A 43,094-nucleotide genomic window follows, 5' to 3' on the forward strand; every position below is an offset into this window, starting at 1 on the left:
CCGCGAAGAACGATGACGCGTAGTACCTGAAAAACCGCGGTGCATTCTTCGCGGGCAAGCCACGCTCCCACAGGATTGTCGCCGCTCAAATTTCTTAACTTGCCGGCATTACGCCGAAGGGCAGCCTTTTTGCGAGCTGATCGCCTGACTGATAGCGGCAGCTAACCGTTTCACATTGTTCTGATGAGCGACCACCAGCTCATCAATGCTCGCGCCGGAAGGGGTCTGCAACGTGCTGCGACAGGTGATCAGTGCGGTATCGCCGGTGCCGAGGCTGCGCAGGCGCCATTTAACGTCGATCAACGCGTATTGACCGGGAATCGAATCAAAGCGCTGCACGTCCAGGCGCAACGACACTCTGCGTTGCAGGTTGCTGTTGACCAGTTGATCGACCAGGGCGCTGCGCAATTCGTCCACCAGGCTTGCCGCCCACCATTCGGTTTCGAGGATCGCCAGGCCACTGTTGCCTTGGCGAATGACAATCTGCGGGCGGTCGACCTGGGGCGGCACCGTGATGCTTTCGATCTGGATTTCCGCGCTGCTGCTTGCGCCACTCAATTGGGCGGGGGTCAGGGTGTGGAACTGAATCGGGTCGCTGCGGCAAGCGGTAAGCAACAACAGCGCGGTGACCAGCGTGATCTTCAGCGAAAAAGCCATGGGTGTTGCTCCTGTGGTCAGTTGCGCGGTGGCGCCTGCAAATCCATCGGCGCGGCGTTGTTGGGGCGACCGCGAATCAGTGATTCCGGATGCCGGCCCAGGTAATCCGAGAGTTCACGCAGTGAGCGTGACATGCGCCCGAGTTCGTCCAGGGTTTGAGTCAACTGTTCTCGTTGCGGCGAATCGTCGGCGAGGGTCGAACTGGCCGATTGCAAGGTCTTGCTGACGTCCGCCAGGGTGGTCTGTACGCCGGGCAGGGTCCTGGCGTTGAACTGTACGAGGCCCTTGCGCAGTTCGACGAGGTTGCTGTCGAGGTTGCCGGCGATGCGTTCGATGGGCAGCTGGTTGATTTTGTTGACCATGCCTTCCAGTTTTTCCTGCAACTGTTCGAGGCTGCCAGGAATGGTTGGAATAACGACGGGACGGGCGGTCGGATCGAACGCGACTTTCTCTGCTTTGGGATAGAAATCGAGCGCGATGTACAGCTGACCGGTCAACAGATTGCCGCTACGGGCCTGGGCGCGCAGGCCGTTTTCGATGAAGCTGCCCATCAGCCGCACGCCAGCGGCTTCGTCATTAGGGTCATGCTTCAAGGCCTCGAGCATTTTGATATGTGCCTGACCGAGGCGTTGCGGGTAGATCACAATGCCGACATTGACCGGGAAGCTGCGTTTTTTTGCGTCGAAATCCAGGGTGACCGACACAACTTTGCCCAACTCCATGCCGAGGAATTCCACTGGTGCACCGACCTTGAGCCCACGCAGGGCCTGGTCGAAACGCAAGCCCAGGTATTGACCCTTACCGTAGGGAGGAGCGAGGGCGGTTAGCTGATCCTCGAACAGGTCGAAGGTTTTATCCTCGACGGCAGGCTGATCGTTGGGGCTGTATTCCGGTGCGCGAAACGCGATGCCGCCCACCAACAAGGACGACAGGGATTCGGTCTTCACCGCAAAACCATTGGCACCGACGCTCACATCGATACCACTGGCGTTCCAGAACCGGGTGTTCTCAGTAACGTAGGCGTCATTGGGCGTATGCACGAAGATTTCGATGTTCACCCCTTTACCGTCTGCATCCAGCGCATACGCCACCACTTGCCCGACCGGGATCTTGCGGTAGTAGACGGGGGAACCGATATCCAGCGAGCCGAGGTCCTCAGTGTGCAGCATGAAGCGTTTGCCCGGTTCGCCATAGGTAATGGGCGGCGGGTTTTCCAGCCCCGTGAAGTGCTTGGAACGGGCATTGGCCTGGCCGATGTCGGCGCCAATGTAGTCACCCGACAGCAGCGTATCGATGCCCGAGACGCCGCCGGCACCAATGCGCGGCCGCACGACCCAGAATTGCGAATCTTCGCGGGTGAAGCTTTCAGCCTGTTTGTCGAGTTTGATCGTGGCGTTGACGTTTTTCTGATCGTTGCTCAGCTTCACTTCCGAGACATGGCCAATGACTACGTTGCGATACTTGACCTCGGTTTTGTTGGCCGTGAGGCCGCCACCGGTCTTGAACGTGACGGTGATGGTCGGACCTTCCTGCATCACGCTGTGTATCACCAGGGAGATCCCCACCAGCACCGCAACAATCGGCACGATCCACACCAGCGAAACGTTGAAGCGACGGGTCTTGATAGTGGCCTGGCCGGGGGCTTGCGGCCCGTCAGTGGCTTGCGACTTCATCCGTGAGCTCCTCGTTTGGTGGGTTATCCCGCTCTTCATCCCGCTCTTTATCCCAAATCAGCCGCGGGTCGAAACTCATGGCAGACAGCATGGTGAACACCACCACCAGACCAAAAAACAGAATGCCCAGACGCGGTTCGATATCGCCCAAGGCCTGGAATTTCACTAGCGCGGCGACCAGCGCGACAACAATCACGTCGAGCATCGACCAGTAGCCGATCAGCTCGACGAAACGGTAAAGCTTCGAACGTTCCTTGCGCGCCCAAAGGCTGCCGCGTTGCACGGTAATCAGCAGCAGGGAGAGGGCGACGAACTTGATGCCCGGTACCGCGATGCTGGCAATGAAAATGATCAGGGCAATGTCCCACGCACCGTGTGCCCAGAACTCCAGCACACCGCTCATGATGGTGCTGTCAGACCCGTTGCCGAACAGACTGGTGTTCATGACCGGCAGCAGATTGGCCGGGATATAAAACACCAGTGAGGCCAGCAGATAGGCCCATGTCCGGCTCAGTGAGTTGGTTTTGCGGGCATGCAGTGGCGCGCCACAGCGTGGGCATTCGTGAGGGTTGTCGGTTATGTCGCAGGCCAGACCGCAGCTGTGGCACAGGCACAGGTTGAGTTCACTGGCGAGCGGTGGGCTGTTCATAAAATGTCCCACAGTTCACGGACATCGCGCCCGGCGATGCGAATCAACAGCAGGCTGAGAACGGCCAGGGCAAACAGGCCGATGCCGGGTATGACATCCAGCAACCCTGCGAGTTTGAACACCGCGACCATTGCGCCCAGCAGACAGACCTCGAGCATGCTCCAGGGCCTGAGGGTTTCCAGCCAGCGCATGCACACTTTGAAACCGGGTGAGCGCCGATGTCCGAGGGCGAAGCTCAGGACCCAGATCAGCAACACAAGCTGAAACAGCGGCGCGATGATGATGGATATCGCTGCCACCAGCGCAATAAAGGTGATCGGCCCCTGGCTCAACGCCAATACCGAGTCCCACAGCGTGGCACTGTTTTTCAGGCCCTTCATGCTGATGCTCATGACTGGATAGAAATTGGCGAAAATCCACAGCACCGTTGCCGTGAAGGCCAAGGCCAGACGCTGCTCCACCGACAGTCCGTTATAACGCTGGAGCACGCCGCCGCAGCAGGTGCACAGGGCTTTTTGATGTTTGGCGAGCGTGACTTTTTCATACACGCAGTCGCAGTGCTCGCAAATGATCAGTTGGTCAGTCGTAGCCATAGGCCGCACTCGCCAGGAACAGGAAAGTCAGAGCACTCCCTCAATATAGAAGTGACTTGCGATTGAGCAAATTAAAAGACTGATCAAGGATGCACTGGCCCCATCATGATCAGATGGGCATTTGTGGCGAGGGGGCTTCTGCATAGCAGTCGTCAATATTCTATAGGCGGTATGCCTGACGGAATGCGCTGGCAAAATTTTGGGACCGCTTCGCGACCCAACGGGGGCAAGCCCCCTCGCCACAGGTTTATGTAAGGTTCTTGTCCCGAACTTCAGCCGAGTAATTCGCGCAGGCGATACCAGAACATGCCGAGGGCCAGCAGCGGCGAGCGCAGGACTCGGCCACCGGGGAAGGTCATGTGCGGCACAGCGCTGAAAACGTCCAGCCCCTTGCTGTGCCCGGCATGAATCGCTTCAGCCAGCAACCGCGCGCACCAATGGGTCACGTTCAGCCCATGACCGGAATAACCCTGGGCGTAGAACACGTTCGGGTACTGGCTCAAGCGCCCGGCCTGGGGGAAACGGTTGGCGGTGATGCCAATCTTGCCGCCCCATTGATAGTCGATGCGCACGTCCGCCAACTGCGGGAAGACCTTGAGCATTTTTGGTCGCATATAAGCGCCAATGTCCGCCGGATCGCGCCCGGAATAATGGCAGGCACCGCCGAACAACAAGCGTCGATCCGCCGAGAGCCGGTAGTAATCGAGGCCGACTTTCTGGTCGCACAACGCCAGGTTCTGCGGGATCAATTGGGCGGCAACCTCAGGTGCCAAAGGCTCGGTGGCGATGATGTAACTGCCAGCCGGTAAAACCTTGCCACTCAGGCGTGGTTCGAGTTCTTCCAGATGCGCGTTGCAGGCCAGCACCAGACTGCCGGCGCGCACCGTGCCGCCGGCGCAGCGAATCTGCACGGTGCTGCCGTGAATCAACCCCAGCACCGGGCTTTGTTCGAATATTCGTACCCCGAGGGATTCGGCAACGCGCGCTTCGCCAAGCACCAGATTCAGCGGATGCAAATGCCCCGACCCCATGTCGATCAGGCCGCCGGCATAAACATCGGAGCCCACCACTTGCCGGCGGATCTGCTCGGGGCCGACGAGTCGGGTTTCATGGGTGTAATCCAGTTCGGCGAGGCTTTGCAGTTCAGTCTTGAACGCTGCGAACTGCGCCGGGGTGTTGGCCAGCTCGCAGAAGCCCCAACGCAGGTCGCAATCGATCCCATACTCGCGGATGCGGTTGCCCACCAGTTCCACCGACTCGATGCCTGCACGCTCCAAATAGCGCACGCCGTCCTGACCGACATATCGGGCGAAACCGCTGACATCGTGACCGATGCCGCGGATCAGCTGCCCGCCGTTACGCCCGCTGGCGCCCCAGCCGATCCGCCGTCCTTCCAGCAGAATCACCGAGAGCCCACGCTGCGCCAGTTCGATCGCGGTGTTGACCCCGGTAAAACCGCCGCCCACCACGCAGACATCGGCCTCAAGATCCGAGCCCAGCGTGGGGTAGGGGGTCATGCCCTTCGCCGATGCAGCGTAATAGGAATGAGCGTGTTCGTTGTCGTACTGATTCATTGGTTGGACTTCACTTTGCTCCAGGAGCGGGTCATCAGACGCATGATCGGCTGGGGTGGGGTGGTGGAGATGTAGAGTTTGTCGAGGACTTCCTGAGGAGGATAGACCTCTGGATTATTGACCAGCTCCGGGTCCATGTATTGTTTGGCCGCCGGGTTCGGATTGGCGTAGCCGACCGAGGCGCTGACTTTGGCGATTACCTGCGGATCCAGCAGGTTGTTGACGAACGAATGGGCTTCTTTCGGGTTGCTGGCGTCGGCAGGAATTGCCAACAGGTCGAACCACAGATTGCTGCCTTCCTTCGGGATCGAGTAGGCGATGTTCACGCCATTCTTCGCTTCCTTGGCGCGGTTCGCCGCCTGGAACACATCGCCCGAATAGCCGAACGCAACGCAGATGTCGCCATTGGCCAGGTCCGACACGTATTTGGATGAGTGGAAATAGGTGATGTAAGGCCGGAGGGTCATCAGTTTGGCTTCGGCCTTTTTAAAGTCCTCGGGATTTTCACTGCGTGGGTCCATGCCCATGTAGTTCAGGACCGCCGGGAACACTTCATCCGCCGAATCCATCATCGACACGCCGCACTGGCTGAGCTTCTTCAGGTTCTCCGGTTCGAAAAAAACTGCCCAGGAATCGATGCGATCGATGCCCAGCACTTGCTTGACCTTGTCGACGTTGTAGCCAATGCCGTTGGTGCCCCACAGGTACGGCACCGAATGTTCATTACCCGGATCGTTTTTTTCCAGCAAGGCCAGCAGTTTCGGGTCGAGATTTTTCCAGTTGGGCAGCTGCGAGCGATCCAGTTTGAGGAACGCGCCGGCCTTCACCTGACGTGCGAGGAAATGGTTGGAGGGCACTACCACGTCATAACCCGTACGGCCGGCGAGCAGTTTGCCCTCCAGGGTTTCGTTGGAATCGAATACGTCGTAGATCACCTTGGTCCCGGTTTTTGCCTGGAAGTCGGCGAGGGTGGTCTCGCCGATGTAATCGGTCCAGTTGTAGACGCTCACGCTTGGCTGAGCCTGCGCAGTGGCGCTGAACAGCAACGTCAGCGCGACCGGAACCACGGATTTCATTAGACGCATATCGACACCTCTTTTAGTTATTGGTTTTTTGTGGGAGCGGGCTTGCCCGCGATAGCGGTCTGTCAGTCAACGATGATGTCGAATGTGCAGGCCTCTTCGCGGGCAAGCCCGCTCCCACAGGGAATCAGACGCTGAGCAGCAGGAACTCCCGCTCCCAGGAGCTGATCACGCGCTTGAAGTTTTCGTGTTCGGCACGCTTGACGGCGACATAACCCCGGACGAATTTGCTGCCCAGATAGCGCTCGATGGTTTCGCACTCTTCCATGCGCGTCAGTGCGTCCTCGATGGTGATCGGCAGGCGCAGATTGCGCCGCTCGTAGGCGCGGCCTTGTACCGCTGCGCTCGGTTCGACCTTTTCGACCATCCCCAGATAACCGCACAGCAGGCTCGCGGCAATCGCCAGATAAGGGTTGGCATCAGCGCCCGGCAAGCGGTTTTCCACGCGCATGGCGTCCGGGGTGGAGGTCGGTACGCGCAGGCCGACGGTGCGGTTTTCTTCGCCCCATTCGACGTTGACCGGTGCCGAGGTGTCAGGCAGGAAGCGGCGGAACGAATTGACGTTGGGCGCAAACATCGGCAGCACTTTGGGAATGTACTTTTGCAAGCCGCCGATGTGATGCAGGAACAGCTCGCTCATCTGCCCGTCGGCATCGGCGAAAATCGGCTGGCCAGTGGCGATATCCACCACACTTTGATGGATATGCATGGCGCTGCCGGGTTCGTCACCGATGGGTTTGGCCATGAAGGTCGCGGTGACGTTGTGCTTGAGTGCAGCTTCGCGCAGGGTGCGTTTGAACACAGTGATCTGGTCCGCCAGATCGAGGGCGTCGCCGTGACGGAAGTTGATTTCCATCTGTGCCGGGCCGTCTTCGTGGATCAGCGTGTCGAGGTCCAGGCCCTGGAGTTCGCACCAGTCATAGACGTCTTCGAACAGTGGGTCGAATTCGTTGGCGGCGTCGATGGAAAACGATTGGCGACCGCTTTCCGCACGGCCCGAGCGTCCCAGTGGCGCCTTGAGCGGCAAGTCCGGGTCTTCGCAGCGCTGGGTCAGGTAGAACTCCATTTCCGGCGCGACAATCGGCCTCCAGCCTTTATCGGTGTAAAGCTGCAGCACTTTCTTCAGGACGTTGCGTGGCGACAGCTCGATGGGATTGCCGAACTTGTCGAACGTGTCGTGGATCACGATGGCGGTCGGCTCGATGGCCCATGGAATGACGTAAACCGCGTCGGCGACGGGCTTGCAGACCATGTCGATGTCGGCCGGATCGAGCAGGTCGTAGTAGATGTCGTCGTCGACAAAGTCCCCGGTTACCGTTTGCAACAGCACACTTTCCGGCAGGCGCATGCCTCGCTCATGCAGGAACTTGTTGGTGGGTGCAATCTTGCCGCGAGCAATGCCGGTCAAGTCGCTGACCACACACTCGACCTCGGTAATCTTGTGATCTTTCAGCCACGTGAGCAGCTGATCGAAAGGGACATTCATAAAGACCTCGTTGTTGGTTTTATTGACGCCGGGGAAAGCGGCCTCATCCACCGAACACTTCCCCTGTGGCGCGTTGACGACTATCTTGGGTGAGCCTTGCCGTTCCATCTATCCACTTTAAACAAGCACAAAGCGCACCAAAAGAGTGCGTAAGGCGCCCCATGACAGCGTGCAATCCGTTACAGGTTCAAGCGTTCAACACCGCCGACGTGGCCGAGCAAATCCGCGCCACACCGGGTTGGGTGCAGCACTATCAGCAGATGTCCCCGGGGCATTTCGCCGGGCGGGTGCGCTATCTGGATTTGCAAGGCGTAGAGATTTACGAGGAACAGATGAACACCCGGGTCGAGCAGAATTTCAGCGCCCCGGAAGGCGCGCTGGCGTTCTGTTTCGATCGCAATGACAACTCGCTGTATGTGTTGAATGGTGAAAGCCGCAATATCTGGATCACACCGGAGAACTACCAGGAAATCGCTGTGGTGTTCGGTCCGGAGTTCGTTCAGCGGCATGGTCTGGACGTGGCGCGGCTCGAAGGCTTGTTCATGTCGCCGCTCAATTCAGGCCAGAACGCGCTGTTCAGCCGCTGGTTGAGCGGAACGTTGACGCGGCTGACGCAGACGCTGGATCCGCCGAGCAAAGAGGCGTTGACCCAGCAATTATTGGAGGACTGTTTGTACATCCTCGATAACGCCTGTGTGTGCCTTGATCGCGCAGGTTTGCAGCGTCGGGCGCAAGAGCGAGCGATCATGAAGCGCGTCGCCGAATGGGCCGCCGATACGCCGGAAGAAACCCTCAATTTGCTGGAGCTGTCCCAGGTGGCCGGGGTTTCGCTGCGTCAGTTGCAGCATGCGTTCAAGGCGTATACCGCAATGACACCCACGCATTGGTTGCGCTTGCGTCGGCTCAATAGCGCGCGCCGCGAATTGCTCTGGCGAACGGCTGGGGAAACGACGGTCGCGCAAGTGGCGATGGATTGGTCTTTCTGGCATTTGGGGCGGTTTTCCAGCAGTTATCGAGCGTTGTTCCAGGAACTTCCCAGTCAAACGCTGGCCCGCAAACACAGTGGACCGTGTCGGAGGTCATCATGAGTCGGTTATCGTCTTTCAGCCTGTGTGCCGTCATGTTGATGGTCTACACGCAGGTTCAGGCCGAAACGGTCGTGCCCTTGAACGGGCAGAACCCGCAACAAATCCAGCTGGACATCAACGATTGCAGCAACGTCACGGCGAGCCAGAGCACCTCAAGCCCGCCACCCTCGGAGGGTGCTGCGGTGGATGCTACGCAGGTACCAGGACGTCAACATGACGAGTTTTATGAGCCGGTCAAGGACGATGTGAAACAGCACGATCACGGCTGCCTGCAAGGGCGGGGTTATCAGGTCACTCCGTGAGCTGAGTGGCGCCTGGGTTGCGTTGCCGCCGATCGAGTAGATGAACCATCAGCAAGGCATAGAGCGTGAGGGCGATAAACAATCCCATGCGCACGACGAAGGCGGTATAGACATCCTTTCCGGCGAGGCTGTCCTGAACCGACTGGCCCAGCAGGATGATCAACGTGACCAGGCTGTTGAGCCAGAACCCGGGGGTTTGTCGGGTCGGGCTCAGGGCATAGAGCTTGCGCGCCAACAGCAAGCCGAACAGGAGCATCCACAGAAAGAACATCCACAGGTGCACAAACAGGCTGAGCGCGCACCAGAACACAACAGCCAACAGGCCTCCCATAAAGGTCGAGCCGAGCAGTTCGTGACCAGCGCTACGCGCCGTTGTCGTCGAACTCTGCTGGCCAAGGCTGACCGCTTTCAAAATGATCGGCAGATAGCTCGCCGGGTCGATCAGCGCCAACAGGAACGCCGGTATGACAATCAGGGTCGCACGCAGTGCAACCCGGCCCACTTCCTGCGCCGGCAGAGCGCTGGCGGCGGGTGGGGAGGGTGCATTGGCCGGTTCGGGGAACAACCAGTGACTGAACGCCACGACGATGACGGCGAGGATCAAGCCCAAGACCAAGGCACCAATGACCATCATCGCCAGATCGAACTCGGCGACGCCGGCCGAGGAAATCATGGTCAGGCCAATGATCAGGAAGGTCATGATCAAGGTGTTGCCGCCGCGCAGGCCAAAACCAAAGGCCAGGAACAGACCGGCTCCGATCAGCAATACGCCGCAGAAGGGGTAATAGCGCAGGACGGGGATCAGCAACAGGCCGATGCCGGTGGTCAGCATCGCGACCAGCGCAAGCACCAATGCGGCCTTGAACGGCAAAGGCCGATTGAGCGAGGCCAATAGCAACACGGCGAGCACTGGCGAAATAAAGGGGATCGGCAGCGCCAGGCCGAAGCTGATGGCCAGGCATAGCGCCGTGCCGGTGGCTAGACGCAACGCCCGTTGAACACGAGGCGTGCGCTGAGCAGGCACGCCCTTAATAGGCATAGCTCAGCCAGCTCATTAGCCCTACAAACAGACGCCCAAGCGGGTTCAGCGGATTGCCTTGGGTAGGAAAAGCCATGACTTCAGCCTGCCCACCGGCACGGATAGCGCGACTGTCGAACAGCGTTTTCCTTGAGTCCTCGGAAAACTCGATGATCACCGGAAAACGCTGGGCCGGACGCAGCCAGTCACGACTGTTCTGCACACTGGGAAGGCTGCCGGGCGCAGTGCTCTGGCCGACGCTGACGCCATAGCCGACGCTGCGCACACGGCCCTCGAAAACCTTTCCCGGCAAGGCATCCAGAACGATCGAAACAGGGGTGTCGACCTCGACCAGACTGAGGTTGTTTTCGGTCATGTCCGCGCTGATCCACACATCGTGGATGGCAATCAGGGTCATGACCGGGCTGCCGGCAGTGGCGAACTGTCCGACATCGGTGCGCAGATCGGTGATCAGTCCCGCTGACCGTGCGCGAATCTGCGTGTTGGACAAGTCCAGCTCCGCTTTTGACAACGCCGTGGCGGCGCTACGTAACAGCGCGTTGTCTTCCTCGCTGCCGCCTTCCTGTTCCCGTGCTCGCTGGACTTCGGCACGGGCTGCGGCGACCTGACTGATGGCCTGTTCACGACTGGCCCGAGAGACTTCGAGCAGGCGCACGGAAATGGTGCCGGGGTCTTCGCGGTACAACCCTTCAAGACGCTGATTGTCCTGCCGCGCCTTGAGTTCATTGGCCTGTGCGGCGCGCAAATTGGCTTGAGCCGAAGCAATACCGGCGGTGCTGGCACCGATCTGTCGGCGTGTCGATTCGAGGTCTGCGCGTGCACGGTCGACGGCAATCTGGTACGGCTGCGGGTCCACCTCGAAAAGGAGTTCGCCGGCCTTGACGTCCTGATTGTTGCGCACATTCACGCGGGTGACCCGGCCGGCTACTTCGGCCGCCACCGGAATGACAAAGGCGCCCACCCGAGCCTGTTGCGTATACGGCGTGAAGCGGTCAGCCAACAAATACCAGGCCAGGCTCAATACGATCAGCAGCATCACCCATTTGATGCCCTTTTTTGCGGGATCGGCAGCAGGCTCGGGCGCCTTGGGGGAGGGCGCCTCAGTGACGGGCGGCGAGGGTTCAGTCATCGGCTTTGACCTTCTGGCACGGGATAGGTGGCTTGCGAAGGGGCCGGCTCATTCAGCAGGTTGCCCCAGTCGGTGCGTTGTTCCATTTGCTGACGAGTGTTTTGATCGACTGTCGGCTGCGCGCTGTACCACCCACCGCCAAGGGCTTTGTACAGGGCGATCAGGTTGCTCACGGCATTGCTGCGGCTGAGCAGGTAATTGTCCTGCTGCTCGAGCAATGCGCGTTGAGCATCCAGCACGCGCTGGAAGTCCGAGTAACCTTCCCGGTATTGAGTGCTGGCCAGGCTCAACGAACGCTTGGCGGCGACTTGTGCTTCACCCAGGATGCGCTCGCGTTCCAGTGATTTGATCAGGCTGCTGGCGGCATCATCGGCCTCCCGTGCGGCCTGGCGGACTTTGTCGCGGTAAACCTCAATCAGCTGCTGCAACCGCGCATCCTGTACACGCACGTTGTTGCTGATCTGGCCGTGGTCAAACAGGTTCCAGCGCAAACTGGGGCCGCCGATCAGGTCCAGGCTGTTGGAGGTGCCGCTCAACGTGTCGGTGGTCCAGACGATACTGCCCAGCAAGGTCAGCGACGGGTAGAAGTCGGTTTCCGCCACACCGATCAGTGCCGATTGGGCGGCGACATTGAGTTCGGCGGCGCGCACGTCCGGACGACGCAACAACAGGCTGGCCGGCACATCTTGCAGTACGGCTCGGTCCACCAGCGGGATCAGCCCCTCGTTTTCGAGCAATTGGGGCAGTGCGCTGGGTGGCCGGCCGATCAGCACGGCCAACGCGTTGCGGGTGCGCAGTACTTGGGCCTCAAAATCCGGAATGCTGCTCAAGGTGCCCAGGTATTGGGTCTTGGCTTGTTGCAAGTCGAGTTCGGCGCTCTGGCCACTGTTGAACAATTTTTCGGTGATCTCAAAGTTGCGCTTTTGCTGCTCGGCGTTTTCTCGGGCGACGCGTAAACGCGCTTCGGTGGTGCGCAACGAAAAGTATGTGTCGGCCACCTGAGCACGCAGCAGTACGAGTACGTCTTCATAGTTGGCTTGAGCCGCGAAATAACTGGCATCGGACGATTCGATAGCTCGACTGAAGCGCCCCCAGAAGTCCAGTTCCCAACCGACGTCAAAACCCGCGCTGTGTTGCCAGAAGTGGCTGTCTTGCGGGTTGTTGCCGCCGGATTGCTTGCGGTTGAAGTACAGACTGTCGGCGCTGGCCTGTTGCAGTTGCGGGTAGCGTCCGCTTTGCGCAATGCCCAACCGGGCACGGGCCTCCATGACGCGAAGGCCAGCAATTTTCAGGTCTGAATTGTGCGCATCCGATTCGGCGATCAGGGCGTTGAGGACCGGGTCGGCGAACACTTGCCACCACTGGCGAAGGTCGGGATGCAGGCTTCGTTGGCTGGCCTGCTCAAGCGCGGGGCTGCTCCAGAGTTTTGTCCAGGCCTCGCCGGGGGCCTGAAAATCCGGCCCCAAACGGACACAGCCGCCAAGGCCAAGGGCGACCAGCAGAAGCAGCCGACCCGAGCGCGTCAGCATCGGTGCACTGAGAGTAGATCTTGGGAAAGCGTCATCCGAACATCCCTGATACTGAAACGGTGTTGGTTACCGGTTCGCTTAGGTTAGTACAGCTCGGACAAATACAAGGTCACGTTGAATGATCATGGGGTCGACCAACTGCTACGCTTCTGAAGTGCTGTTAATTCCGGCCAGAAAAGAAGGTTAAGAAGACCATGAGCAACCCTCAGGATGACAATGCACCTAGTTCCGCTGGTTGGCGCTTCAAACTGGGCATCGCGATTATTTGTTTGATGCTGGGATCGTGGCTGATGGTGCCTCTCGCTGCCGCAGCGGATGTGCCTGGCTCAAAGATCGCGGCACTGACAGGCGTTTTGTTTATCAGTAACAAGGTTCTGTTAATTCTCGTCATTGCCATTATGGGCAAATCCGGCTTTCAGCAACTCAAGCGCAGCATGTTTGGTTACGTCTCCGCGCTTGCACCGACGGCAGACGTGGAAGTAGGCCCGGCTCGTCATAGAATTGGCCTGGTGATGTTTTGCCTGCCGCTGATCTCGGGATTTCTCGAACCTTACATAGACACTCTTTGGCCGGGGCTGAGACCGAATCTGTGGCAGGCCCAGGCGCTGGGCGATGCCATGTTGATCGGCAGCTTTTTCGTACTGGGCGGGAATTTCTGGGACAAGGTTCGCGCCTTGTTTATTCGCACGGCAAGAGTCGTTAATACGAGTACGGTGTAAATCGCCTCTAGCGCGAAATAATCCCGTGATCGATGGCGTACTTTACGAGCGCCGCGGGTTTGTCGATGTTGAGCTTGCGACGGATACTCAGGCGATGGGTTTCTACTGTCCGGACACTGATGTCCAGTTCGCGAGCCATTTCCTTGTTGTTCAACCCCTGAGCCATCTTGTACAGCACTTGGCTTTCGCGCGGAGTCAGCTCGTTGTCGGTAGTTTTATCGGCGATGAGCCGCTGCGCGATTTCGGCACTGTAGAACGTCCCGCCACTGACAATGGCTTCGATCGCCGCAATGATTTCCCGTGAAGGCGCGTTCTTCAGCACATAGCCGCTGGCACCCGAGCGAACGGACTCACTCACGTATTCATAGTTGTCGTACATGCTCAGCACCAGCACCTTGAGCGACGGGTACTGGCTGCGTAACAACCGCGTCAGCTCAAGGCCGTTGATGTCCTTCAGGCTGATGTCGACCAGCAACAGATCCGGCTGGCAGCGCCCGACCATCTCGATGGCATCGGCGCCATTCTCGGCTTCTCCCACCACTTCCAGCGGCGCCATGACCGCCAGCAGTGATTTGATTCCGTCGCGGACCAGGGAGTGATCGTCGACCAGGGCGACGCGGATCGGGTAGGGCAGGTTCATCGCAGGCATTCACTCTAATTGTTATGGGCTGAGTCAGCGTTCTGTACCGGGCAGTTTCATAGGCAGCAGCACGTCGAGCTCACTTCTTCCCGGCATCGATGTCAGGTCGAATCGACCACCAAAATGCTCGACACGCTCACGGATGTTGCGCAGGCCAATGCCGGCGTGACGACGTTCGACCTGGGCGACGTTGAAACCGATACCGTCATCGACCACCGTCAAGCGTACGGACTTTTCAGAGCCGTGCAGGGTAATGATGACGTTTTTTGCCTGTGCGTGGCGTTCGATGTTGGTCAGGCCTTCTTGCACGATGCGAAACAACGAGACGGCGGCACCATCGACCAGATGACAATCGAATTCGTTATCGTTGAAAGTCACGACAAGACCGCTGCGTTGCTCGAATTCTGCGGCGAGTTGACCGATTGCCGCTGGCAGGCCGAGGGTGTCGAGCAGCGACGAACGCAAGTCATGAGAGAGGCTGCGAACTTCGCCAATCGCCTCCCCGAGGCGCTGCGTGGCGTCTCTTAAAATGCCCAAACCCTTGTCTTGCCCATTCTCCAGCACATGGCTGGCCAGTTCGAACTGAAACTTGATAGACACCAGTAGCTGGCTGATGCCGTCGTGCAGCTCTCGGGAAACCCGTGACCGTTCTTCCTCCTGCAGGCTGACGATGCGTTGAGTCAGGCGCTGGAGTTTTTTGTCGGCCAGGCGATGTTCGCTGACGTTCAGCGTCATGCCGCTGGCGAACACAAACAGCACCGCCACAAGGGCCACCGCAGCAATCGCCCCCATGGTTTTACGGATGCCCTGAGCCACCTCGGCACGCGCTTGTTGGGTGGCGCGTTCGACGTCTTCAAGGTAGATGCCGGTGCCGAGCATCCAGCCCCAACGGTCCAGCATCACCACGTAGGCAAGCTTGTCGGTCACTTGGCCTGAAGAGGGTTTGTTCCAGGCGTAACGTTGAAAGCCTTCGCCTGATTGCGCACTTTTAAGCAACGCCTGGATCACTGGTAAACCGTGAGGGTCGGTCATGTCCCACAGGTATTTGCCCACCAGCTCTGACTGGCGCGCGTGCATCAGGCTGCGGCCCTCGCGGTCGTAGACGAAGAAGTAGCCGTTGATGCCAAAGCTGAGCTTGCGCAGTTCTTCCAGCACTTGTTGCTGTGCGCGCTCATCGCCCCGACCGTCGTCGTACAGCGGCGCGATCAGGCTCTGCGCCATTTCGACATAGTTTTTCAGCTCTGCGCGCTTGCTGGCCAGAATGCTGTCTTCGATCAGTTGCGCCTGTTGATCACCCAGTTGGCGGTTCAGGGAAATCACCAGCGCGCAGATGACCGCGATCGCCAACACCAGCGGCAGAATCCCGAGTGCGACGATTTTGTGTTTGAGCTGCATCTCTACTCCTGGCCAGACCGAGGGAAGGCGAAGGCCCGGCATCATATGCCAAAGATACGCGCCTCCAGTAGCAGTGCTGGACAGAATGACCTGCGGCCGTGATGAAATGCAGAACCTTGTGGGAGCGGGCTGTGGCGAGGGGGCTTGCCCCCGTTTGAGTGCGTAGCACTCACAAAATCTTTGATACATCAGAGATTTTTTGGGGCGGCTTCGCAGCCCAACGGGGGCAAGCCCCCTCGCCACAGCCGCTCCCACAGGTGTTGTATTTCAACTGAGCGATCAGCGGTATCTACGTAGAACTACGTAGACGCCACGTACGTAGTAACGCGGATTTATTTGTCGACAACATGCGCGGATATTGGGCTCGCTCCGCACAGCGGACACAATTATAAAAATTACCGCCGCAGCCACTGGCTGTCGGCAGGAGACACGCTATGCCCCGTCTGGCTAAACACCTCGCCTGGTTTGCCGTGGCTGTCCTGGGAGCGTTTGCGCTAAGTGTCGTGGCCCTGCGCCGCGGCGAAGCCATCAATGCCCTCTGGATCGTAGTCGCAGCAGTCGCCATTTATCTCGTCGCATACCGCTATTACAGCCTGTTCATCGCCACCAAGGTGATGCAACTCGATCCCAATCGAGCCACTCCCGCCGTACTCAACAACGATGGTCTGGACTACGTACCGACCAACAAACACGTACTTTTTGGTCACCACTTCGCAGCCATCGCTGGCGCGGGGCCGCTTGTAGGCCCGGTTTTGGCGGCGCAGATGGGCTACCTGCCCGGTACGCTGTGGCTGATTGCCGGGGTGGTGCTGGCCGGTGCGGTTCAGGACTTCATGGTCCTGTTCATGTCCACCCGCCGCAACGGTCGTTCCCTGGGCGATATGGTCCGTGAAGAAATGGGCCGCATCCCCGGGACCATTGCGCTGTTTGGCTGCTTCCTGATCATGATCATCATCCTCGCGGTGCTGGCGTTGATCGTGGTCAAGGCCCTGGCCGAAAGCCCATGGGGGATTTTCACGGTGATGGCGACCATCCCGATCGCGATGTTCATGGGCATTTACATGCGCTACATCCGCCCGGGTCGCATCGGTGAAATCTCGGTGATCGGCGTGGCGTTGCTGCTGGGGTCGATCTGGCTGGGCGGGCAGATTGCCGCTGACCCGGTCTGGGCCAAAGCCTTTACCTTCACCGGACTCCAGATTACCTGGATGCTGATCGGTTACGGTTTTGTGGCGGCAGTGTTGCCGGTGTGGCTGATTCTCGCCCCTCGCGATTACCTGTCGACCTTCCTCAAAATCGGCACCATCGTTGCGCTGGCGATCGGCATCCTGATCACCATGCCCGACCTGAAAATGCCGGCATTGACTCAATTCATCGACGGCACCGGACCGGTATGGAAGGGTGGATTGTTCCCGTTCCTGTTCATCACCATTGCCTGTGGCGCGGTGTCCGGCTTCCACGCATTGATTGCTTCCGGCACCACGCCGAAGCTGCTCGCCAGTGAAGGCCATGCCCGTTACATCGGTTATGGCGGCATGCTGATGGAATCCTTCGTGGCGATCATGGCAATGGTTGCCGCTTCGGTGATCGAGCCAGGCGTGTACTTTGCCATGAACAGCCCCGCAGCCCTTGTAGGCTCCGATGCTGTTTCGGTGGCTCAGACCGTCAGCAGCTGGGGTTTTGCAATTACCCCGGAAGCTTTGCAAGCGGTGGCCAAGGACATCGGCGAAACCACCATCCTGGCCCGCGCCGGTGGTGCGCCGACTTTGGCGGTCGGTATCGCGCAGATCCTGCACCACGTTCTGCCGGGTGAAAACACCATGGCGTTCTGGTACCACTTCGCAATCCTGTTCGAAGCGCTGTTCATTCTGACGGCGGTGGATGCCGGTACCCGTGCCGGACGTTTCATGCTGCAGGACTTGCTCGGCTCGTTCGTGCCGGCGCTCAAACGCACCGAATCCTGGACCGCCAACCTGATCGCAACCGCCGGTTGCGTGGCGATGTGGGGTTATCTGCTGTATCAAGGCGTGATCGATCCGCTGGGTGGCATCAACACCTTGTGGCCGCTGTTCGGTATCTCCAACCAGATGCTGGCCGGAATCGCGCTGATGCTGGCGACCGTTGTGCTGATCAAAATGAAACGCCAACGCTACGTCTGGGTGACCATGCTGCCAGCGGTGTGGTTGCTGATCTGCACCACCACCGCAGGTTTCATCAAGCTGTTCGACGCCAACCCGGCGATCGGCTTCCTGGCGCTGGCAAAGAAATACAGCGATGCGTTGGCCAACGGGCAGGTTTTGGCGCCGGCCAAGAGCATCGAACAGATGCAGCATGTGATCTACAACGCCTACACGAATGCGACGCTGACTGTGCTGTTTTTGCTCGTGGTGTTCAGCATCCTGTTCTTTGCACTTAAGGTTGGCATTGCCGCCTGGGGCACCAAGGAACGTACGGATAAAGAAGCGCCATTCCAGGTTCTGCCGGATGCTTGATGGAGGAGAGTGCCCATGTTCAATGACCTGAGTCGCCTTGGTAAATACCTCGGTCAGGCTGCGCGCCTGATGGTTGGCATGCCTGACTACGACACTTACGTTGAGCACATGCAAACCAAACATCCGGACAAACCGCTGATGAGTTACGAGGTGTTCTTTCGCGAACGTCAGGAGGCTCGTTACGGCAGCAAGGCGGGACCGAAGTGCTGTTGATGCGAAACATTTAAGCGGCATTTTGCTTTAGGAGCCCGGCCTGCCGGCGATAGCGATCTTCGAGACGCTACCGTCGGCAAGCCGGGCTTTTTTGTCGTTGTACTTTTTAGACTTGCCTCTAAGGTATCGCATAGACCTTGAACAGCTTTTTGTCCGTGTCGGTAATGCCTTCCAGGTAGGTGCCGTATGCCTGCTCGATCTCGCCCGATCGATACATTTCACTCAGTGCGGTATCGACCAGCAAACGGAAATCTTCATCGTCCCGATCCACCGCCATTGCAGTCGGCGAGTACTCAAAAATACGATCCAGCAGGACCAGATTTCCTGCGGAATAGTTATTGGCGAGGAGATTCTTCAGCATCATGCGTTCGGCGAAGAAAGCATCGGCTTTGCCTTCGGCAACCAGTCTGAGGCCAGCGTCAGTGTTCTCGACCGTGACCAGGGTAGCTACCACGCCGAGTAATCGCATCTGCTGACGGATCCATGCCTCGGTGACTCCGCCAGCGGTGGCGGCATAGGTTTGGTTGGACAGCCCATGGTTGACGGTCGCACGCCAGGTCGGCCCGGTATGGGCTACTTTGCCGTTTAGTACATTGAGCAACGCCTCAGGTGCTTCCTGGCGCACCACTGCCGAAAGGCCGGCCGTGTAGATCGGAACCGAGAAACTCACATACTTGCGTCGCGCCAATGTGGGTGGCGTCGGCGTACAGAGGATGTCGATCTCGCCCGAGCTCACGGCACTCATCTCGTCGTTGATGGAGACGGGGCGGTAACGTACCTGCAACGCGGACAAACCCAGCTCGGTCTTGATTTTGTCGGCGACCTTCAGACAAAGCTCGATCGCATAACCGCTGGCTTTGTCGCCTGCCTGGACGCTAAAAGGTGCGAAGTCCGGCAGGTAACCGAGGGTGAAGGTGTTGCTCGCCCGCACGCGTTCAAGGGTATTGGCACCGGCCAGTACCGGCACCATTGTGAGCAGGCAGACGAACAGCAAGTTAGTGGCTTTGGTCAGTTGTACGTTCATATCCTGGCGCCCCGCATTCGGATGTCTGTGCTGTCCTGAAGATTACAGCTAAGGATTGCCGGCCCTGGTCTGAGCGGTTGGAGACGCATCGACAAAACGCTTGGAGAGGAAGCCATAGAGCAGGTAGCCGAATGTAAGGACAATGAGGCCACCGAATACGGCATCCTTGCCGCAGGCATAAAGGGCGTACAACGAATAGGCCACTGCGATCAGTAATAGCATCGTGTTGCGGGTGTAGACTCCTGTGCTGACTTTGGCCTTGTACATCATCACCAGCAGGCCGGTGGCGGCCGTCACATATGGGATCAGGTTGGTCACTGCCGCCAGGCTGACGAGCTTGCCGAACTGGGCGCTGGCATTGGGCGAGATGGTCGACAGCGCCATCAAGGTCTGCAAGACACCGCAGACGAGCATGCCGACAATGGGCGCATCCTGTGCGCTGACCTTGCTGAACAATTTCGGGAACATCCCTTGGTCAGCGGTCATTTTGGCCGTTTGCGCCAGGGTGAACTGCCAACCCAGCAGCGAACCAACACAGGCCATCACTGCCAGCGCCATGACGATGTTGCCGACCGTAGGGTTAAACATATGTGCATAGACGAGCGCGAAGGGGGCCGAAGAGTTGGCCAGTTCGGCATTGGGTATGATGCCCTGGATGACCGTAGTCGACAGCACATAGACCACTGCCGCACCCAGCGTGCCGAACAGGCAGGCCAACGGTACGGTGCGCTTGGGATCTTCCACGGCATCGGAGGCTTGCGCCGCCGACTCCATGCCGAGGAACGCCCACAAGGTCAGGGGAATCGCCTTACTGATGGCGTCGGAGATCGGCAGGTTGTTCGGATTCCAGGCGGCAATCAGCACATCGGGCTTGAACCAGAACCAACCGATGATGCTCAAGCCGGCCACCGGGATGATCACACCCCACACGGTAATCGCACCGATTTTGCCGGTGATACCGGGGCCACCGAAGTTGGCCGCGGTGGTCAACCAGAGCAGGCCAACCGTACCGATAAACAGAGGAATGGCGCCACTGCCCAGCCAGGGCACGAACGATGTCATGTAGCCCACCGCGGAGATGGCGACGGCCACGTTGGCGATGCCCAGCGAGAGAAAGTACAGATACGAACAGAGGAAGAAGCCTGATTTGGCGTGCGCCTCTTCGGTGTAGGCAGACAACCCGCCTGAGCGCAGACAGTAGATGCCGCACTGGGAAAAGCAGTACGCGATGGCCATGGAACCGACGGCAGTGACGACCCATGACAGCAACGAAACGGCCCCGAGTTGGGCCATGCTCGTCGGCAACATGATGATGCCCGACCCCATCATGTTAACCGTCACCAGTGTGGTGAGCCCCATGAGGCTCATTTTCTTGCTTGAGTCGGCCATCGCATACCCCTTGATCTGCTCAACACATTGACCATAGCCCTGATTGTCATACTCAAGGTCCGGAAAGTGCTTTTCGAACAGTTTTATCGCCAGTTAGTCTGAAGTCGTCGAGACCAAGGGCGGCAACCAGAAGACACTGAGGGAATGGAAAGCTAAATTCGGCTCTGCCACTGTCGAGTCCTGGCTGACCAAGTGAGTTTGGTTTGAGTACAAAAAAGGCCCGAGGAGGGCAATGCCAGTCAGTTAAGCGAGTAAACCGCTTTTCGTAGTGTCCGATCATTGCCCGAGAAGGGCCTTTTTGTAGCTGATACGGGGCTAGTGCCTGTGAGGCTTCACCGTATTTTCACGGGCAAGCTCAATACACTTCAATGCCAAAATAGTTGTCGGGTCGATCAACGCCACCGTATGTTTTTTTATCTTGTAAGCTTCGCTATGTTCGAGCACCAGAGGCAGCTCTGTACAACCCAAGATGAGCACATCAGCGCCCAGTTCACATAAGTGCTCTGCGGCGGTAAGGAGCTGGTCTTTGCATATGCCGTCAGTGAAACCCGCTTTAACGCCATGTTCTCCATAAATCGATGCCATGACCAACACTTGGTAATCCACGCCAGGGGTGATGACGTGAAGTCCTGCTCGCCGGGCGGCCTCGTGATAGACCTGACTTTTGATGGTGCCGGACGTCGCTAGCAGCCCTACGGTTTTGCCAGCACCGTATCGCTGAGCGATAGCCTCAACCGTCTCGGTCAACATATTCACTATGGGTACACGCAGGTGCGCCTGGATGCGTTCGACAAAGGCGTGAGCTGTGTTGCACGGAATCACAATGGCATTGGCTCCAGCGCTTTCAAGACGTTTGCATGTTGCATACATCGCCATTGTCGGGTCGGTTTCGTCATACAGCAGGTTGGCTGTGCGATCAGGAATCTGGGGGTTTTGTTCGACCACCATTTTAATGTGTTCTTGATCTCGGCCTGCCGGTGTATGCGCAACAACCTTACCCATGAAGTCGACTGTTGCCGCCGGCCCAACTCCACCCACTATCCCTAATTTGAACGGCGGACGAGTCAACTGGCCGCTTTGCGACGTCGCGAAACCGGCGTAAATCTCGTTGATGTCCAGAGCCGTGATGCCTCGCCGTTGCAAATCACCACAGATCAATGAGAGCTCAGTCATACCCGGCAATATGATTGTGGCTCCCTGGTCCTGAAGCGAAAGGCACGCCTGATAAACACACTCTAGCGGCACCCCGTCAAGGTACCCGTCTTTGATGCCGTTAACGCCATACATCGCGTCCATCAACCCGGACTGCTCGTTATCATCTGGATACACGAGCTTGAAGTCATTGCCGAAATAGCGCTCAAACAGCCCGGAGTGCCGAACATAGTCGGACGCGATGATTCCCAACGTACTGCCGCGTTCAGCGACGTGATCAATGTGCTTGCGTAACGCGGCCATCATATCCAGGACGGGTATGCCTATTTCCTCCTGAATTTCCTCCCGAAAGGTGTGACTGGCAAAGCAAGGTAGTAAAACGGCATTTACTTCGTTTGCCTCGAATGTCTGACAAACCTGAAAAACGTAGAACTTCCTGGAGGTCATGTTAGCGCCCCGGTCCAGGGCCATCAGGACGTCTTTGAAGGGGTGTTGCTCAAACAAAAAGTGATAGCGACCTTGATCTTCCAAAACAGCTCTGGACTTCACCAATTTGTAGAAAAGATCGCCGCCGGCCAGTGAGCCAAGTCCGCCGACGATACCTAGTTTGCGAGCAAACGATGACCCGCTGGACGGCTTCGATTTACCTTTCATGTTCAGGTTCTCAGGCGGTGGCCGCAGTATGAATCGGGAGCGGAGATTTCGTGCCGGGCGCTTCTTCAACTTCTTCATGTGGTTCTGATTTGGCAACCACAGCCGTCGCGATGCTATTGCCAACCACGTTGGTGGCAGTCCTGGCCATATCAAGGAATTGGTCAATGCCAAGGATTAGCAAAATACCGGCTTCGGGAAGATTGAACATGGGTAATGTAGCCGCCACCACAACCACCGATGCTCGGGCTACACCGGCCATTCCCTTGCTGGTAATCATCAGCGTCAGCAAGATGAGCAGTTGCTGAGTGAAGCTCAAATCAACGTTGTAGGCCTGAGCAATGAACATGATGGCGAACGCTTGATACATCATTGAACCATCAAGGTTGAATGAGTAACCCAGCGGTAGAACGAAGCTGGATACGCGCTTCGGCGCACCAAACTTCTCCAGTGCCTCCATGGTTTTCGGATACGCGGACTCGCTACTGGCAGTCGAGAATGCCAACAGGACCGGTTCGCGGATCAGCTTGCCCAAGGTAAACACTGAGCGACCCAGGAACAGGTAGCCGGCAGCGAACATCACGCACCACAGAATCACAATGCCCAAGTAGAACTCGGCAATCAGTTTTCCGTAATCGACTATCAAGCCAAGACCTTGAGTGGTAATAGCCGATGCGATGGCTGCGAAAACCCCTATGGGCGCGAAGGCCATGACGAAGTCCGTGACCTTGAACATCACCTTGGCCAGCTCTTCGATGCTATCGACAATCGTCGTGTAACCCGCTCGCTTCACACCCGCCAAGGCAAACCCGAAGAACAACGAGAACACCACGATTTGCAGGATTTCGTTGTTGGCCATTGCTTCAGCAATGCTGCGGGGAAACACGTGACTGATGAATACCTTGAGGCTGAAATCCCCGGTGTTGACCACCACGGGGCTTGCCGCATGCTGGACGACTTCCATGTTCAGTCCTGCACCGGGTTGGAACAGATTGACCAGGCCCATGCCGATTGCCAGCGAGATCACCGAAGCGGTTACGAACCAGGCCATGGCTCTTAGGCCAATGCGCCCAACCGAGCGAGAGTTTCCCATGCTGGCAATGCCACCGACCAAAGTAGCGAATACCAGCGGAGCGATGATCATCTTGATCATGCGTAAAAAGATGTCGGTGACCATCGAGAAGTAAGACGCGATCTCTTTGGCGCTTTGTTCGCTCCCTGCGAAATGGTGGCACGCCCAACCGACAAGCACGCCCAAGGCGATGCCAATTGCGATCCGACGCGGAAGTTTATTTTTCTTCACGGAGCTTTCCTCAAGTGGTTTTTTTGCTTTTTTTACTTGGCAGGAGACAAGTGTCATTGGGTCGAAGCTCTATGGCATCGCTTCAACGTTTTCGATTCTAGGGGCGGGATTGAAAGGTCATGATGAGTAATCCCGATAGCCTCATGCGCTTTTGGAATAGTTTGCGAAACTTCTGCTTCGTCCTGACTGAGGCGCAGTACACTGCGCATTCGGGGCGTGAGGTGCCGGTATGCAAATCAAATGGTTGGATGATCTTTTAGCGATTTCCGAGTGGAAGAACTTTTCTCGGGCTGCGGAGGTTCGCTGCGTGACCCAGTCGGCTCTGTCGCGTCGCATACGGTCACTTGAGGAATGGGTAGGCGCGGAGTTGGTAGATCGCGGTACTTATCCCGTTCAGCTCACGCCTGCGGGGCGAAGTTTTTGTGAAGAAGGCCGCGAGGCGTTAGCAGGGTTATTGAGACTGCGCTCAGCCCTGCGCGAGGTTGAGCGAATGCCCGGGCGATCCATCCAGGTCACTGCTGGCCACAGCCTTTCAATGACGTTTTTACCGAAATGGCTAACCCAATTTCAGCAGCACAATGAGCAGTTCAACGCCCGAGTTGTTGCCGCGAACATTCATGACGCCGTCATAGCCCTGGAGGAGGGGAGTTGCGATCTGATGATCGTCTACCACCATCCCCTGGCCCCCATTCTTCTAGACCCGGAAAAGTTCGGATGCCTGACGTTGGGACATGACGCCTTTATTCCGTTGTGTGCCCCTGACAAGAAGGGGCAACCGCTGTATCGCTTGCCCGGCACCTCAGCTAAAGCTGTGCCTCACCTCGCTTATACGGCCACAACTTTTCTAGGTCGCGTTGCCGACATAGTCATCAAAAATGGCCCAAGTGTGAGTGTGCTGGAACGGTGCTATGAGGCAGACATGGCGATGCTTTTGATGCGAATGGCGATAGAAGGGTATGGCGTGGCATGGTTGCCTCAAAGCGCTGTCATTGACGAGCTTCAGCGAGGTCAGTTGGTAAAAGCGGGTGGTGATGAATGGAGTACGCGACTGGAGATACGCTCCTACTGCTCCATCACCAATGAGAACCCTACGATGCGCAGTCTATGGAAAACCCTCGAAGGAGCTTCCCGCGATCTCCATGGCAAAACAGCCCATTGATTGAAGCTCCAAGGCTCGAAAAGCATTCCTCAACAATAACTTCGCCTCGCTGGCCGGTGTCATCGGCCTGCAGGGATACGCCCCTTGCAACATGGCGAAGGAGGCGGTGCGCGCCTTGACTCGCTCGTCGGCAAGGGAGTGGGGCGCTGACAAGATCACGGTAAACAATGTCATGCCGGTTGCAGACCCTTGGGGTGCCGCGGCCAATGCGCCCGCACCCACTAACGTACTTGGGCGTTATGGATCACCCGAAGAGGACATTGCGCCGGTCGTGCTATTACTCGCCAGCAAGGATGCACAATTCCTGACGGGTTACAGCCTGACGCCGGACGGTGGCCAAATCATCGACAGCGCACGGTGATAGTCATGTCCAACCTGCGTGCGCATGCTCACCCGAAACCACAAGATATGCCTTGGCGTGTCGTGTGGTTATCAAGCGATGTTCGCCGCGGCAAGAGGCTCCCGCGATGCTGCGCGTGCAGCCAGGAAGGCAAGAACGGCCGCCACGCCCAGCACGGCGGCGCTCAACTCGAAGGTCGCTCGATAGCCGCTCAAGTCAAAGACCAGCCCGCCAACGGTTGCGCCAGACGCGATTGCCAGTTGGATGATCGCCACCATTAAGCCGCCTCCCGCTTCAGCAGCGTCTGGCAACGTTCTCGCCAGCCATGTCCACCATCCCACGGGCGCAGCAGTCGCAACCAGTCCCCAGAGGCCAAGCAAGACAGTCGTGGTGGCCGCCGAGCTACCGAATGAAACAAGCGCCAGTGCAATCACCGCCATCAAGATCGGGATGACGATGAGCGTTCGATGCAGGCCATTTTTCAACAACGCTTCAATCAGGAAGGTTCCTGCGAGGCCCGCAATACCCAGAACGAGCAACATCAACGACAGCATTGAAACACTGACGTGCGTGACCGTTTCAAGGAACGGGCGCAAATAGGTAAACAGCATGAACTGGCCCATGAAAAACACGCTGACCGCCACCATGCCTAACGCGACCGGCGTGCTTTTCATCAATTTGAAGACGTTGCCAGTGCCTGAACCGCTTTGCGATTTCATAGGGGGAAGGCTTAACAACAGCCATACACAAGCGACTATTGCGACTGGGATGACGCACAAGAATGCACCGCGCCAGCCAATCAGGGCACCGAGAAAACTGCCCAATGGCGCCGCAATAACCGTCGCCAAAGCGTTGCCGCCGTTGACGATTGCCATTGCCCGGGTGATCTGGTCATCAGGCACCAGGCGCATGGCGGTTGCCGCCGACAATGACCAGAAGCCACCTATCGCAACACCGATCAACGCGCGCCCGATCATGAACACCCAGTAGTTCGGGGCGAACGCGACGACTGTTCCAGAAAGAATCATAAGCAGTGTCAGTGAAAGAAGCAGCGGTTTGCGGTCAACCCGCGCAGCCACCGATGCGATCAGAAGACTGGTGAACAAGGCAAACAGCCCCGAAACGGAGATTCCCTGGCCGGCTTGTCCCTCGGTGACATGTAGATCTGCGGCAATCGGTGTCAGCAGGCTGATGGGCATGAACTCCGATGCCACCAGCACGAAGGCGGCAAGCGACATGGCGAATACGGCGCTCCATGATTTATGGGGCACTGGGAGGAGGCGATCAGTCATTGTTTGAATCCTGTATTGCGCGAAGCGTCGTAGCCCCGAGGACGAGGCTACGAGAGAAGTGATGCCCGGCCAGGGCACCGATCAGGCTATTTCAGGTTGCTTTTGAAGAACGTGGTCAACTTGGCGAATGGGATGAGGTTGACCCGGTCGTAGAGATCGACGTGTCCGGCATCTGGAATAATGAGCAACTCTTTAGGCTCGGCGGCCCGCTTGTAGGCGTCCTCACTGAACTCGCGTGAGTGTGCCTGGGCGCCGGCAATGAACAGCAGCGGGCGAGGGGAGAGAGTCTCGATGTCATTGAACGGATAGAAGTTCATGAACTTCACGTTGCTGGTCAGCGTCGGCATGGTGGTTGTCTGCGGCGATGCGCCCGCCGGAGTGACTTCGCCTCGGTGGGTGCGATAGAAATCGTAGAACTCGTCGCCCACGGCATTGCCGGTCAGTTTGAGCGGCGTGCCGCCGGTGTAGCGGATTTCGCCACCCTGGAATTCGGCATAGCGCTGCTCGGTGGCGTCGCGAATGATCTGCTGGCGTTGTTCCGCAGTCACTGCGTGTTTGAGACCGTTACGGTTGGCCGCACCCATGTCGTACATGCTGACGGTGGCGATGGCCTTCATGCGCGGATCAATCTTGGCCGCACTGATAGCGAAGCTGCCACTGCCGCAGATGCCGAGGACGCCGATTCGCTCAGGATCGACAATTGGGTGAGTGCCGAGAAAGTCCACGGCGGCACTGAAGTCTTCTGCGTAAATATCAGGCGAGACGGCCTGGCGAGGCGTGCCCTCGCTCTCGCCCCAGAAGGACAAATCCAGGGACAGTGTGACAAATCCTTGTTCGGCCATTTTGGTGGCGTACAAGTTCGCACTCTGCTCCTTCACCGCGCCCATTGGATGGCCGACGATGATGGCGGCGTTCTTGGATTTTGGGGCGAGGTCTTTCGGGGTGAACAGGTTGCCCGCCACCTTCATACCGTATTGATTTTTGAAGGTGACCTTTTCAACGGTCACTTTCTCGCTTTTATAGAAGTTGTCCGCGCCGTTTGACATATCGGCTCCCATTGAAGAAAAAGAGGTAACGAGAAGCCCCAGGGCAAGAAAAATTCCTTTCACCGGATAGTCCTTTCGATTGAGTCGTAGTTTGCTGGAGTGTTTTGACCCAAGTGCTTAATCAGCCAAGGCGTTGTCGATCACGAAGCGATACTTGACGTCATGGGAGATTCCTCAATGGGTGTGTCGGATGAACATTCTCCGGCTCTGCCCATACTCCCTGTAGTGCATTGCGCTGGATTACTTGCCTGATTCTATGAGTCTCTGTTTTTTTGCAGGACGGTCGTGAACTGGCGAGTTAGAGTTCAGCGAAGAGGTACAAAACGAACATGACGATCAAACACGACACCGCGCCTCAACAGACTTCGCCGCAAGAAACGCTTGCGCAGATCATCGGCGCGCAGATTCCGAAACCAGGTGATTACGGAACGCCCATTACGGGCCTCGGCTTCTTCAGGCGCGAACATCCATCGCCGCCCGTCGTCTGCATGGTCGAGCCAAGCATCATCCTCGTCGCCCGGGGTGAGAAACAGCTCTGGGTAGGCGGCGAAGGCTATCCGTATGACACGTCGCGATTTCTGATCACCTCATTGGACTTGCCTGCCAATTCAGAAGTGCTGGTGGCAAGCCCGGAACAGCCATGCCTGGGACTGACTTTGAAGCTCGACCTGCGCATGCTGGCTGAGCTGATAGCGCAAAGTGACCTGCCGCCAACCCGTGATCGATCAGTTGCGAAGGGGGTAGGAATTGGTTCAGTGACCCCTGCAATGCTGGCGTCATTCGAGCGCTTATTGGCACTGCTCGATGAGCCGGAGTCCATTCCTGTTCTCGCCCCGTTGATTCAACGCGAGATTCACTACCGTCTCTTGCAGAGTGACCAAGCGAGCCGGCTTCGACAAATAACTTCTGTCGATGGCCAAGGTTATCGGATCGCCAAAGCCATCGATTGGCTAAAGTTGAATTACACCTCAGCGCTTCGCATCGATGAACTTGCGGCCCGAGTGCAGATGAGCACTCCGACCTTTCACCACCACTTCCGCCAACTCACCACAATGAGCCCCTTGCAGTACCAGAAATGGCTGCGACTGAACGAGGCGAGGCGATTGATGCTCAATGAACATCAGGACGTATCCAGTGCGGCTTATAAGGTCGGATATGAAAGCCCGTCCCAGTTCAGCCGCGAATACAGCCGTCTGTTTGGCGTACCCCCCAAGCGGGATATTGCGGTGTTGCGAGGGCAGGGGTAGCTATAGAGTCAAGCTTTGCGTTTGCTCACGCTTTTAAACGCTATCGAAATAAAACGACTAAACAACCATTTAGCATAGTTATAATCTATCTAATTGATTTGCGTGATAGTCGCAGTATTTTAAGGAGGGCAATCCACATGACCAATAGTGAGCTCGATATTCAAATTCCCGACACTGAAGCGGTAATCGCCGCATTGGCTCTGGAGCCTCACATGGAAGGCGGTTTCTACCGAAGAACCTTTCAATCTGATCACCACGCTATGGTCGAGATCAATGGTGGTCAACGTCACTTGATGACTTCAATTTATTACTTGCTGACCAAGGATTCGCCGATCGGTCATTTCCACCTGAATCAATCGGACATCGTTCATTACTACCATTTGGGAAACCCGATTCAGTACAGACTGATTTTTCCAGACGGCACGTTGGAAACTGTCGTGATGGGCAACGACATTATCGCCGGGCAATGTTTGCAGCTGCATGTACCTGGTGGCGTCTGGAAAGCTTCGCAGCTTATGAATGGTTTAGCGGAATACGGTTTGATCAGTGAAGCGGTTTCACCAGGGTTTGATTATGCAGATATGGAGATGGGTAGCCGGCAGAAGCTCAGAGCGCAGTTTCCCGAACATTCGGAGCTGATTGGGAAGCTGACGCAAGGATGAGGGGCTTGGGGGAATTGAGGGCTTCAAAATCTGCGTGCAACCGGGCTAATCTTGAAACATGATGTTACGTGTAATGTATATTATGTTAAATGATGTGTCTGGGTGGAACTTCTCTCACTACGCTACCTTTGGCCGTAAACTTAATTTGGTCGGACGGAGCTGAATCCACAGCTTGCAGCATTTCTCTCCGTTTCCCAGCGTTCAGAGTGTTGCCACATTGGCCTTTCTCGATGCCTCCCAGAAAGAAAGCGTCATTGGCCATGAATGACGCCCCAACTCGTCCGCTTTCCTCTTGGTATACATCTCCAGCAATCGACGCTCGAACCGTCTGATCATGTATGACCCACCCCGGGAAGCTTCGGCTTAGAGTTCGATGACAGGCACCCAGATCAAAGCATCATCCGGCTACCGATCCTGCTAACGATCTATATCTACAGCTATCTCAGCCGCATCAAGGCCGGCGCAGCGAACTTCGCCTACAGGGCATCGAAGGACGCTATAGATCTCAGAAATCACCTGCATCGTTGCGTCTTCGATCGTTCCTTCATTACGGCATAAAACCCAGCCGTGATCTGCAATCGCTCGCTCGAACGCCTTGGTACAAGCGACATGTTCTTCCAGCTTATGGATCACAGTACTGCTCAGCCCACGCCGTCGTGCCGCTGCCCTTGCCCATGAAATTTCAGGGGCGGTGACAACCCCGATATGCAGGTCTGGCACTTGCACGTTTCTATCAATGTTCAGCTGTAGAATCTCTGCAAACGGGATTATCCGGCGAAACGCGGCATCAGACGGGTACCAGCGATCGATCAAGATGATGCTGCCTGGTGGCTGTTTAGCCAGCACGTGCCGGGAAATCCAGGTACGGCTATCAGCAAAGCGCTCACAAACCTCCAACTCCAAATCCCGGGTGGGATTTCTGACGAGTTTGTTCACGAGGGTCATTGTTTCACCCCTATAGGGATCGCTTTTTTTCTCGCAAAGTCGGATCACCTTTTTGTTGTCTGCCCTCAGTACTTTCGTAACGGCCTCCAACAGTGTGGTTTTGCCGGCTCCCTTGGGCCCATCCAGAGAAACAAACAGCGGACGATTCATTCTTCACATAACGATTGATATACGGTTTTTTTTGCCCGGTTCGTTCGCTGGAGCCGCTTGGCGCGACTACGCGAATCGAGTGGAGGGCCCTTTTGAACAGACATTGACGAACACTCTAACCCGGTTTCTGGCTAACGGGTCTCAAAATCCAGGGTTACAGCCGCTTATGAACATCGGTCATCGACCATAATAATGGGGCTTGAGCCCAACGCCCTTCACCTGAAACGCATCTAGGTGAAGGGGCGTTGCACCAATGGTTCGGCCAAGGGGGATCGAGTCGAATAATACATTCAGCAAATGGGTTTAACGGGATGCGAGAACGCCATTCAACTTCGCCACTTGCGTAGCCAATGCGTCCATCAGATCTGGCGACAAGCAATCATAAGGTTCCAAACCGAGCGCCCGCAGTTTTCCGCGGATTTCCTTCATGTCCTCCGGTGGCGTGCCGGTTTCGATGATCGATGAAACGAAAGCTGCAAAGCCCGCTGCAGCCCACCCTTTTTGCGGGGATAGCTCGGTATGCACAAAATCCAGGCCATAGAACGCGTGGTCTTTATTTTCGATGCGGCCGTACATATGTGCATGGCACTCTTTGCAGGCATGTCGTTGAATAGTCGCGCTCTCGTCGACGATGACCAGCTTTTCGGCGTTCGCGGTGACGCTGACTTTATCGCGAGGAACAACAGCAACGACCGCGAATTTCGCACCTGCGGGCTTCCAGCATTTGCTGCAGCCACAGGCGTGATTGTGCAGGGTCTGGGCGTCAATCCTGATTTCAACCTTATCAGTCGGACACAGGCATTGCAGGGTGCCGCCAGAGAAATTAGCAGCGCTTGGCTCTATTCCGTTGTCCAGCGAAGGATGAAGCTTCAATTTGCTCACGATAAACCTCCAATATCAGGGTGTATTGGAACTGGACCTGGAGCCTGAGCTCCAGGGTGCGGATCAGTATTTGATAGTGCCTTCATGCATCAGATCGAAGGCCTCATTAATACGTTCAAGTAGTATGGTATGAGTGACGAAGGGAGCCAGATCGATTTCGCCCGTTCTGTATCAAGAAGACCAGAATGGCTATTACCCCTACCAATCCCGGTTGCGAAGATGAGGACGCTCGCCTGCAGCGGCAACGATGAAGAAGCCGCCTTCCTGAAGGCGGTTTTTTTCTGCGACAAGCCTGAAATCACGTAGATGTTCACCCGCCTTCCTGTAGACCCAACCTCCCCCTTGATTGAAAACCTGCAATGACAGGTTCCTTCAACACCTCGGCATGAATTCAATACCCATGCCGATGCACATCCCATGATCGAACCTGAACCACCGTCTTCGCAAGCCCGCTCCCACAGGGCTTCACTCGCCCCCAAGCAAGCGTCAACAGAACGTTATTTTTTCAAAACATCTAAAAACCCTTTCCAACCGCTAATCAGTTAGTTCGGTTTTTTGACGCTTCCCCGATGCACGGTCACAACTTTTGCCCTCCTCCGGGTCATAACACGATAGCTGTCGATGGAATATTGGCATCTACCGAGGTTTTCGCCTGATACGGAGATAAGCTCATGATTTTCAACGTACAAAATTTTGGCGCCAAAGGAGATGGCATCACTGACGACACAGCGGCGATACAAAGTGCAATTAATGCCGCGGCCGCTGCAGGCGGTGGGCAGGTGTATATGCCCACCGGAACTTATATCGTTTCGGGAGGTGAGGAACCCTCCGACGGTTGCCTGATGCTCAAGAGCAACGTCTACCTGTACGGCGACGGCATGGGCGCAACGACGGTCAAGGTGGCTGACGGCTCCGACACCAAGATCACAGGGGTCATCCGCTCCGCCTATGGCGAGGAAACCCATGACTTCGGCGTCAGCAACCTCACCATCGATGGCAACCGTGACAGCACCACGGGCAAGATCGACGGTTGGTTCAATGGCTACATTCCCGGCGAAGCAGGCTACGACTCCAACGTCACCCTCGACAGTGTCGAGATCAAGGATTGCTCCGGGTACGGTTTCGACCCCCATGAGCAGACCGTCAACATGGTCATCAAGAACAGCGTGTCCCACGGCAACGGCCTGGACGGCTTCGTTGCTGACTTCCTCAGCAACAGTACCTTCGAAAACAACATCGCCTACGACAACGACCGCCACGGTTTCAACATCGTCACCAGCACCCACGATTTCACCATGACCAATAACATCGCCTACGACAACGGCGGCAATGGCATCGTGATCCAGCGTGGCAGCGAGGACATCCCCTCCCCCAGCAACATCACCATTACCGGTGGCGAGGTGTACAGCAACGGCGCCGAAGGGGTGCTGATCAAACTGTCCAGCGAGGTGACCGTCAGCGACGTCGATATCCACGACAATACCAGCGCCGGGATCCGCATCTACGGCAGCAATCACGTCGAAATCATCGACAACACGCTCAACAACAATTCCCTGGGCAGCCCCGTACCGGAAATCATCATCCAGTCCTACAACGACACCCTGGGCGTGTCCGGCATGTACTTCAACGGCAGCGATAACACGATCCAGGGCAACATCATCATCGGCAGCAACCTGTCGACCTACGGCGTTGCCGAACGCAACGAAGACGGCACTGATCGCAACGCCATTATTGGCAATACCATCAGCCACACCAGCAAGGGTGCCACGCTGATCTATGGTGACGGCAGCTATGTCAGCGCCACGGTGCCGATGATCACCGTGCAAGGTACCGCTGGCAACGACACCCTGCTGGGCAGCGCCGTCAGCGAGATTTTCTACGGTGGTGCCGGCAACGACACCATCAATGGCGGGGCCGGTGGCGACATTCTGGTGGGGGGTGCAGGCATCGACAAACTCACCGGTGGTACAGGCGCCGATACGTTCCGTTTCGCCACTCAGTCCGACAGTTACCGCAACGCAACCGCAAGTTTCGATGACACGATCACCGACTTCGACGTCACCCAGGACAAGATCGACCTCGCCGGACTCGGTTTCACCGGCTTGGGCAATGGCCATGGCGGCACCCTGCAGGTCAGCTACAGCGCCAGCAGCGACCGCACCTACATCAAGGACTACGACGCCGACGCCAGCGGCAATCGCTTCGAGTTGATTCTCTCGGGCAACCTCGCCAGCACCCTGACCGCCAGCAATTTCATCTTCAATCGTGTGGTCACCGGCACCAGCGGCAGCGACTCGCTGCTGGGTAGCGATTCGGCCGACACCCTGCTCGGCCTGGCGGGCAACGACAGCCTCAGTGGCGGCGCGGGCGACGACAGGCTCGACGGTGGCGCCGGTATGGACACCCTCACGGGTGGCGCCGGGGCGGACACCTTCGTGTTCTCCAACCGTCTGGACAGTTACCGCAACTACAATACCGGCGGCGCCAACCTTGGCGACCTGATCACCGACTTCGATGTCACCGCCGACAAGATCGACCTCTCGGCCATAGGTTTCACCGGCCTGGGGGATGGCAAGAACAACACCGTGTACGTGGTGCTTAACAGTGCCGGCACCAAGACTTACATCAAGTCATTGACCGCCGACGCCAATGGCAACCGCTTCGAAGTGGCACTGGACGGCAACTACCTCGGCAAGCTGACCAGCGCCAATTTCGTCTTCGCCACTTCGCCAACGGTCAACCATGCGCCGGTGATGGCAACGGCGTTGCTGGATCAGAACGCGACCGAGAACACCCCGTTCAGCTACGCGGTGCCGGCCACCAGCTTCACCGATCCGGATAATGACAGCCTCAGCTACACCGCGACCCTGGCCGATGGCAGCGCCCTGCCCGCGTGGCTGAGCTTCAATGCCACCAACCTGACGTTCACCGGCACGCCGACCAGCACTGCGTCCGGCAACTACAACGTACTGGTCAAAGCCACGGACCCGGCCGGTGCATCGGTCAGCGATAGCTTCGCCCTGGTCGTGGCCGATGCGCCCGCCAACACCATCACCGGCACCAACAATGCCGAAACCCTCAACGGCACGACGGGCGCAGACCTGATCCTCGGCCTCGGTGGCAACGACACAATCAAGGCCGGCACCGGCGCGGACATCGTCGACGGCGGCGCCGGACGCGATTCGCTGTACGGCGGCGACGGTGCCGACAGCTTTCGCTACACCAACGCACTCGACAGCTACCGCGACTACGACACGGGTGGTATCACGGCCACCGACACGATTTATGACTTCATAGTGGGCGTCGACAAGATCGATGTTTCGGCCCTGGGCTTTCTCGGCTTGGGCGATGGCAGCAATGGCACGCTGTACATCACCCTCAACGCGGCTGGCGACAAGACCTACATCAAGTCCGCCGAAGCGGATGCCGATGGCAATCGTTTTGAAATCGCCCTCAGCGGCAACTACCTCAACACCCTGACCGCCAGCGACTTCGTGTTCGGCGAGAGCACCCAGCAAGACATCCTCTACCTGCCCACCCTCGGTCAATCCAATGCACGCCTGCTGCGCATGACGGAGGACGACAATCAGTCCGGCACCTCGATGCTGGTCAACGACCTGGACCGCTACACCCCCTATGACGTGCGCAGCCAGTTCACCGATGCCAATGGCAACGGCATCGACATCGCGGTGGGCGGCAGCACGGTCACCGGCCTGTCGACGCTCAGCGCCGAGGAACTCAAGTTGTGCTGGTGGCTGACCGACACCAACCAACCCGGGGCTGCGCTGTTGCGCGCCGTGACGCTGCTGCAGGACCAGCTCACCGAACTGCAATCCATCAATAACGTCACCCTGGGCATCATTTGGGGCCAGGGCGAGGAAGCCGCCCAGGAGATTGCCAGCGCCACGGACAAAGCCGCGGCAGCAGCGGCCTACAAGGCCGCGACCCTGAAGGTGTTTGATTACCTGCATGCCCAGTTCGGCAACTTCAGCGTGTACTTGATGGAAACCGGTCACTACGAACAGGACGCGGCGCGTGCCCGTGGTTATTCGGAAGAAAAGATTGCCTCCATCGTCGAAGGGGTTGGCTATGTCCGCGCCGCCCAGGAAGCCATCGCTGCCGAGCGCGCCGACGTGCAGCTGGCGGTGGACTACACCGACCTCCCCTTGCGCCACGAAGTCGATCCACTGGCGTATCCCGACGACGTCTGGCACCTGCACGAGGAGTCGGCGGAGATCGTCGGCCAGCGCCTGGCCGACTACATTGCCAATGACCTTGGCTTCCAGGGCAACCCCAACGACAACAACAGCGTGCAGGACATTTTCGACAACGCTCAGAACTTGATTTCCGGTACCAGCCAGGCGGATACCCTGGTGGGCAGTTCGGGCAACGACAAACTGGATGGCGGCTTGGGTGCCGACACCATGACCGGTGGCGATGGCAACGACATCTACGTGGTCGATAACGCGTTAGACCGCGTGGTGGAAACCAACACCTCGACCTCGCAGATCGATACGGTGCTGGCTTCGGTCAGCTGGACGCTCGGCGCCAATCTCGAGAACCTGGTGCTCACCGGCGTGTCGGACATCAACGGCACCGGCAATGAGCGGCACAACTTCATCACCGGCAATGCCGCCAATAACGTGCTCAATGGTGCCGCAGGGGACGACAGCATGAGCGGCGGCAATGGCAACGACACCTACTATGTCGACAACACCGATGACGCCGTGATCGAGACCAACAGCAATGCGGTGTCTGGAGGGATCGACAGCGTGCACAGCAGCTTGGCGGCCTATACCCTCGGCAACAACGTCGAGCGTCTGTATATCGATAGCACTGGCGCCGCCAATGGCACGGGCAACGCGTTGGACAACACGCTGTTCGCCGGAGCCGGCAACAACGTGCTGGACGGGCGCGATGGCATTGACACGGTGTCCTTTGAACGCGCCCTGTCCGGCGTTACCGCAAACCTCTCGACGTCAGCGCAACAAAACACCGCGGGTTCCGGGCTCGACACCTTGAAATTCTGCGAAAACCTGACGGGAAGCGCCTACGCCGACAGTCTGTCGGGCAACAGCGCCGCGAACGTTCTGAACGGTGGTGCGGGCAACGATACGCTGGTGGGCGGTTCGGGCGATGACCGGTTGATCGGCGGTGCAGGCACCGACAACCTCACTGCTGGCACTGGCGCGGATACCTACGCGTTTGGTGCGCTGTCGGACATGGGCGTCGGGGTTTTGCGCGATGTGATCAACGGCTTCAAGAGCACCGAAGGCGATCTTCTGGATTTCACCGGCCTGGACGCCAACCCGCTGACCACCGCTGTCGACGCCTTCACCTTCATCGATAGCAACGCCTTCGACCCAGCCAACGCCACCGGCCAACTGCGCTTTGCCGATGGCATTCTCTACGGCAGTGTCGATGCCGACGCCACCCCCGAGTTCGAAATCCAATTGGTGGGCGTCCAGGCGCTGCACGCCAGCGATTTCACCACCTTGGGTTAGGTCATATCCTGTGGGAGCGATCATTCCCGCTCCCACAGGGGAGTTGCAGAGGCAATCGAACGGTAAGCGTACGGGGAAATTGCTATAGCGCGCAAAGGCTTGAAGCGTTGCAGATTGGTAGCGACGTCCCTACCCCAAACACATTTGCAGCGGCACGCGAACTCTATTTATTCAGTTACCCAATTTAGCTCATGACTTAGACCCGCCACGGTGGAAGAGCCCCTTCGAAAAGTGAAAAGGCTCGATGCAGGAAACTGTTGAAGCGAGCAGCATCACGCCGCAGCCCTGCCTGTTGACCACCAATCAGGCACAGATGGGCCATCTGACCAATCACTTCTGCTTCGCCTGGCATATGGACCAAGCGGCGGCACGTCCGTATCGCGAAGTCCAGTCGTCTTGTGTCAACACGCTGCTGAAACTCGCCTACCAACGGATCGTGCAGCGACCAGGCTCGGATGGAAACTTCCCGCCCAGGTTGTTTCTCAGCGGCAATACTCAAGTAGCGTTTCAAGGTTTCGCCCGCGCTACGACCCTGCGCCGCATAAGCGAGCATGCGCTCCGTGTAGTCTTCTTCCCAAGCGGCCAGCAAGGTGCGGACAAAGTCTTCGCGATTGCGGAAATGGTGATAGAACGATCCGCGGGTCACATTCAATCGGCGCGATAGACTCTCGGCCGAAACGCCAACATGCCCTATTTGGTCGAGGGCCTCAAAACCAGCCGCGATCCAATGGTTACGAGTTAGTTTTCTCACCCGTTACTTCGCTCCATATTTAGCGCCATACAGACTGTGTATGGTGCGCAACCGATTGATACGCTGCGAACACCAGCAAAGATGGCCGTTGCGTTTTGCACGCCAGCACTTTTCATGGAGCTCGCCTTGAAGAAAATCGTTCTGGTTGCTTTCGACCAATTCACTGATATCGACCTATTCCTGATGTGGGACATTTTAGGCCGCAACACTGAAGACTGGCACGTCCGAATATTGGGTGCTAGCTCTATCGTGCGATCGGCGCACGGACTGCCTGTTTCGGTGCACGGTCCGCTTTCCGAGGCCAATAGTGCCGACGCGGTATTGTTCGTCAGCGGCAAGGAAGGGATACCCGCTGCACTTGCCGCCCCGGATTTCCTGCCGTCGTTTGAACTTGACTCCAGACGCCAGCGAATCGGCTCCATATGTGCCGGAGCTTTCATTCTCGAACGGCTTGGGCTGCTCAGCGGCCAAGCAACTACACACCCGGATGCACGATCGAGCTTGCAAGCTCTGGGACTTGAGCCCGTGGACCAGCCTCTTGTATGCCAGGGGAACGTTGCAACCGCTGGCGGATGCCTTTCGGCGCTCTATCTGGTGGGATGGTTGGTTGAATCCTGGTTCGATGTCGACAAGCGCCGTGCGACGTTGCTCCCTGTTCTGCCAGCCGGGCAGCAAGAGCTCTATGATGCCTTGATCGGGCTCAGTATCCGACAAGGAGAAGTTGGCGCCTCAACAACATCCAGTTAATCCATGCTCGCTCAGCGAGGCTCTGGACCTCATCAAGGCGTGGACATTGGTTATCCGGACGGCATCGCCACGACCCATGCGAGCTCCGCTCCTGGTGCGCTACTGCGCCTGGAACCTGAAGTTGCCGTGAACCCCACACTTGAACACGTACCTGATAGCCTGAGTAGGCACGCCGCAATATGGAAAAAGAGCCGCTTGTACAGCGAGATTCCTCCACTATGCAGATACCTCGTGTGCTTGGGAATGAGCAGTGACGGCTTGAACGTCACTTCTAAGCTAGACAAGCACTGACAGGGCGACAAGGAGCGTTATACGACAAACCATCGCAACAAGAAACGCGACATGGCATGTCGTCTAATTAGTAGTTAGAACTCAGGAGAGATCCCCGATGCCCCGAGAATTTGAGCTCATTATGTCCGTGCCAGTCCCCTCGAGGTCCGGCATCACCCACCTTTACAAGTCGATGAACCTGGCGGACGCTTTTGCGATTCGGCTCCCTGCGGGCACATCTAGCAATCCAGACTTGCTAGCTCGATTCATCCTTTCCCACCAGCCATCCTGGATCGGATGGCTCATGAAAGTCCGAGACACTATCGTTGCCTGTTTTGGTCTCAAGACAGCCAAACACTTGGCAACACTTGCTAATCGGATTGGAATTTTCAAGGTCTACAGCACGAACCAGACTGAAGTCGTGTTGGGAGAGGACGACCAGCACCTCGACTTCCGGATATCGATCCTATGTTCCGGAGAGGCAGAGCCAGAAGGCAGTCGCCAACTCGTTTTTTCAACCGTGGTCCAGTGCCACAACCGTCTAGGCCGGGCCTACATCTTCGTTATTGCCCCATTTCACCGCTTGGTTGTTAAGGCCAGCCTCCTGCGTGCAGCGCGCGTCGGTTGGCCTCTGGCTACCTGCCCCTAAGGCTGAGAGCGCTGTGTGCCCCCTGAGGTCTAACCCTTCCATCGAAAGGCAGCTCCATGGCTTTGCTCGTTTGTACCCGAATCCATTTATGGACGAGGTTCGCGTTAAGGCTGTGCTTCTGCGCAACGCTGGCAATCGAAGCTCCAGGCTGGGCGCACTCTTGGACAACCTGGGCCTTGAAGGATTTGGAATAGGAACGGCGTTGTGGCTGCATGGAAAGACCCGCTTAAAAGGCTAGAAATGGTGTCCGCTTAAATTAGGTGGACACCATCGCCTTTGGCGTCGAGGTCAGAAAGGTGAGTTGGCCGGACGGTTACATCGAACGCGCCTATCGGGAAAGTTCACATGCCATTACAACCATCCCAATTTCAGCCAGGTCAGTTTTGAACGGGATTTCACCGATCTTTTGGAAACCAAAACCCTCATAGAAGCGCCGCGCATTTGAATTGGTCTTTAGCACGTCAAGCCAGAGCAAGCGTTCTCCGCGCTCTATCGCTCGGTTGCAAATGAAGCGCAGAAGCTGTTTCCCATACCCTCGCCCTGCTTCGGATTTGAGGAAGTAAATCTTTTGAAGCTCCACGCCCACTTCGCCAGTTAAAGGCGCAGGTGCTGACCAGTTAACTTTGGAAAAGCCTACGACCCTACCGCTTTCGTCTGAGGCTATAAGCCACAAATGGCTAGCGGATGATTCGAGTGATTGGCCGAGCGCGCTGGGTGAGAAGTCTCGATTGAGGAAACCCTGCATGCCGGCGAGAGACCAAATGGCCGAAAAATGCTCTTGGTAGGTCTTACAGCCGACGTCACGTAGAACATCGAGGTCGGCTTTGGTAGCTTCACGAATGTTGATCATATTCCTCCCTGGTTTATCGCATGAAGCGTTTGATGGGAGCTCCTTTGTCTTAGTTGCCAAGGGCCGACCTGACCTCGGTTCTATCGACACCAAAGCAGAGTGTCAACCCATCTCGTTGATGCAGACCACTTTGGGTTGCGTCATGTCCTCGTAGGCGAATCGAACACCTTCTCGCCCCAGACTTCCGTACTTGAAGCCACCAAAAGGCATGGCATCAAAACGATAATCGGAAGAATCATTGATCATCACCCCGCCGGCTTCAATTTGCCGCGCCAATTTCAAGGCCTTGGAAAGATCACGGGTGAAGACTCCCGCATGCAAGCTGTACTCTGGCGCGTTGGCCAGAGCAACGGCATCATCCAGATGGTCAAAAGGCTCCAGGATGACCACCGGCGCGAAGACCTCCTGCTGCCAGATCCGACTGTTATGGCTTACACGCTCCAGCACGGTCGGCGCATAGCTTCCCACTTGACGATGGTGTCCGCACAGAAGAAGAGCCCCCTCGGCCAGCGCCTCATTCACCCACTGTTCGGTGCGACGAGCCGCCTGCTCCGTAATCATTGGGCCAACATCCGTTGCTCGCTGATCAGGATCGCCAAGTACCAATGCACGCGCCTGGCTGACAAAACGCTCGCGGAAATCTTCGTAGATTGAACGGTGTACGAGGATGCGCTGCGTGCCGATGCAATTCTGTCCTGCTGCCCAGAAAGCACCTGATACACAAGACTCTACGGTCGGTTCAAGATCACAATCTTCGAGCACGAGAACCGGTGCATTTCCCCCCAGATCCATGGCCAGCTTCTTCAAGCCTGCACTACGAGCAATGGACTCTCCAGTGGCAAAACCACCTGTGAAAGAGATCATCCGCACTTCGCGCAGCTCCACCAATGCTTTACCCAGATCGACGCCTCCGGTCGCCGGGGTCACCACGGACGGAGGCAGCCCCGCCGCCACCAGACACTCAACCAGCTTGAGAGCCGACAACGGTGCGAGCTCTGAGGGTTTCAGAATCACAGCATTGCCACCGGCAATGGCCGGGCCCAGTTTATGGGCGACCAGGTTCAGCGGATCGTTGTAGGGGGTGATCGCGACGATAAGCCCCAACGGTTCGCGAGTGAACCAGCCTTGGCGCGATTCTGAGCCTTCATATGCCTCAAATGGAATCACTTCCCCGGCGTTACGACGGGCCTCATCCGCCGATAGCTTCAGCGTGTTCACACAACGCTTCACTTCCTTCTCTGCTTGTCGCAGCGTCTTTCCGGCCTCTGCAACAATGAGTCTGGCAAACGCTTCAGCCTCAAGTTCCACCCGCCGCGCCGTTTCCTCAAGGACGCGTGCACGAAGGTGACGAGGCATTGCCGCACTCTCACGCACGCCAATCCGCGCACGCTCCAGCAAGCCAGGAACAGCGGTTGCATCGAGGCAAGGCACGCTTCCCACCAAGCGACCATCGAATGGACTGAACACATCAATCTGTTTGGCATCAACAAGCTGGATATTGGCCATGCTGGATACATTCATGACGACTCTCCTGTTACTTGCCGTGAGTGGTGTGGATGGCGATGATGTCTGACAGCAATGCGAAGGCAGTTTCGATACGTCCTGCTCCAGGGCCGGATACCGTAACTGCACCCAACAGTGCAGTGTTGAACGACACCGCGTTGGTCGCACCGCAAATACCTGCGAGAGGATGCGAACTCGGCAGCAGTCGAGCCTCTACACTCGCTCGAACCGAGCCATCAACTTCGCGACTTGCAGAGCCGATCAGCTTCCAACTCGCACCATTGGCGCTTGCCTGAGCGATGTCTTCTGGACTGATGCTGCTAATCCCCGAGCAAGCCACATCGCTGACGTTCAATCGAGCATTGAGCAGTTCGTTGGCGAGGATCACCACCTTGAGGCGGACGTCAAACCCCTCCACATCGGCAGTCGGGTCGGCCTCGGCATAGCCGAGCTGTTGAGCCTGAGCGACGGCCTCGTTGAAAGTCAGGCCATCCTTCATGCGGCTCAGCACGTAATTGGAAGTCCCGTTCAGGATGCCTTCAAAGCCTTGAACCTCTGCACCTGCCAGCGCCTGTCTTGCCAGACGAATCACCGGCGTGCCGCTCATAACCGAACCTTCGTACTCGAAGGCAACACCATGACGACGGGCCAAATCCTTCAGCTCAGCGCCGTGCAATGCAATGGGTCCCTTGTTGGTGGTCACAACATCGATGCCGCTTTCCAGAGCCCAGCGGCAGAAGGTAGTAGCGGGCTCACCATCGACAGGGTTGGTGAAGGTGGCTTCAGCCATCATGTCAGCACCAGAATGCTTGATGACGGTTTCGGTTAACGCCTCAGCGGTGCCTCCAGGCAGCTGAGCGAACGCCCCCTTCTCGATCGGCAGAGCGACCAACTGCTTTTCATCCAGCCCCTCTTTAGCAACGATGGAACCAAGAAAAATATCAGTCACACCGACGATTTTGATCCCAAAACCCAGCGATGCTTTCCACTCGGCGTTACGATCTGCGACCAGTTGAGCCAGGCCGCGGTTGACGCCACCAAAGCCCACCAGGGCAATTTTGTATTCAGTCATGAAAGCAGTCCTCTTGGATGTTGTTCGACAGGAACATCGTAAGAGTCGGGCTCTGGCAGTTGAATATGGCAGAGTGCTGTATTTGTTGGCCGTTTTGCCCGTACAAAAAGACGAGGTGTACAGAGGCAGAAAGCCTAATGCCGGTAAGTTAAGGAATTGGAGCGACGAAAATCCTGTGGGAGCGTGGCTTGCCCGCGAAGAATGCACCGCGGTTTTTCAGGTACTACGCGTCATCGTTCTTCGCGG

At 57.3% G+C, this 43,094-nt stretch carries 39 protein-coding genes and 2 pseudogenes; 15 read left to right on the top strand and 26 right to left on the bottom strand.

The features are described 5' to 3' along the window. Positions 1 to 108: 108 nt before the first annotated feature. The 7 genes from ACZ3HH_RS28765 to ACZ3HH_RS28795 form a co-directional block, all read right to left on the bottom strand. Complete coding sequence (locus tag ACZ3HH_RS28765) at positions 109 to 657, bottom strand: PqiC family protein (RefSeq protein ID WP_465809806.1); 549 nt, start codon at positions 655 to 657, stop codon at positions 109 to 111. A 17-nt stretch (positions 658 to 674) separates the two neighbouring features. After that, entirely contained in the window at positions 675 to 2,330 is a 1,656-nt protein-coding gene (locus tag ACZ3HH_RS28770; RefSeq protein WP_465809808.1) for a PqiB family protein, read from the bottom strand. Then, positions 2,311 to 2,979, bottom strand: a complete 669-nt coding sequence (locus ACZ3HH_RS28775) for a paraquat-inducible protein A (RefSeq protein WP_465809810.1) — start codon at positions 2,977 to 2,979, stop codon at positions 2,311 to 2,313. The genes ACZ3HH_RS28770 and ACZ3HH_RS28775 overlap by 20 nt, the downstream gene beginning before the upstream one ends. Further along, positions 2,976 to 3,572 carry a paraquat-inducible protein A gene (locus ACZ3HH_RS28780; protein WP_465809812.1) on the bottom strand — a complete coding sequence of 199 codons (597 nt, stop codon included), beginning with the start codon at positions 3,570 to 3,572 and terminating at the stop codon, positions 2,976 to 2,978. Before ACZ3HH_RS28780 ends, ACZ3HH_RS28775 begins: the two co-directional genes overlap by 4 nt. A gap of 272 nt (positions 3,573 to 3,844) precedes the next feature. Continuing rightward, positions 3,845 to 5,146: an NAD(P)/FAD-dependent oxidoreductase gene (locus tag ACZ3HH_RS28785; RefSeq protein ID WP_465809814.1), complete on the bottom strand. Its 1,302-nt coding sequence runs from the start codon at positions 5,144 to 5,146 to the stop codon at positions 3,845 to 3,847. Continuing rightward, complete coding sequence (locus ACZ3HH_RS28790; protein ID WP_465809816.1) at positions 5,143 to 6,231, bottom strand: polyamine ABC transporter substrate-binding protein; 1,089 nt, start codon at positions 6,229 to 6,231, stop codon at positions 5,143 to 5,145. The genes ACZ3HH_RS28785 and ACZ3HH_RS28790 overlap by 4 nt, the downstream gene beginning before the upstream one ends. Positions 6,232 to 6,355: 124 nt before the next feature. After that, positions 6,356 to 7,714 (bottom strand): glutamine synthetase family protein, encoded by a 1,359-nt coding sequence (locus ACZ3HH_RS28795; RefSeq protein WP_465809818.1) that lies wholly within the window; start codon positions 7,712 to 7,714, stop codon positions 6,356 to 6,358. A gap of 161 nt (positions 7,715 to 7,875) precedes the next feature. Between ACZ3HH_RS28795 and ACZ3HH_RS28800 the strand changes: the two genes are divergently transcribed. Both ACZ3HH_RS28800 and ACZ3HH_RS28805 read left to right on the top strand, forming a co-directional pair. Then, entirely contained in the window at positions 7,876 to 8,802 is a 927-nt protein-coding gene (locus ACZ3HH_RS28800) for a helix-turn-helix domain-containing protein (RefSeq protein WP_465809820.1), read from the top strand. Beyond that, positions 8,799 to 9,104 (top strand): hypothetical protein, encoded by a 306-nt coding sequence (locus tag ACZ3HH_RS28805; RefSeq protein ID WP_465809822.1) that lies wholly within the window; start codon positions 8,799 to 8,801, stop codon positions 9,102 to 9,104. The genes ACZ3HH_RS28800 and ACZ3HH_RS28805 overlap by 4 nt, the downstream gene beginning before the upstream one ends. On the opposite strand, the gene ACZ3HH_RS28810 is transcribed toward ACZ3HH_RS28805, so the two are convergent. The 3 genes from ACZ3HH_RS28810 to ACZ3HH_RS28820 are packed head-to-tail and all read right to left on the bottom strand — an operon-like array spanning position 9,094 to position 12,801. After that, on the bottom strand, positions 9,094 to 10,143 hold the full coding sequence (locus ACZ3HH_RS28810; protein WP_465809824.1) for a DUF2955 domain-containing protein: 1,050 nt from the start codon (positions 10,141 to 10,143) through the stop codon (positions 9,094 to 9,096). The two genes, ACZ3HH_RS28805 and ACZ3HH_RS28810, sit on opposite strands and share 11 nt — an antisense overlap. Then, on the bottom strand, positions 10,133 to 11,272 hold the full coding sequence (locus ACZ3HH_RS28815) for an HlyD family secretion protein (protein ID WP_465809826.1): 1,140 nt from the start codon (positions 11,270 to 11,272) through the stop codon (positions 10,133 to 10,135). Before ACZ3HH_RS28815 ends, ACZ3HH_RS28810 begins: the two co-directional genes overlap by 11 nt. Further along, complete coding sequence (locus tag ACZ3HH_RS28820) at positions 11,269 to 12,801, bottom strand: efflux transporter outer membrane subunit (protein ID WP_465809828.1); 1,533 nt, start codon at positions 12,799 to 12,801, stop codon at positions 11,269 to 11,271. Before ACZ3HH_RS28820 ends, ACZ3HH_RS28815 begins: the two co-directional genes overlap by 4 nt. Before the next feature lie 194 nt (positions 12,802 to 12,995). Here ACZ3HH_RS28820 and ACZ3HH_RS28825 point away from each other — a divergent pair, with 194 nt between their 5' ends. Then, on the top strand, positions 12,996 to 13,520 hold the full coding sequence (locus ACZ3HH_RS28825; protein ID WP_465809830.1) for a transporter suffix domain-containing protein: 525 nt from the start codon (positions 12,996 to 12,998) through the stop codon (positions 13,518 to 13,520). Between the two features lie 7 nt (positions 13,521 to 13,527). On the opposite strand, the gene ACZ3HH_RS28830 is transcribed toward ACZ3HH_RS28825, so the two are convergent. Together ACZ3HH_RS28830 and ACZ3HH_RS28835 are read right to left on the bottom strand one after the other, a co-directional pair. Beyond that, positions 13,528 to 14,160, bottom strand: a complete 633-nt coding sequence (locus tag ACZ3HH_RS28830; protein ID WP_465809833.1) for a response regulator — start codon at positions 14,158 to 14,160, stop codon at positions 13,528 to 13,530. Between the two features lie 33 nt (positions 14,161 to 14,193). Continuing rightward, a complete protein-coding gene (locus ACZ3HH_RS28835) occupies positions 14,194 to 15,555 on the bottom strand; it encodes a cache domain-containing protein (RefSeq protein WP_465809835.1) in 1,362 nt (453 codons plus the stop codon). A 434-nt stretch (positions 15,556 to 15,989) separates the two neighbouring features. Between ACZ3HH_RS28835 and ACZ3HH_RS28840 the strand changes: the two genes are divergently transcribed. Both ACZ3HH_RS28840 and ACZ3HH_RS28845 read left to right on the top strand, forming a co-directional pair. Next, positions 15,990 to 18,047 carry a carbon starvation CstA family protein gene (locus ACZ3HH_RS28840; RefSeq protein ID WP_465809837.1) on the top strand — a complete coding sequence of 686 codons (2,058 nt, stop codon included), beginning with the start codon at positions 15,990 to 15,992 and terminating at the stop codon, positions 18,045 to 18,047. Positions 18,048 to 18,062: 15 nt separating this feature from the next. Next, positions 18,063 to 18,260, top strand: a complete 198-nt coding sequence (locus ACZ3HH_RS28845) for a YbdD/YjiX family protein (RefSeq protein WP_008069978.1) — start codon at positions 18,063 to 18,065, stop codon at positions 18,258 to 18,260. Between the two features lie 118 nt (positions 18,261 to 18,378). Here the strand turns inward: ACZ3HH_RS28845 and ACZ3HH_RS28850 are convergent, their stop codons facing one another. Continuing rightward, positions 18,379 to 19,284: an amino acid ABC transporter substrate-binding protein gene (locus ACZ3HH_RS28850; RefSeq protein WP_465809840.1), complete on the bottom strand. Its 906-nt coding sequence runs from the start codon at positions 19,282 to 19,284 to the stop codon at positions 18,379 to 18,381. A gap of 48 nt (positions 19,285 to 19,332) precedes the next feature. Further along, positions 19,333 to 20,673 (bottom strand): putrescine-ornithine antiporter, encoded by a 1,341-nt coding sequence (gene potE, locus ACZ3HH_RS28855; RefSeq protein WP_465809842.1) that lies wholly within the window; start codon positions 20,671 to 20,673, stop codon positions 19,333 to 19,335. Between the two features lie 100 nt (positions 20,674 to 20,773). Between potE and ACZ3HH_RS28860 the strand changes: the two are divergent. After that, positions 20,774 to 20,869: pseudogene (locus tag ACZ3HH_RS28860) on the top strand (transcriptional regulator); the annotation flags it as partial. A gap of 119 nt (positions 20,870 to 20,988) precedes the next feature. Here the strand turns inward: ACZ3HH_RS28860 and cuyB are convergent. Both cuyB and ACZ3HH_RS28870 read right to left on the bottom strand, forming a co-directional pair. Then, positions 20,989 to 22,479 (bottom strand): cysteate racemase, encoded by a 1,491-nt coding sequence (gene cuyB, locus ACZ3HH_RS28865; RefSeq protein ID WP_465809844.1) that lies wholly within the window; start codon positions 22,477 to 22,479, stop codon positions 20,989 to 20,991. A gap of 10 nt (positions 22,480 to 22,489) precedes the next feature. Then, the gene (locus ACZ3HH_RS28870) at positions 22,490 to 23,779 is read right to left on the bottom strand and encodes a dicarboxylate/amino acid:cation symporter (RefSeq protein ID WP_465809878.1); all 1,290 of its coding nucleotides are present in this window, start codon (positions 23,777 to 23,779) and stop codon (positions 22,490 to 22,492) included. A 229-nt stretch (positions 23,780 to 24,008) separates the two neighbouring features. On the opposite strand from ACZ3HH_RS28870, the gene ACZ3HH_RS28875 reads away from it, so the two are divergent. Next, positions 24,009 to 24,938 carry a LysR substrate-binding domain-containing protein gene (locus ACZ3HH_RS28875; RefSeq protein WP_052963155.1) on the top strand — a complete coding sequence of 310 codons (930 nt, stop codon included), beginning with the start codon at positions 24,009 to 24,011 and terminating at the stop codon, positions 24,936 to 24,938. Between the two features lie 49 nt (positions 24,939 to 24,987). After that, positions 24,988 to 25,299, top strand: a complete 312-nt coding sequence (locus tag ACZ3HH_RS28880) for an SDR family oxidoreductase (protein WP_465809880.1) — start codon at positions 24,988 to 24,990, stop codon at positions 25,297 to 25,299. Between the two features lie 71 nt (positions 25,300 to 25,370). Here the strand turns inward: ACZ3HH_RS28880 and ACZ3HH_RS28885 are convergent, their stop codons facing one another. Both ACZ3HH_RS28885 and ACZ3HH_RS28890 read right to left on the bottom strand, forming a co-directional pair. Next, the gene (locus tag ACZ3HH_RS28885) at positions 25,371 to 26,570 is read right to left on the bottom strand and encodes an MFS transporter (protein ID WP_465809846.1); all 1,200 of its coding nucleotides are present in this window, start codon (positions 26,568 to 26,570) and stop codon (positions 25,371 to 25,373) included. 86 nt (positions 26,571 to 26,656) lie between these two features. Beyond that, entirely contained in the window at positions 26,657 to 27,616 is a 960-nt protein-coding gene (locus ACZ3HH_RS28890) for an alpha/beta hydrolase (RefSeq protein WP_465809848.1), read from the bottom strand. Between the two features lie 329 nt (positions 27,617 to 27,945). Here ACZ3HH_RS28890 and ACZ3HH_RS28895 point away from each other — a divergent pair, with 329 nt between their 5' ends. Both ACZ3HH_RS28895 and ACZ3HH_RS28900 read left to right on the top strand, forming a co-directional pair. Then, complete coding sequence (locus tag ACZ3HH_RS28895; protein ID WP_465809850.1) at positions 27,946 to 28,863, top strand: AraC family transcriptional regulator; 918 nt, start codon at positions 27,946 to 27,948, stop codon at positions 28,861 to 28,863. A gap of 137 nt (positions 28,864 to 29,000) precedes the next feature. Next, positions 29,001 to 29,525, top strand: coding sequence for a cupin domain-containing protein (locus ACZ3HH_RS28900; protein ID WP_465809852.1), 525 nt, complete (start codon positions 29,001 to 29,003; stop codon positions 29,523 to 29,525). Positions 29,526 to 29,942: 417 nt separating this feature from the next. On the opposite strand, the gene ACZ3HH_RS28905 is transcribed toward ACZ3HH_RS28900, so the two are convergent. The 3 genes and pseudogenes from ACZ3HH_RS28905 to ACZ3HH_RS28915 form a co-directional block, all read right to left on the bottom strand. After that, positions 29,943 to 30,620 carry a dTMP kinase gene (locus tag ACZ3HH_RS28905; RefSeq protein WP_465809854.1) on the bottom strand — a complete coding sequence of 226 codons (678 nt, stop codon included), beginning with the start codon at positions 30,618 to 30,620 and terminating at the stop codon, positions 29,943 to 29,945. A 303-nt stretch (positions 30,621 to 30,923) separates the two neighbouring features. Continuing rightward, a complete protein-coding gene (gene gfa / locus ACZ3HH_RS28910; RefSeq protein WP_465809856.1) occupies positions 30,924 to 31,502 on the bottom strand; it encodes an S-(hydroxymethyl)glutathione synthase in 579 nt (192 codons plus the stop codon). A gap of 63 nt (positions 31,503 to 31,565) precedes the next feature. Next, positions 31,566 to 31,664: pseudogene (locus tag ACZ3HH_RS28915) on the bottom strand (hypothetical protein); the annotation flags it as partial. Here ACZ3HH_RS28915 and ACZ3HH_RS28920 point away from each other — a divergent pair. Both ACZ3HH_RS28920 and ACZ3HH_RS28925 read left to right on the top strand, forming a co-directional pair. After that, positions 31,632 to 31,808: a hypothetical protein gene (locus ACZ3HH_RS28920; RefSeq protein ID WP_465809858.1), complete on the top strand. Its 177-nt coding sequence runs from the start codon at positions 31,632 to 31,634 to the stop codon at positions 31,806 to 31,808. The pseudogene ACZ3HH_RS28915 and the gene ACZ3HH_RS28920 sit on opposite strands and share 33 nt — an antisense overlap. A 365-nt stretch (positions 31,809 to 32,173) precedes the next feature. Continuing rightward, on the top strand, positions 32,174 to 37,006 hold the full coding sequence (locus tag ACZ3HH_RS28925) for a M10 family metallopeptidase C-terminal domain-containing protein (protein ID WP_465809860.1): 4,833 nt from the start codon (positions 32,174 to 32,176) through the stop codon (positions 37,004 to 37,006). 196 nt (positions 37,007 to 37,202) lie between these two features. Here the strand turns inward: ACZ3HH_RS28925 and ACZ3HH_RS28930 are convergent, their stop codons facing one another. Beyond that, on the bottom strand, positions 37,203 to 37,757 hold the full coding sequence (locus tag ACZ3HH_RS28930; protein WP_465809862.1) for a TetR/AcrR family transcriptional regulator: 555 nt from the start codon (positions 37,755 to 37,757) through the stop codon (positions 37,203 to 37,205). 126 nt (positions 37,758 to 37,883) lie between these two features. On the opposite strand from ACZ3HH_RS28930, the gene ACZ3HH_RS28935 reads away from it, so the two are divergent. Further along, positions 37,884 to 38,504, top strand: a complete 621-nt coding sequence (locus tag ACZ3HH_RS28935) for a DJ-1/PfpI family protein (protein ID WP_465809864.1) — start codon at positions 37,884 to 37,886, stop codon at positions 38,502 to 38,504. A 388-nt stretch (positions 38,505 to 38,892) separates the two neighbouring features. Further along, positions 38,893 to 39,423 carry a DUF2867 domain-containing protein gene (locus ACZ3HH_RS28940; RefSeq protein ID WP_465809866.1) on the top strand — a complete coding sequence of 177 codons (531 nt, stop codon included), beginning with the start codon at positions 38,893 to 38,895 and terminating at the stop codon, positions 39,421 to 39,423. Here the strand turns inward: ACZ3HH_RS28940 and ACZ3HH_RS28945 are convergent. The 4 genes from ACZ3HH_RS28945 to ACZ3HH_RS28960 form a co-directional block, all read right to left on the bottom strand. After that, complete coding sequence (locus ACZ3HH_RS28945) at positions 39,410 to 39,637, bottom strand: transposase (RefSeq protein ID WP_465809868.1); 228 nt, start codon at positions 39,635 to 39,637, stop codon at positions 39,410 to 39,412. The genes ACZ3HH_RS28940 and ACZ3HH_RS28945 overlap by 14 nt on opposite strands. Positions 39,638 to 39,751: 114 nt before the next feature. Beyond that, positions 39,752 to 40,273 carry a GNAT family N-acetyltransferase gene (locus tag ACZ3HH_RS28950; protein WP_465809870.1) on the bottom strand — a complete coding sequence of 174 codons (522 nt, stop codon included), beginning with the start codon at positions 40,271 to 40,273 and terminating at the stop codon, positions 39,752 to 39,754. A gap of 102 nt (positions 40,274 to 40,375) precedes the next feature. Continuing rightward, positions 40,376 to 41,794: an aldehyde dehydrogenase family protein gene (locus ACZ3HH_RS28955; RefSeq protein ID WP_465809872.1), complete on the bottom strand. Its 1,419-nt coding sequence runs from the start codon at positions 41,792 to 41,794 to the stop codon at positions 40,376 to 40,378. 13 nt (positions 41,795 to 41,807) lie between these two features. Beyond that, positions 41,808 to 42,848: a homoserine dehydrogenase gene (locus ACZ3HH_RS28960; RefSeq protein ID WP_465809874.1), complete on the bottom strand. Its 1,041-nt coding sequence runs from the start codon at positions 42,846 to 42,848 to the stop codon at positions 41,808 to 41,810. On the opposite strand from ACZ3HH_RS28960, the gene ACZ3HH_RS28965 reads away from it, so the two are divergent. After that, on the top strand, positions 42,847 to 43,094 hold a 248-nt coding region (locus tag ACZ3HH_RS28965), incomplete at its 3' end, for a hypothetical protein (protein WP_465809876.1). The genes ACZ3HH_RS28960 and ACZ3HH_RS28965 overlap by 2 nt on opposite strands.

The sequence above is a fragment of the Pseudomonas sp. PME37.24/025 genome, from assembly GCF_055556615.1.

Bases quoted from the DNA above. Each gene is read 5' to 3' on its own strand.
- ACZ3HH_RS28895 (WP_465809850.1), top strand. From the start codon at position 27,946: ATGACGATCAAACACGACACCGCGCCTCAACAGACTTCGCCGCAAGAA.
- ACZ3HH_RS28785 (WP_465809814.1), bottom strand. From the start codon at position 5,146: ATGAATCAGTACGACAACGAACACGCTCATTCCTATTACGCTGCATCG.
- cuyB (WP_465809844.1), bottom strand. From the start codon at position 22,479: ATGAAAGGTAAATCGAAGCCGTCCAGCGGGTCATCGTTTGCTCGCAAA.
- ACZ3HH_RS28905 (WP_465809854.1), bottom strand. From the start codon at position 30,620: ATGAATCGTCCGCTGTTTGTTTCTCTGGATGGGCCCAAGGGAGCCGGC.
- ACZ3HH_RS28885 (WP_465809846.1), bottom strand. From the start codon at position 26,570: ATGACTGATCGCCTCCTCCCAGTGCCCCATAAATCATGGAGCGCCGTA.
- ACZ3HH_RS28820 (WP_465809828.1), bottom strand. From the start codon at position 12,801: ATGCTGACGCGCTCGGGTCGGCTGCTTCTGCTGGTCGCCCTTGGCCTT.
- ACZ3HH_RS28795 (WP_465809818.1), bottom strand. From the start codon at position 7,714: ATGAATGTCCCTTTCGATCAGCTGCTCACGTGGCTGAAAGATCACAAG.
- ACZ3HH_RS28960 (WP_465809874.1), bottom strand. From the start codon at position 42,848: ATGACTGAATACAAAATTGCCCTGGTGGGCTTTGGTGGCGTCAACCGC.
- ACZ3HH_RS28830 (WP_465809833.1), bottom strand. From the start codon at position 14,160: ATGAACCTGCCCTACCCGATCCGCGTCGCCCTGGTCGACGATCACTCC.
- ACZ3HH_RS28850 (WP_465809840.1), bottom strand. From the start codon at position 19,284: ATGAACGTACAACTGACCAAAGCCACTAACTTGCTGTTCGTCTGCCTG.
- ACZ3HH_RS28940 (WP_465809866.1), top strand. From the start codon at position 38,893: ATGCCCCGAGAATTTGAGCTCATTATGTCCGTGCCAGTCCCCTCGAGG.
- ACZ3HH_RS28765 (WP_465809806.1), bottom strand. From the start codon at position 657: ATGGCTTTTTCGCTGAAGATCACGCTGGTCACCGCGCTGTTGTTGCTT.
- ACZ3HH_RS28800 (WP_465809820.1), top strand. From the start codon at position 7,876: ATGACAGCGTGCAATCCGTTACAGGTTCAAGCGTTCAACACCGCCGAC.
- ACZ3HH_RS28945 (WP_465809868.1), bottom strand. From the start codon at position 39,637: ATGCAGCCACAACGCCGTTCCTATTCCAAATCCTTCAAGGCCCAGGTT.
- ACZ3HH_RS28920 (WP_465809858.1), top strand. From the start codon at position 31,632: ATGAGTGACGAAGGGAGCCAGATCGATTTCGCCCGTTCTGTATCAAGA.
- ACZ3HH_RS28950 (WP_465809870.1), bottom strand. From the start codon at position 40,273: ATGATCAACATTCGTGAAGCTACCAAAGCCGACCTCGATGTTCTACGT.
- ACZ3HH_RS28780 (WP_465809812.1), bottom strand. From the start codon at position 3,572: ATGGCTACGACTGACCAACTGATCATTTGCGAGCACTGCGACTGCGTG.
- ACZ3HH_RS28890 (WP_465809848.1), bottom strand. From the start codon at position 27,616: ATGTCAAACGGCGCGGACAACTTCTATAAAAGCGAGAAAGTGACCGTT.
- ACZ3HH_RS28875 (WP_052963155.1), top strand. From the start codon at position 24,009: ATGCAAATCAAATGGTTGGATGATCTTTTAGCGATTTCCGAGTGGAAG.
- ACZ3HH_RS28770 (WP_465809808.1), bottom strand. From the start codon at position 2,330: ATGAAGTCGCAAGCCACTGACGGGCCGCAAGCCCCCGGCCAGGCCACT.
- ACZ3HH_RS28845 (WP_008069978.1), top strand. From the start codon at position 18,063: ATGTTCAATGACCTGAGTCGCCTTGGTAAATACCTCGGTCAGGCTGCG.
- ACZ3HH_RS28840 (WP_465809837.1), top strand. From the start codon at position 15,990: ATGCCCCGTCTGGCTAAACACCTCGCCTGGTTTGCCGTGGCTGTCCTG.
- ACZ3HH_RS28805 (WP_465809822.1), top strand. From the start codon at position 8,799: ATGAGTCGGTTATCGTCTTTCAGCCTGTGTGCCGTCATGTTGATGGTC.
- ACZ3HH_RS28900 (WP_465809852.1), top strand. From the start codon at position 29,001: ATGACCAATAGTGAGCTCGATATTCAAATTCCCGACACTGAAGCGGTA.
- ACZ3HH_RS28790 (WP_465809816.1), bottom strand. From the start codon at position 6,231: ATGCGTCTAATGAAATCCGTGGTTCCGGTCGCGCTGACGTTGCTGTTC.
- ACZ3HH_RS28955 (WP_465809872.1), bottom strand. From the start codon at position 41,794: ATGAATGTATCCAGCATGGCCAATATCCAGCTTGTTGATGCCAAACAG.
- ACZ3HH_RS28810 (WP_465809824.1), bottom strand. From the start codon at position 10,143: ATGCCTATTAAGGGCGTGCCTGCTCAGCGCACGCCTCGTGTTCAACGG.
- ACZ3HH_RS28815 (WP_465809826.1), bottom strand. From the start codon at position 11,272: ATGACTGAACCCTCGCCGCCCGTCACTGAGGCGCCCTCCCCCAAGGCG.
- ACZ3HH_RS28825 (WP_465809830.1), top strand. From the start codon at position 12,996: ATGAGCAACCCTCAGGATGACAATGCACCTAGTTCCGCTGGTTGGCGC.
- ACZ3HH_RS28925 (WP_465809860.1), top strand. From the start codon at position 32,174: ATGATTTTCAACGTACAAAATTTTGGCGCCAAAGGAGATGGCATCACT.
- potE (WP_465809842.1), bottom strand. From the start codon at position 20,673: ATGGCCGACTCAAGCAAGAAAATGAGCCTCATGGGGCTCACCACACTG.
- ACZ3HH_RS28835 (WP_465809835.1), bottom strand. From the start codon at position 15,555: ATGCAGCTCAAACACAAAATCGTCGCACTCGGGATTCTGCCGCTGGTG.
- ACZ3HH_RS28775 (WP_465809810.1), bottom strand. From the start codon at position 2,979: ATGAACAGCCCACCGCTCGCCAGTGAACTCAACCTGTGCCTGTGCCAC.